The sequence below is a fragment of the Pseudomonas lurida genome (assembly GCF_013522705.1).
GTDB lineage: Bacteria > Pseudomonadota > Gammaproteobacteria > Pseudomonadales > Pseudomonadaceae > Aquipseudomonas > Aquipseudomonas quebecensis.
This window is the reverse complement of the sequence record NZ_JAAMRE010000023.1, coordinates 1-57,671: the sequence shown is the minus strand read 5'-3', so window position 1 is coordinate 57,671 and position 57,671 is coordinate 1. Positions and strand designations below refer to the sequence as shown.

Below are 57,671 nucleotides of genomic sequence, written 5' to 3'. Positions count from 1 at the left end.
AAAGCCACGCCGCCTTCGGACTCAACGTCGTAGGCCTTGGCGATCTCGTGCTTCATGTCGGCCGCCATGGTGTATTTGACTTTGCCGATGCCGCCATCGTTGATGGCAGTGTTGCGCCAAGCGTTGTGGGTGAAATGAGAGTCAATGGACACCGCAACCACTTCCACGTTGCGCGCCTTGAAATCGTCCATGCGGTGATCCAGGGCGATCAGCTCGGAAGGGCAGACGAAGGTGAAGTCCAACGGATAGAAGAACACCAGGCCGTATTTGCCTTTGATGGCTTCAGACAGCTTGAAGCTGTCAACGATTTCGCCATTACCGAGGACGGCAGGTACGTCGAAATCCGGGGCTTGTTTACCGACGAGTACGCTCATGGGGTATCTCCTGATAGGTGAAGATTGAAGTAATGGGACCGGACAGAGTCTGCCGTGTTCAAGCGACAGGCCTGTGACGCGGTCACGCTTCGTGAAGACCGACCATCATACACGGAAAAAACCGTTCGTCAGCGCGAGGGCCGCCCCGCGAAAAGTGCACGATTCTACTTTGACAATCATTCTCGTTAACATTAAGATCCAACGCACTTAAGCCCTAAACCCGCGACGGTTCTCCCTTATGTATGTGTGCCTGTGTACTGGCGTCACCGATGGAAAAATCCGCGAAGCGATCTACGAAGGTTGCTGCAGCTACAAGGAAGTGCGTGAAGCCACCGGCGTCGCCAGCCAGTGCGGCAAATGCGCCTGCCTGGCCAAGCAAGTGGTAAGGGAAACCCTGACGCAGTTACAGACAGCCCAGGCTGCACTCCCCTATTCAGCAGAATTTACACACGCCTGATCAGACGTGTTTTAAAGAACCGGACTTGATGTCCGGTTTTTTTATGTCTGTAATTCAAACAGTTAGCGCCAAGACGCGGAACACAAACATTCTTATTCCGATTAATTTTCATTTATTATTCAATAACTTAGGTTTGACACCGAAGAGTTCGCCGCTCAAACTCCGCCTTATACACAGCTATTACAGGGCAGGACCCCAGTCATGAAAGGCGACATCTCAGTCATCCAGCAACTTAACAAAATCCTTGCCAATGAACTGGTCGCGATCAATCAGTACTTCCTGCATGCGCGCATGTATGACGATTGGGGCCTGGAAAAGCTGGGCAAGCGTGAATACAAAGAGTCCATTAAGGCCATGAAGGACGCCGATGCGCTGATCAAGCGCATCCTGTTCCTGGAAGGCCTGCCTAACGTACAGGACCTGGGCAAGTTGACCATTGGCGAGCACAGCCAGGAGATGCTCAGCAGCGACCTGGGCTTTGAACGCAAGAGCCACAGCGACCTCAAGGCCGCCATCGCTCACTGCGAAGCGAGCGCCGACTTCGGCAGCCGTGAACTGTTGGAAGACATCCTGGAAGACCAGGAAGAGCATATCGACTGGCTGGAAACCCAATTGGGCCTGATCGACAAAGTCAGCCTGGAGAACTATCTGCAATCGCAGATGGGTGAGTAACCCTTCGCTGGCAGATACAAAAAAGCCCCGCTCTCTTTCGAGAAGCGGGGCTTTTTAATGCGGTCGAATCAAGCGTCTGTCTTGGCCGCCGCGTTTGCCGCTGCGTCTTTGATCAGCGTTTGCAACGAACCATCAGCCGCCATCTCGACGATGATGTCACTGCCGCCGACCAACTCACCGGCAACCCACAGTTGCGGGAACGTTGGCCAGTTGGCGTACTTGGGCAAGTTGGCGCGGATTTCAGGGTTTTGCAGGATATCCACGTAAGCGAATTTCTCGCCGCACGCCATGATGGCCTGGGACGCCTTCGCGGAAAAACCGCATTGAGGAGCGTTCGGGGCACCCTTCATGTAAAGCAGAATGGTGTTGTTGGCAATCTGCTCTTTGATCGTTTCGATGATATCCATGGAACACCTCTGCAGGAACTTTGCGACTCACAGGTCGGCACTTTGGCGCATTGTAACGCAAAATTCCAGCACGGTGCTCAGGCAAGCTTACGCCGCCGCTACCTGCACGGGCACGCCATTCAAGGCCGCATTGCCGGATAACTCGTCCAGTTGCCGCTCGTCGGTCAGGTCATTGGCGCTGGCCCCTGGCTGCTCGCTGGCAATGCTCATCCGCACACCGGGACGGCCATGGCCCCAGCCGTGAGGCAGGCTGACCACGCCCGGCATCATGTCGAGACTGGCGACCACCTCCACCTCGATCATCCCGATACGCGAGCTGACCTTCACCCGCTGGCCATCATGCAATTGACGACGGGCCAGATCGTCGGGGTGCATGTGCAACTGGTGGCGCGGCTTGCCCTTCACCAGGCGATGGTAGTTATGCATCCAGGAGTTATTGCTGCGCACATGCCGACGCCCGATCAGCAGCAACTCATCGGCGGTCGGCACCGGCTGCGCCGCGAAGCGCGCGAGGTCAGCAAGAATTACCGCCGGAGCGGCCTGCACCTTGCCATCCGCCGTTTTCAGCCGCGTGGCCAGATTGGGCCGCAGCGGACCCAGGTCCACGCCGTGGGGATGGTCCGCCAGCATTGCCACCGACAGGTTATGGCTGGAGCCATCGCCGTACGCCCCGGCACGCAGCCCGACGTCGATCATCTGCGCGGGCGGCAGGGTCGGCTTCAGGGCGGCGCCGGTCTTTGCCGCGAACGCTTGGGCCAGGCCCACGAAGATTTCCCAGTCATGCAACGCGCCCTCGGGTTTGGGCAGGATCGCGCGATTGAACCGGGTGACATTGCGTACCGCGAACATATTGAACGTGGTGTCGTAGTGATCGTTTTCCAACGCCGACGTAGACGGCAGGATCAGGTCGGCATGGCGCGTGGTCTCGTTGATGTACAGGTCGACGCTGACCATGAACTCCAAGCCCTCCAGCGCCTGCTCCAGTTGGCGACCGTTTGGCGTGGACAACACCGGGTTACCGGCCACCGTCACCAGGGCGCGGATTTGTCCTTCGCCCTCGGTCAGCATTTCTTCCGCCAGAGCCGATACAGGCAGCTCGCCACCGTACTCCGGCCGGCCGGAAACCCGGCTTTGCCAGCGGTTGAAATGACCGCCGCCGGTTGACGCCACCAGATCCACCGCTGGCGAGGTGCATACTGCGCCGCCGACACGGTCCAGGTTGCCCGTCACCAGATTGATCAATTGCACCAACCAGTGACACACGGTGCCGAACGCCTGGGTCGACACCCCCATGCGTCCGTAACAGACCGCCTTGTCCGCCGCTGCGAAATCCCGCGCCAATTGACGGATCTGCGCGGCCGGTACAGCGCACTGGCGACTCATCGCTTCGGCGGTAAAGCCGCTGATCGCATCGCGTACCTCATCCAGGCCTTCAACGGGCAAATGGCTGGTGCGGGTCAGATTCTCGCTGAACAAAGTATTGAGCACGCCAAACAGCAATGCCGCATCGCCGCCAGGCCGTACGAACAGGTGTTGGTCGGCAATCGCGGCCGTTTCACTGCGTCGCGGGTCGACCACCACCACTTTGCCACCCCTGGCCTGGATCGCCTTCAGGCGCTTTTCTACATCCGGCACCGTCATGATGCTGCCGTTGGAAGCCAGCGGATTGCCACCCAGGATCAACATGAAGTCGGTATGGTCGATATCCGGGATGGGCAGCAAGAACCCATGCCCGTACATCAGGTGACTGGTGAGGTGATGGGGCAATTGATCCACGGACGTTGCGGAAAACCGGTTGCGCGTCTTGAGCAGGCCTAGAAAGTAATTGCTGTGGGTCATCAGTCCGTAGTTATGCACACTGGGATTGCCCTGGTAAACCGCGACCGCATTCTGCCCATGCTGCGCCTGGATGCCCGCCAATCGCTCTGCCACCAGGGCAAACGCATCATCCCAAGGGATCGGCTGCCATTCGCTGCCCACCCGCAGCATCGGCTGGCGCAGGCGATCGGGGTCATTCTGGATATCCTGCAGCGCCACGGCTTTGGGGCAAATATGGCCACGACTGAACGTGTCATGTGGATCGCCCTTGATCGACGTGATCGCCAGACTGCCGTCGTCGGCTCGAGTGGTTTCCACGGTCAGGCCGCAGATGGCCTCACACAGATGGCAGGCACGGTGATGGAGAGTCTTGGTCATGGCCAGTCTCTTTATAGGGGCTTTGGCCTGACTATGGGCCGTGGCCGCGGCGGGCGCCAGCATCGTTCGTGCCGTGAATCGACAGGCATCAGGCCGGGCCATGCGGGAGTAAGCATGAGCAAATGTTACAGAACCTGGCACAGGCCCACTGAAACCGACGCGGCCTGCCCCAGCCCCGCCCCCGCACATTGCAAAAGGTTGCAGCGCCAGTGTACAAATGGCCCGCTGCTGTCAGGAAATTGTCTTCAAACGCGCCTCGGCGTCCTGCTTGAACACCCCTAAAAACGTAGCCCCTATTGGTAAGACGCGACATTTAATGTCAATATCGCGCCTTCCCCTATTTCGTCGCCCCCGTGCGGCTTCCGCCGCAGGTCTCGCCCGTTGTCACAATAAACAAGGCTTTGAGAATCTGCGGTCTGTTGCAAAAGGTAGTTAATGATGAGCGCAAGGCACTTTCTCTCGCTGATGGACTGCACGCCCGAAGAGCTGGTCAGTGTGATCCGTCGAGGCATTGAGCTTAAAGACCTGCGTAACCGCGGCGTACTGTTCGAGCCTTTGAAAAACCGCGTGCTCGGGATGATTTTCGAGAAGTCGTCCACCCGCACCCGCTTGTCCTTCGAAGCCGGCATGATTCAGCTGGGCGGCCAGGCGATCTTCCTGTCGCCGCGTGACACCCAACTGGGCCGTGGCGAGCCGATCAGCGATTGCGCCATCGTCATGTCGCGCATGCTCGACGCGGTGATGATCCGTACTTTTGCCCACAGCACCTTGACCGAATTCGCCGCCAACTCGCGCGTGCCGGTAATCAACGGCCTGTCCGATGACCTGCACCCCTGCCAGTTGCTGGCCGACATGCAAACGTTCCTTGAACACCGTGGCTCAATCCAGGGCAAGACCGTGGCCTGGATCGGCGATGGCAACAACATGTGCAACAGCTATATAGAAGCGGCGATCCAGTTCGACTTCCATCTGCGCATCGCGTCCCCGGAAGGTTTCGAACCCAATGCCCAGTTCCTGGCCAAGGCCGATGGGCGCGTACAACTGCTGCGCGATCCGAAAGACGCCGTGGTCGGCGCCCATCTGGTGACCACCGACGTCTGGACCTCCATGGGCCAGGAAGACGAAACCGCCAAGCGCATGGCCCTGTTCGCGCCCTATCAGGTCAACCGCGACCTGCTCGATATGGCCGCGACGGACGTGCTGTTCATGCACTGTCTGCCCGCGCACCGTGGCGAAGAAATCAGCCTCGACCTGCTCGACGACCCGCGTTCGGTCGCCTGGGATCAGGCTGAAAACCGCCTGCATGCGCAAAAGGCCCTGCTCGAATTCCTGGTCGAGCCGGCGTACCACCACGCATGAGCCATTCATTACTGCTGAACCTGCGCAACCTGGCATGCGGCTATCAAGACCAACGGGTGGTGCAGAACCTCAACCTGCACCTCAATGCCGGTGACATCGGCTGCCTCCTAGGCTCCTCTGGCTGCGGCAAAACCACCACGCTTCGTGCAATTGCCGGGTTCGAGCCGGTGCACGAGGGCGAAATAAGCCTGGCGGGCGAGGTCATCTCCAGTGCCGGCTTCACACTCGCTCCGGAGAAACGTCGCATCGGCATGGTGTTCCAGGACTACGCGCTGTTTCCTCATCTGAGCGTGGCCGACAACATTGCCTTTGGCATTCGCAAGCATCCGCACAAAGAACGCGTGGTCGCCGAGCTGTTGGAACTGGTCAATCTGAAAAACCTGGGCAAGCGCTTCCCCCACGAGCTTTCCGGCGGTCAGCAACAACGCGTGGCCCTGGCCCGCGCCTTGGCGCCGGAGCCGCAATTGCTGCTGCTGGACGAACCGTTCTCCAACCTTGATGGCGAATTGCGCCGCAAACTCAGCCATGAGGTGCGCGATATCCTCAAGGCGCGCGGCACCAGTGCAATCCTGGTCACCCATGACCAGGAAGAAGCCTTCGCCGTGAGCGATCAGGTGGGTGTGTTCAAAGAAGGCCGCCTCGAGCAGTGGGACACGCCCTATAACCTCTATCACGAACCGCAGACGCCTTATGTGGCCAGCTTTATCGGCCAGGGCTACTTCATTCGCGGGCAGTTGAGTTCGCCGGAATCCGTGAGTACCGAACTGGGCGACCTGCGCGGCAACCGTGCCTACACATGGCCCACCGGAGGCGCAGTGGATGTGTTGCTGCGCCCGGATGACATCGTCTATGCGCCGGACAGCGCGTTGAAGGCAAGGATTGTCGGCAAGACTTTCCTCGGTGCATCGACGTTGTACCGCCTGCAACTGCCGACCGGCGCACAGCTGGAGTCGATTTTTCCCAGCCATGCCGATCATCAGGTGGGCACGGAGGTGGGCATTCGTGTTGCGGCTGAACACCTGGTGCTGTTCCAGGCGTCAGGCAGCGTTGCGGCGCAGATTCCGCAAGTCGAATCCGGCGTACGGCGCTACAGCCCTGTCAGTTGATAAATAGGTGGGAGGGCGCAAAGTCCCTTCCACATTGGATTCCCGGCTACTTGAATTACGTCCGGCCAATCTCGGCGAACTTGGCCTGGGTATGTTCCGCCAGCACCGCAGCGGGCAACTCCACTTCCAGCCCTCTCCTGCCCGCACTGACAAAAATCGTCGCGAACGGCTGCGCCGTCACATCGATAAACGTGCGCAAGCGTTTCTTCTGCCCCAGCGGGCTGATGCCGCCCAGCAAATAACCGGTCGAACGCTGCGCCGCCGCAGGGTCGGCCATTTCGACTTTCTTGACCCCCGCCGCATGAGCCAGTGCCTTCAAGTCCAGACTTCCGACGACCGGTACTACGGCCACCAGTAACTCGCCTTTCTCGCTGCTGGCCAGCAGCGTCTTGAACACCCGCGCCGGGTCAAGGCCCAATTTCTCCGCGGCCTCCAGCCCATAGGAGGCGGCCTTGGGGTCGTGTTCGTAACTGTGAATGCGATGTTCGGCGCGAACTTTTTTCAACAGATCCAATGCAGGGGTCATGGACGCTCCAGGCGTGGCGAACGGATGGCCAATTCTAAGCCAACCCCGCACAAAACGCTCTAGTGCGCCGCCTGCCTTGGCACGCGCCACGCTACGGCGACGTGATCATTCATCAGACCAATAGTTTGAAAGTGACTGACAGTTCACTTTCGACCTTTGACAGCGGTCATTCTTGTCTATATTTTTTCGTTTCCGAATACCGTGGAAATAATCCTACGCATTCGAGCAGTAAGCCGTGACGGAGATGGGGATCCCCGCCACGGTGAAAATCGCGCCAGGTCCAACGAGGCCAAACGCCAGACAAGAAAAACAATTGAGGTTTTCCATGACAACTGCTCTTCAACAGCCTTCACTTTCAAGCCAATGCATGGCCGAGTTTCTGGGCACTGCGCTTCTGATCTTCTTCGGTACCGGTTGTGTCGCTGCGCTCAAGGTTGCGGGCGCCAGCTTTGGCTTGTGGGAAATCAGCATCATCTGGGGGGTCGGCGTGAGCATGGCGATCTACCTGAGCGCCGGGATTTCCGGCGCCCACCTCAACCCGGCGGTCAGTATCGCCCTGTGCCTGTTCGCCGATTTCGACAAGCGCAAACTGCCGTTCTATATCCTCGCCCAGATCGCCGGCGCTTTCTGCTCCGCCGCCCTGGTGTACACCCTCTACAGCAATCTGTTTTTCGATTACGAACAAACCCATCACTTGGTGCGCGGCACTCAAGCCAGCCTCGAACTGGCGTCGGTGTTCTCTACCTACCCCCACGCCCTGCTGAGTACCGCCCAGGCATTCCTGGTGGAAATGGTCATCACCGCCATCCTGATGGGCGTGATCATGGCCCTGACCGATGACAACAATGGCCTGCCACGCGGCCCGCTGGCGCCGCTGCTGATCGGTTTGTTGATCGCGGTGATCGGCAGCTCCATGGGACCACTGACCGGTTTCGCAATGAACCCGGCGCGGGATCTGGGGCCGAAGCTGATGACCTTTTTCGCCGGCTGGGGTGAAATGGCCCTTACTGGCGGACGCGATATTCCTTACTTCCTGGTGCCGATCTTCGCGCCGATTGTGGGTGCATGCCTCGGTGCCGCTGCCTATCGCGGGCTGATTGCCCGCCATCTGCCAAGCGCCGCGCCTGCGGTAATTGAAACACCTGACACGGCTGTCAACGGTAATACCCGTATTTCCTGAAAGCGCCGGCCTGGCGCCCTGCCCTTCGCGGCCCAGGCTGGTTTCTGACTTCCTATTTCGTTCAAGGCAATCGACATGACCGACCTTCAGAATAAGAACTACATCATTGCCCTCGACCAGGGCACCACCAGTTCGCGGGCAATCATCTTTGATCGTGACGCCAACGTGGTTTGCACCGCCCAGCGCGAGTTTGCCCAGCATTATCCGCAGGCGGGCTGGGTCGAACACGACCCGATGGAAATCTTCGCCACTCAGAGCGCGGTGATGGTCGAAGCGCTGGCCCAGGCCGGCCTGCACCATGACCAGGTTGCCGCCATCGGCATTACCAACCAGCGGGAAACCACGGTGGTCTGGGACAAAGTCACCGGCCGCCCGATCTACAACGCTATCGTCTGGCAGTGCCGTCGCAGCACCGAGATCTGCCAACAGCTCAAGCGCGACGGTCACGAACAGTACATCAGCGACACTACCGGCCTGGTCACCGACCCGTACTTCTCCGGCACCAAGCTCAAGTGGATCCTCGACAACGTCGAAGGCAGCCGCGAACGTGCACGCAATGGCGAACTGCTGTTCGGCACCGTCGACAGCTGGCTGATCTGGAAATTTACCGGCGGCAAAACCCACGTCACCGACTACACCAACGCCTCGCGCACCATGCTCTTCAACATCCACTCGCTGGAGTGGGACGCGAAGATGCTGGAGATCCTCGACATCCCGCGCGAAATGCTGCCGGAAGTGAAGTCCTCGTCGGAAATCTACGGCCGCACCAAAAGCGGCATCGCCATCGGCGGCATCGCCGGTGACCAGCAGGCCGCGCTGTTCGGCCAGATGTGCGTGGAAGCCGGCCAGGCCAAGAATACTTATGGCACCGGCTGCTTCCTGCTGATGAACACCGGTGACAAGGCCGTGAAATCCAAGCACGGCATGCTCACCACCATCGCCTGCGGCCCGCGTGGCGAAGTGGCCTACGCCCTGGAAGGCGCCGTGTTCAACGGCGGTTCCACCGTGCAGTGGCTGCGCGATGAGCTGAAGATCATCAACGATGCCCATGACACCGAATACTTTGCCGGCAAGGTCAAGGACAGCAACGGCGTGTACCTGGTGCCGGCATTCACCGGCCTGGGCGCACCGTATTGGGACCCCTATGCCCGTGGCGCGCTGTTCGGCCTGACCCGTGGCGTACGTGTGGATCACATTATTCGTGCCGCCCTGGAGTCGATTGCCTACCAGACCCGCGACGTACTGGACGCCATGCAGCAGGATTCCGGCGAACGCCTCAAAGCCCTGCGCGTGGATGGCGGCGCGGTGGCCAACAACTTCCTGATGCAGTTCCAGGCCGACATCCTCGGCACCCAGGTGGAGCGTCCGCAAATGCGCGAAACCACAGCCCTCGGCGCCGCATACCTGGCCGGCCTGGCCTGCGGCTTCTGGGGCAGCCTGGACGAGTTGCGTGGCAAGGCGGTGATCGAGCGCGAATTCGAACCTCAGCTGGACGAAAAGGAAAAGGAAAAGCTCTACGCCGGCTGGCAGAAAGCGGTCAGCCGCACCCGTGACTGGGAGCCCCACGAAGGCGCTGAATAAGCCAACGTCGGGTTGTAACTGGCAGGGAGCAGATTCCTGCGTCATCATGGGCCACTTTTGTATGGCAGCCCAAAGGACGCCCCATGAATCTGCCTCCCCGCCAGCAACAAATCCTCGAACTGGTCCGCGAGCGCGGCTACGTCAGTATCGAGGAAATGGCGCAGTTGTTCGTTGTCACCCCGCAAACCATCCGCCGCGATATCAACCAACTGGCGGACGCTAATCTGCTGCGCCGCTACCACGGCGGCGCGGCCTATGACTCCAGCGTCGAAAACACTGCGTACGCCATGCGTGCCGATCAGATGCGCGATGAAAAACAACGCATCGGCGAAGCCATCGCCGCCCAGATCCCCGATCACGCCTCGCTGTTCATCAATATCGGCACCACCACCGAATCCATTGCCCGTGCGCTGCTGAACCACAACCATCTGAAAATCATCACCAACAACCTCAACGTTGCCACCATGCTCAGCGCCAAGGACGACTTCGACGTGCTGCTCACCGGCGGCAATGTGCGACGCGACGGCGGCGTGGTGGGCCAGGCAAGCGTGGATTTCATCAATCAGTTCAAGGTCGACTTCGCGCTGGTGGGCATCAGCGGCATCGACGAGGACGGCAGCCTGCTGGACTTCGATTACCAGGAAGTGCGCGTGTCCCAGGCGATCATCGCCAATGCGCGGCAAGTGATACTGGCGGCGGATTCCAGCAAATTCGGGCGCAATGCCATGATTCGCCTGGGGCCAATCAGCCTGGTGGATTGCCTGGTAACTGATCAGGAGCCGGTGCCGGCGCTGGTGCAGTTGCTGAATCAGCATAAGGTTAGGCTGGAAGTCGTGTAGGGCCTTTATTGATGCTATCGGGGCAAGCCGCCTCCCACACTTTGATATGTAAAACCATTCAAATGTGGGAGGGGGCTTGCCCCCGATAGCTATCAATACTCGCTGAAACATCTCGAGCCTTAGACGGGCCAATGTTCACAAATTTTCCTTTCCTCGCCCTTCGATGAGTTTTTTCAATCGAAGTCGGGTGGCTGTGCCCGCGTTTATCAGCTACCATTTTCGCAAATGAACATTAATGTTCGAATTCCAATACGAAAAGATCGCGAGGCCAGCCGATGAACCCTTCTACCTTGCCTGCTCCACCGCTTGCCGAAGTCTATGACGTTGCCGTGATCGGTGGCGGGATCAATGGCGTCGGCATTGCAGCAGACGCAGCCGGTCGCGGGCTGTCGGTATTCCTTTGCGAAAAGGATGACTTGGCCAGCCACACCTCTTCCGCCAGCAGTAAGTTGATCCACGGCGGCCTGCGCTACCTCGAGCATTACGAATTCCGCCTGGTGCGTGAAGCCCTGGCCGAACGCGAAGTGCTGCTGGCCAAGGCGCCGCACATCGTCAAGCAAATGCGTTTTGTCCTGCCGCACCGCCCGCACCTGCGCCCGGCGTGGATGATTCGTGCCGGGCTGTTCCTCTATGACCACCTGGGCAAGCGCGAAAAACTCGCGGGCTCCAAGAGCCTGAAGTTCGGCCCGGACAGCCCGCTGAAAAGCGAAATCACCAAGGGTTTCGAGTATTCCGACTGCTGGGTCGACGATGCCCGACTGGTAGTGCTCAACGCCATGGCCGCCCGTGAAAAAGGCGCCCATATCCACACTCAGACCCGTTGCATCAGCGCCCATCGCAGCAAGGGCCTGTGGGAAATGAACATGGAACGTGCCGACGGCAGCCTGTTCTCGATCCGCGCCCGTGCGTTGGTGAATGCTGCCGGCCCATGGGTGGCCAAGTTCATCAAGGATGACCTGAAACTGGATTCGCCCTACGGCATTCGTCTGATTCAGGGCAGCCACCTGATCGTGCCAAAACTGTACGAAGGCGCTCACGCCCACATCCTGCAGAACGAAGACCAGCGTATCGTCTTCACCATTCCTTACCTGAACCACTTGACCATCATCGGCACCACCGACCGCGAATACACCGGCGACCCGGCGAAAGTGGCGATCACCGAGGGCGAAACCGACTACATGCTTCAAGTGGTCAACGCTCACTTCAAGAAGCAACTGAGCCGCGATGACATCGTGCACACCTACTCCGGCGTGCGCCCGCTGTGCAACGACGAGTCGGACAATCCGTCGGCAATTACCCGCGACTACACCCTGGCACTGTCCGGGGGCACCGGCGAGGCGCCTATCCTGTCCGTGTTCGGCGGCAAGCTGACCACTTACCGCAAGCTCGCCGAATCGGCCATGGCCCAACTGGCGCCGTACTTCACGCAGATGCGCCCGAGCTGGACCGCCACGGCCAGCCTGCCGGGCGGCGAAGACATGAGCACGCCCGAAGCGCTGGCCGAGGCGATTCGCGCCAGGTTCGACTGGGTGCCGAGCGAGATTGCGCGTCGCTGGTCCACCACCTACGGCAGCCGCACCTGGCGCCTGCTGGAGGGCGTGCAATCCCTGGCCGACCTGGGCGAGCACTTGGGCGGTGGCCTGTACACCCGCGAAGTCGACTACCTGTGCGCTGAAGAATGGGCCACCCAGGCCCATGACATCCTGTGGCGCCGGACTAAGCTCGGCCTGTTCACCACCGAACAGGAACAGGAAGGCGTACGGCGTTACCTCTCCAAGGTTGAGCAGAACCGCAGCAAGATCGAAGCGGCCTGATGACCGCGCTGTACTGAGCGAGCTTGCTCGCTCCCCCCGGAACGCCGCGTTTATTCGGAATAAACGCGGCGTTTTTGCAGTGCTCACGTAGGAATTCGTACCCGGCCCACTGCAGGACCATTCGGATTTCCGAACGCCACACCCCGAGCTATTCGGTTTGCCGGATCGCAGCGCTGGAAAAAACCTGTCATACAAACTTAATCTTTATGTAAATCATATATTTAAGCTTTTGTTTCGAGCCTGGCACGACTCATGCTCTACACTCTTGGACGATTGCCGAGACGCCTCAGGAGCCGTCACGGACATTCGCTGTACAAGAGAGCCGTTTAGCTGGCTTCATAAAAAAAACAAATGTCGAGGAAGTATTGATGCGCATCGTTCCCCATATCCTGGGCGCAGCTATCGCTGCTGCTCTGATCAGCACTCCAGTTTTTGCCGCCGAACTCACCGGCACTCTGAAGAAAATCAACGACTCCGGCACCATCACCCTCGGGCACCGCGACAGCTCCATCCCGTTTTCCTATATCGCGGATGGTTCGGGCAAACCTGTGGGCTACTCCCACGACATTCAGCTGGCCATCGTTGAAGCCCTGAAAAAAGACCTGAACAAACCCGATCTGCAGGCCAAGTACAACCTGGTAACTTCGCAGACCCGTATTCCACTGGTTCAGAACGGCACCGTCGACATCGAGTGCGGTTCCACCACCAACAACGCCGAACGCGCCCAACAAGTCGCCTTCACCACCAACATCTTCGAAATCGGCACGCGCCTGCTGGTCAAGAAGGACAAGGACGGCAAGCCAAGCTACGCCGACTTCGCCGACCTTAAAGGCAAGAACGTGGTGACCACCGCCGGTACCACGTCCGAGCGCATCATCAAGTCGATGAACGCCGACAAGCAGATGGGCATGAACGTCATCTCCGCCAAAGACCATGGCGAATCCTTCCAGATGCTCGAAGGTGGTCGCGCGGTAGCGTTCATGATGGACGACGCCCTGCTGGCCGGCGAAGAAGCCAAGGCCAAGAAGCCGGATGACTGGGTCATCACCGGTACCCCACAGTCTTTCGAAGCCTACGCCTGCATGGTCCGCAAAGACGATCCAGCGTTCAAGAAAGCCGTGGATGACGCCATCATCGGCCTGTACAAATCCGGTGAGATCAACAAGATCTACGCCAAATGGTTCGAAAGCCCGGTTCCACCAAAAGGCCTGAACCTCAACTTCCCGATGAGCGACAAGGTCAAGGAACTGATTAAGAACCCAACCGATAAGCCGGCTCCGGAAGTAAAGATCTAAAAGCTGACTAACCTTATCTCCTGAGGGAGCCAACCCTCCCTCAGGCGTCTGCTACTACCTGCTGGTTTTAACTTGGAACACTCGACCTGGCGGTTTTCGAGCCGATCGCGTGTGCCTGGCGTTCAACGTCGGGCGGGAATGGATTTTCCCCAAGCGGGTGCTTGTACATCGATCGATTTCGAGGGGAGACCCTAATGAATTACAACTGGGACTGGGGCGTGTTCTTCAAGTCCACCGGCGTGGGCAGCGAGACCTATCTCGACTGGTACATCGCCGGTTTGGGCTGGACCATCGCCATCGCTGTCGTGGCATGGATCATCGCTTTGCTGCTGGGCTCCATTCTGGGGGTCATGCGCACCGTGCCGAACCGTTTGGTATCGGGCATCGCGACCTGCTACGTGGAGCTGTTCCGCAACGTACCGCTGCTGGTGCAGCTGTTCATCTGGTACTTTCTGGTGCCCGACCTGCTGCCGCAGAACCTGCAGGACTGGTACAAGCAGGACCTGAACCCGACCACCTCGGCCTACCTGAGCGTCGTCGTGTGCCTGGGCCTGTTCACCGCCGCCCGTGTGTGCGAGCAAGTGCGCACCGGTATCCAGGCGCTGCCGCGTGGCCAGGAATCCGCCGCGCGCGCCATGGGCTTCAAGCTGCCCCAGATCTACTGGAACGTGCTGCTGCCCCAGGCCTACCGCATCATCATTCCGCCGCTCACCTCGGAATTCCTCAACGTGTTCAAGAACTCCTCCGTGGCGTCCTTGATCGGCCTGATGGAACTGCTGGCGCAAACCAAACAGACCGCCGAGTTCTCGGCCAACCTGTTCGAAGCCTTCACCCTGGCCACGCTGATCTACTTCACCCTGAACATGAGCCTGATGCTGCTGATGCGCCTGGTCGAGAAGAAAGTCGCAGTGCCCGGCCTGATCTCCGTGGGGGGTAAATAATGGAACTCGATTTCAGCGGCATCATCCCCGCCATACCGGGCCTGTGGAACGGCATGGTCATGACCTTGAAGCTGATGGTCATGGGCGTGGTGGGCGGCATTATCCTGGGCACGCTCCTCGCGCTGATGCGCCTGTCGTCCAGTAAACTGCTGTCGCGGCTGGCCGGCGCCTATGTGAACTATTTCCGCTCGATCCCCCTGTTGCTGGTGATTACCTGGTTCTACCTCGCGGTACCGTTCGTGCTGCGCTGGATCACCGGAGAAGACACCCCGATCGGTGCGTTCACCTCCTGCGTCGTGGCGTTCATGATGTTCGAAGCCGCGTACTTCTGTGAAATCGTGCGGGCCGGCGTGCAGTCGATCCCCAAGGGCCAGATGGCGGCGGCGCAGGCGATGGGCATGACCTATGGCCAGACCATGCGCCTGATCATCCTGCCCCAGGCGTTCCGCAAGATGACCCCGTTGCTGCTGCAACAGTCGATCATCCTGTTCCAGGACACCTCGCTGGTCTACACCGTGGGCCTGGTGGACTTCCTCAACTCCGCCCGCTCCAACGGCGACATCATCGGCCGCTCCAATGAGTTCCTGATCTTCGCCGGTGTCGTCTACTTCATCATCAGCTTTTCCGCCTCGCTGCTGGTCAAGCGTCTGCAAAAAAGGTTTGCCGTATGATCTCTATCAAGAACATCAACAAGTGGTATGGCGACTTCCAGGTGCTGACCGATTGCAGCACCGAGGTTAAAAAAGGCGAAGTGATCGTGGTGTGCGGGCCGTCCGGCTCGGGCAAATCCACCCTGATCAAGTGCGTGAATGCGCTGGAACCGTTCCAGAAAGGCGACATCGTCGTCGATGGCACCTCCATCGCCGACCCGAAGACCAACCTGCCGAAACTGCGCTCGCGCGTCGGTATGGTGTTCCAGCACTTCGAGCTGTTCCCGCACCTGACCATCACCGAAAACCTGACCATCGCGCAGATCAAGGTGCTCGGCCGTAGCAAGGAAGAGGCCACCAAGAAAGGCCTGCAACTGCTTGAGCGCGTCGGCCTGTCGGCACACGCCCACAAGCACCCTGGCCAGCTCTCCGGTGGCCAGCAGCAACGTGTGGCGATTGCCCGCGCCCTGGCCATGGACCCGATCGTCATGCTGTTCGACGAACCGACCTCGGCGTTGGACCCGGAAATGGTCAACGAAGTGTTGGACGTGATGGTGCAGTTGGCCCAGGAAGGCATGACCATGATGTGCGTGACCCACGAAATGGGCTTCGCGCGTAAAGTGGCCGACCGCGTGATCTTCATGGACGCCGGCAAGATCATCGAAGACTGCCCGAAGGAAGAGTTCTTCGGCGACATCAGCGCCCGCTCGGAGCGCGCGCAGCACTTCCTCGAGAAAATCCTGCAGCACTAAGCAATTAAGCCCGAGCCAGTGTGGGAGGGGGCAAGTCCCCTCCTACATGGCAGCTCTGGTTGACCCAAGGCATCTGTGATGAAATGCGACCCCAACCAATTTCGCGCCGCACCGCCATCACTTGCCGTGAAACCTCGTCTGATTCGCCAGTTGTTCCTGCCGCCGTTGATCATCGCCCTGATGGTCGGCCTGGGTTACATCGGCTTCTGGATCAGCGAGTACTATGGCATCCGCACCCTCAGTGACAATGGCGAGCGCCAACTGGAACTGCATGCCCGCACCGTCGAAAGCGAGATCAGCAAGTACACCTACCTGCCCAGTCTGCTGGAGCTGGAAACCAGCGTCTCCACACTGCTGGCCGATCCGAATCAGGAAACCCGCAAAGCCGTCAACGAATACCTCGAAGGCCTGAACCGTCGCAGCCGCAGCCGCGCCATCTACGTGATGGACACCACTGGCCGCGTGCTCGCCACCAGTAATTGGCGCGATGCCGACAGTTACCAGGGTGAAGACCTGTCTTTCCGCGCCTATTTCCAGAACGCCGTGCGCGGCCAGCCCGGCCGTTTCTACGGCATCGGCAGCACCAACGGCGAGCCCGGCTATTACCTCGCCCATGGCCTGGAAGAGCACGGCAAGATCATCGGCGTCGCCGTGGTCAAAGTGCGCCTCGAAGCCCTCGAAGAACGCTGGCAGCGCGCGCGCCTCGAAGCATTCGTGAGCGACGAGAACGGCATCATCATCCTCTCCAGCGACCCGGCCCGCCGTCTCAAGGCCGTGCGCCCACTGAGCGATGAGGTCAAGGAACGCCTGGCCCACAGCCTGCAATACTACTGGGCCACCTTGAACGAGCTGGAGCCCCTGGCCCGCGAGCGTTTGAAGGAAGGCACCGAAAAACTGACCTTCCCGGCTAACAGCGAAGTGGTCAATGACGAGCACGCCGTCAGCTACCTGGCGCAAACTCGTCCGCTCAACGACACACCGTGGAGCTTTACCCTGCTCACCCCGCTCAACGACCTGCGTCGCGCGGCCATCAACCAGGGCATCCTGGTGGCAGTGGCCTTCGGCCTGGTCGCCTTCCTGCTGATCGCCTGGAACGAGCGACGCAAGGTCATCGCCACCCGCCTCGCCGCGCGGGAAGCCTTGCAGGAAGCCAACAGCCAGCTGGAGCGCAGGATTGCCGAACGCACCACCGACCTGCGCGCCAGCAACGAACGGCTCAAGGGGCAGATCCGCGAACGGCGCCAGGCCGAAGAAACCCTGCGCCGTGCCCAGGATGAACTGGTACAGGCCGGCAAACTCGCGGCCATCGGCCAGATGTCCACCAGCATCGCCCATGAACTCAACCAGCCATTGGCCGCGCTGCGCACGTTGTCCGGCAACACTGTGCGTTTTCTTGAGCGCGGCGCGCTGGACACCGCCAGCGCCAACCTCAAGACGATCAACGAACTGATCGACCGCATGGGCCGCATCACCGCCAGCCTGCGCTCCTTTGCCCGGCGCGGTGATGACCAGGGCGAGGCCAGCCTGGCCAAAGCGGTGGACGCCGCGTTCCAGGTGCTGGGCGCGCGTCTGGACAACTTGCCGCTGACCCTGCACCGAGACTTCGCCGACGCTGCCTTGCAGATCGATCAGACCCGCCTGGAGCAGATCCTGGTCAACCTGATCGGCAACGCCCTTGACGCCATGCAGGCGCAACCGGCCCCCGAACTGTGGCTGGAAGGCAGCGGCAGCGAGGGCAAGTACCGCCTGCAGGTGCGCGACAATGGCCACGGCATCGACCCCGAGGCGCGCAAGCATTTGTTCGAACCGTTCTTTACCACCAAACCCGGCGAACAGGGCCTGGGCCTGGGCCTGACCCTGTCGGCCAGCCTGGCGGCCGCCACGGGTGGCAACCTCGCCGTGGAGCATCCGGCCAGTGGTGGTACGGCCTTTGTCCTGAGCCTGCCGTTGGCGGGCGCTCAACCCACTGAGTCGACATGAATACAGACCGCAACGACCTCACCGTCCTGATCGTCGAAGACGACCCCCATGTGCTGCTCGGTTGCCAGCAGGCCCTGGCGCTGGAGGACATCACCAGCGTGGGCGTGGGCAGCGCCGAGGAAGCCTTGAAGCGCGTCGGCGAGAACTTCGCCGGCATTGTCATCAGCGATATTCGCCTGCCGGGCATCGACGGCCTGGAGCTGCTCACCCGCCTCAAGGCGCTGGATAAAAGCCTGCCGGTGGTGCTGATCACCGGGCATGGCGATATTTCAATGGCCGTCGGCGCAATGCGCAACGGCGCCTATGACTTCATGGAAAAACCCTTCTCCCCCGAACGCCTGGTGGACGTCGCCCGACGCGCCCTGGAGCAGCGCGGGCTGGCGCGGGAAGTCTGGGCGCTGCGTCGTCAACTGGCCGAGCGCGACTCCCTGGAAGGCCGCATCATCGGGCGCTCGCCGGCCATGCAGAGCCTGCGCGAGCTGATCGCCAACGTCGCCGACACGTCGGCCAACGTGCTGATCGAAGGCGAAACCGGTACCGGCAAGGAACTGGTCGCCCGTTGCCTGCACGATTTCAGCCGGCGTCACGCCCACCAATTTGTCGCCCTGAACTGCGGTGGCCTGCCGGAAAACCTCTTCGAAAGCGAGATTTTCGGCCACGAGGCCAATGCCTTCACCGGCGCGGGCAAGCGACGCATCGGCAAGATCGAACACGCCCACGAAGGCACGCTGTTTCTCGATGAAGTGGAAAGCATGCCGATCAACCTGCAGATCAAATTACTGCGGGTCCTGCAGGAACGCACCCTGGAACGGCTGGGGTCCAACCAGAGCGTGGCGGTGGATTGCCGGGTCATTGCGGCCACTAAATCCGATCTGGACGAACTGAGCCGCGCCGGTCAGTTTCGCAGCGATCTGTATTACCGCCTCAACGTGGTGACCCTGGAGCTGCCGCCCCTGCGCGAGCGCCGCGAAGACATCCTGCAACTGTTCGAACATTTCCTGCAGCAGTCGTCCCTGCGCTTCGACCGCACAGCGCCGGAGCTGGACAACCAGACCCTGTCCAGCCTGATGAGCCACGACTGGCCCGGCAATGTCCGCGAACTGCGCAACGTCGCCGAACGCTTCGCCCTGGGCCTGCCCGCGTTCAAGAAAAGCGGCGCCGGCAGCGGCGGCCAGGGGTTGGCCTTTACCGAGGCGGTGGAAGCCTTTGAACGCAACCTGCTGATGGACGCCCTGCAACGCAGCGGCGGCAACCTGACCCAGGCCAGCCAGGAATTGGGAATGGCCAAGACCACGCTGTTCGACAAGGTCAAAAAATACGGGTTGAGCCACTGATGGATCTGTTTCTGAAGGCCGCCCTGGGCGCGGCGGTGGTGCTGATACTGGCCGCGCTGGCCAAGACCAAAAACTATTACATCGCAGGGCTGGTGCCGCTGTTCCCGACCTTTGCGCTGATCGCCCACTACATCGTCGGCAAAGGCCGCTCGGTGGAAGACTTGAAGACCACCATCCTGTTCGGCATGTGGTCGATCATTCCGTACTTTGTGTACCTGGCTGCGTTGTATGTGATGGTGGACCGAATGCGCCTGGAGGCTTCTTTAGCCGTGGCGGCGCTGGCTTGGCTGATCGCCGCCACAATCCTGGTGAGCATCTGGGTACGCCTCCATACATGACCGGACTCGGTCAAAAACTGTGGGAAGGGGCTTGCCCCCGATAGCTGTGTGACAGTCAGCTCATCTGTAACTGGGCCACTGCAATCGGGGGCAAGCCCCCTCCCACAGTTTTATCCTGGTTGAGTCAACGGACGATCTTGTCGACCTGGATGCCCAGCTTCTTCAACCGATACCAGAAGCTTCTCTCGGAAATCCCGATCTTGGCCGCCGCCGCGGCCTGCACGCCGTTGCTCTCCTGCAACGCCGCAAGGATGTAGGCTTTCTCGACCTCGGCCAGCGCCGCATCCAGGTCCTGGGGAATGCCCGGTCCGTCGCTGAGAATCGTCGTCACGCCGCCCTCGCTCGGCTTGGACGCAAACAGATAACCCGGCAAATCAATGTCTTCGATCACCGGCGTGGCGGCCACAATGGTCGCGCGTTCCACGCAGTTCTGCAGTTCACGGATATTGCCCGGCCAGTGATAAGCCGCCATGGCCTGCAACGCCTCAGGGCTGAAGCCGGTGATCCGCTTGCCCGCCGTGGCGCTCAGGGTCTGGGCGAAATGCCGGGCCAGGGGTGCGATGTCTTCCACCCGCTCGCGCAGGGCCGGCAGCGGGATCGGGAACACATTGAGGCGGTAATACAGGTCTTCGCGAAACTCCTTGTTGGCCACCGCCTCCAGCAGGTTTTTATTGGTGGCGGCGATTACGCGCACGTCCACCTTGCGCTCGCGCGGGTCACCCACCGGCTCGATCACCCGCTCCTGCAAGGCGCGCAGGATCTTGGCCTGCAACGCCAGGGGCATATCGCCCACTTCATCCAGAAACAGCGTGCCCTTGTCCGCCTGCTGGAAGCGCCCGACCCGGTCCGACACCGCGCCGGTGAACGCGCCCTTGCGATGCCCGAACATCTCGCTCTCCAGCAGGCCTTCGGGAATCGCCGCGCAGTTGACCGCCACGAAGGGTTGGTCGGCACGGCTACCGTGCTTGTGAATGGCGCGGGCCACCATTTCCTTGCCGGTGCCGCTCTCGCCGGTCAGCAGGATGGTGGCGCTGCTGTCACGCACGGAATCCACCGCCTGCAGCACCTTGCGAAACGCCGGGCTATCGCCCACCAGGCTATCGAACTGCGCGTGTTCGTCCAGCTCGGCGCGCAGGCGTGCGTTGTCGCGCAGGATGTCGCGAAATTGCAGAGCCTTGGCCACGGTGATGTCCAGCTCGTCGATATCGAACGGCTTGGCGATGTAGTCATAAGCGCCGTTGCGCATCGACTGCACGGCGTTTTTTACCGTGCTGTAGGCGGTCATCACGATCACCGGCACCTGGGGATAGCGCGTCTTGATTTCCGCCAGCAGTGCCGGCCCGTCCATGCCCGGCATGCGCCAGTCGCTGATCACCAGGTCGATGTCTTCCTGCTCCAGCACCTTGAGCGCGTGCAGGCCGTTGCCGGCGGTAAACACCTGGATGCCATTCTGGCCCAGGGCCGACGAGAGCAAATCACAGAGTTTGGGCTCGTCGTCGACCACCAATACGTTATGCGTCATGACTGTCCTCCTCGTCTTCGCCCCGCGCCGGAATGTACAGGCTGAACGTGGCGCCGGCCTCTTTCTCACTTGTGCATTCAATGCTGGCGTCGTGACTTTCCATGATCGAATAGACCTTGGCCAGGCCCAGCCCGGTGCCGGAGGCCTTGGTGGTGACGAACGGCGTAAAGATACGCTCGATCATCTCGGCAGGAATGCCTTGGCCGCTGTCGGCAATGCTGATGACCGTATTCTCGCCGACGCTGCGGATGCCCAGGGTCAAACGCCCGCCGTCGGGCATGGCGTCGATGGCGTTGATAATCAGGTTGAGGCAGGCCTGCTTGAGTTGCCGGGCGTCGGCATACAGCGTCGCGCCCGGCGCCTGGTCGTCGATCTGCGCATCGATGTTATGGGTGGCCAGCTCCGGCGCGCAGAAGCCGAGGATCTCCTCCACCAGCGCCCGCGCCGGCTGCACCACGCGCAGCGGCGGGTTGGGCTTGGCGAAGTCGAGGAATTCGGTGATCAGGTCATTGATGCGGCTGACTTCGCTGATCACGTATTCAAGGTGGCGCTTGTCGCCGGCCGGCAGGTCGGCGCGGCGGTGCAGTAACTGGGTGGCGGTCTTGATGATGCCCAATGGGTTGCGGATCTCGTGAGCCAGGCCCATGGCGACTTCGCCCAGCGCGTGCAGGCGGTCGCGGCGGCGCAACTGGGCTTCGAGCTGGTGCAATTCGCCCAGGCGCTCGGTCATGTGATTGAAGGTGCTGCTCAACTGCGCCAATTCGTCGCCGCCGCTGACCTCGACGCGGTGTGCGTAATCGCCGGAGATCACCGCGCTCACGCCCTGGGACAGATCCCGCAGCGGCCGGGTCAGGCGCCGCGACACCAGCACCCCGGCGGCCAGTGACAGCGCCGAGCTGAGCAGGAAGATCAGCACGAACAGGTTGCTCTGGTTGACCAGCCCCACCAGGCTGGTGTGGCGCAGCAACCCGCTGAAAATCACGCCTTGCAACTCGCCGGCATCGTTGAAGATCGGCCAGTACAGCCCGCTGTAGTTATGGGTGAACTGCTCGCTGGGTTGGCGCGTGCTGCGCATCGCCGCCTCGACATCCTTGGGGATGCGCGAGGGGTGATCCTCGAAACGCTGGGTCGAGAAAATCTCCGAGAACCCTTCCGGGTTGGCCAGGTACAGCCGCAGGTCGAGGGAATGCACATCGGCCACGCTGGTGAGGAAGCTGCTGTCCAGGTAGGTGCCGACCAGCAGCACGTAATCCACGCCGTCCTGGGTGGTCTCGAAGGTCGAGACCACGATGCCGGTGGACACGCCGCCCACCTGCACGGTCTGCAAGACGGTGTTCCTGGCCAGGCTGATCTGTTTGACGATGTCGTCGGCGGCAGTGCTGAACACCGGTTTGTTGTCACTGACGCGAATCAGCGCGACCACATCGATGTCGGTGGCATCGGCAATGTCCGCCGTCAGCCGGTCGTGCTTGGCCGCCTGTCTGCTCGCGGGCGGGCTGGTGTAGCGCAGGAACAGCTTGGCCATGCGTGCGTTGTCGTGAAGGATATCGCCGATCTCGTCCTTGACGATCTTGGTCGACTCCTGCAGCCAGATGCGCACGTTGCTGTCGAAAATCTCCGACAGCGTGGTGGCGGCCAGCTCCGCCGCGATCATGGTGGGGATCACACTGACCAACCAGAACGCCAGCACCAGCTTGCGCTGGACACTCCAGCGCGAAATGGCAAATGGACGGGCTTTCTGGCGGGTCTTGGTGATCATCGGGATTCGCTTATTGCAGCAGCCATGGCAGGGTCGGAACGATCCGGTCGGATAAACAGTTTTACCAGCGCGAGCAGACCGTTGACCAGGCGGTTACGGTGCCGGAAGAACACCTGGTTGCCCTGGAACGTGCAGCCCAGGCGCAGCTTACTGGCATACCCGGCCTGCCCGCACTCGTACGCTGCAATTTTGTGTTGAATACAGTAGTCGACATTGGTCAGCCAACTGCGAAAGTACAGGTTGTGGTCGCGGGTGAAGGCGACGTCATGCCCGAAGAACTTGTCCACCAGCCGATGTTCGTCCCTGAGCATGAGGTTGAACGCTACCAGTTGCTCATCCACCCAGTACAGAACACACACCGCGCGCCCTTCGAGGCGTTCGAGCACGCCGGTGAAGTAGCTGGCGGGCAGGCGCTCGAACTGCAACTCGGCGCGGGTAAGCGTGGCTTCGTACAGCCTCATGACCTCGGGCAGCACATCATCGATATTGTCCCGCCATTCGACCCGCGGCCCCGGCGCGCGCAGTTTGCGGCGCAGGTCCTTGCGCGTGGATTTGCCCAACGAACCGAGGTAGGCGTCCACCGAGCCATAGGGCAGCGGCAGCACGCCAGTAGGCAGGCTCGGCATACTCTGGAAACCGGCGGCGCGGCAGCTTTCGCGCCAGTGCGGGTCGTGGCTGGGGGCATCCTTGACCGCCAGCAGGCCGATGCCGAGGTCATCGGCGTCCTGTCGGGCGGCCTGCAGCAGATGCGTGAGCACCAGCGGGCGGCGCACCTGCGGTACCTCGCTGGCAAACCCGACGTCGCAGCGCTCGGCCAGCGGCGAGCCCAAGGCATACAACCCCAGCTGCAACGCTCCCGGCCACAGGCGTTGCAGGCGCGTGGTCAAGCGCTTGCCGACGCCGGACACGGTGGTGTCGAGACGGTAATGGGTAATAAAGGCCGGCGCCACGGCCACCAGCGTTCCATTGTCGTACACGGCCAGGTAGCGCCATTGAAAATCCTCGACGGCGGCGTTTTCCACGGCGACGTAATAGTCCCAATCTTCAAGCGCACCGGGAAAACAATCGTTCCAGGCACTGCGCTGCAGAGCCCGGATGGTTGCAAAGGCTTGGGTGGTGATCACGTGTTCCCCTTTTTTGGCTGAGGATCTGGTTGGGTCAGGTCGCGTGGTGAGCAGGCTTGCCACAGAGCCCGCTCAGCACACCCGTCGCGTTAACCACAACACGCCAACACATCGTCGGTCGCCCGTTCGCGGATAAAAGCGGCGCTCAGTTCGATCACCCGCCGGTATTGCAGGTCGACGGTGATCATGTGGTAGCAGTCGTCCAGCAGGATCTTGGTCACCGGCCCGCCCAGGTGGCGCTCGACGTAGTCGGCGTTCCAGCGGCTGGTGATGTCGTCTTCGATCGAATGCAGCACCAACGCCGGTACGTTGATCGACGGCATGCGTTTCTTCACCACGGCGTTCATCCAGTGCAACTCGCGCACCGTCACCCCTTCCATGGTCAACAACCCCGCCTCGCTGCTTTCACCCTCCTTCATCTGCCGCTCGACGATTGCCCGTAACCGTTGGTTCTTGATGCCGTAGGGCGGCTTTTCAGTAAACCGGAACAGGCGCACGCCGAACGGGATGCGGATCAGCAACGGCGTGATGAACGCCATTTTGCTGATGCTCCAGCCGTCGTACTTAAGGGTGGTGGAATACATCAGCAGCCCGGCGACCTGGCCCGGATGCTCCGAAGCCAGGTACATCGACATCACCGCGCCCATGGACAAGCCACCGACGAACACTTGCCCATGCCGCTGGCGCACCTGCACGAAGGTCTTGCGCACGCCTTCGTACCAGTCGCGCCAGCCGGTGGCCTGCAAGTCGCTGTTGCCGCCGCAGTGTCCGGCCAGGGTCGGTACGTACACCGTGCACGTACCGTCCCTGGCCAGGCCCTTGGCGACCTGGCGCAATTCATTCGGGGTGCCGGTCAGGCCGTGGATCAACAGGACCCCGACCGGACCGTTGCCGAGCACGAAACCGGCATCACCTTCACCGAGGTCGAACCCGTGACTGTTCACCGCTTGGTCGCCCGTACCAGCAGTTGTTCCAGCAGCTTGAGGCCCAGTTCGATTTCCGGGTAGCTGATTTCCAAGGACGGCGCCAGGGTGATCACGTTTTTGTAGTAACCGCCCACGTCGAGGATCAGGCCGAGTTTCTGCCCGTCGACCACCATATCGCCCTTCATGCCTTCCTCGACCATGTAGTCCAGGGTCGCCTTGTCCGGGGTGAAACCGTCCGGGCCGCAGATTTCGCAGCGTAGGGCCAGGCCCAGGCCGTCCACGTCGCCGATGATCGGGAAACGCTTCTGCAAATCCTGCAAACCTTCAAGGAAGAACTTGCCCTTGGCCATGACCATCGCGCCGTAGTCGACTTCGTTGGTCATCTTGAACATTTCCAGACCCACCGCCGTGCCCAGCGGGTTGGAGGCGAAGGTGGAGTGGGTCGAGCCTGGCGGGAAGATCTTCGGGTTGATCAACTCTTCGCGAGCCCAGATGCCGCCCAGGGGGTTGAGCCCGTTGGTCAGCGCCTTGCCGAACACGATCACATCCGGCTGCACGTCGAAGTGTTCGATCGACCACAGCTTGCCGGTGCGGTAGAAGCCCATCTGGATTTCATCGGACACCAGCAGAATGCCGTGCTGATCCAGTACCTGCTTGAGTTCGCGGTAAAAGTTCATCGGCGGGATCACATAGCCGCCGGTGCCCTGGATCGGTTCGACGTAGAACGCGGCGTATTCGCTCTGGCCGACTTTCGGGTCCCACACGCCGTTGTATTCGGTCTCGAACAGCCGCGCGAATTGCTGCACGCAGTGGCTGCCATATTCTTCCTTGGTCATGCCCTTGGGGCCGCGGAAGTGGTAAGGGAACGGGATGAATTGCGCACGCTCGCCAAAGTGGCCATAGCGGCGACGGTAGCGGTAGCTGGAAGTGATCGACGAGGCGCCGAGGGTGCGCCCGTGATAGCCGCCTTCGAAGGCGAACATCAAACTCTTGCCGTTGGTGGCGTTACGCACCACCTTCAGGGAGTCTTCAATCGATTGCGAACCGCCGACGTTGAAGTGCACGCGGCCGTCGAGGCCGAATTTGTTCTTGGCGTCGACGGCGATCATTTCCGACAACTCGATCTTGCCCTTGTGCAGGTACTGGCTGGCGATCTGCGGCAGGGTATCGATCTGCTGTTTCAGCGCATTGTTCAGGCGCGGGTTGGCGTAGCCGAAGTTGACCGCCGAGTACCACATTTGCAGGTCGAGGTAGGCCTGGTCTTCGGTGTCCCACACGTAGGAACCTTCACAGCGGCTGAAAATGCGCGGCGGCTCGATGTAATGGACGGTATCGCCGTAGGAGCAGTACTTGGCCTCTTTGTCCAGAAGCACCTGGTCTTCGGCGGTTGCGATGCGGATATCAGACATGATGGAAGAGTTCCTGGGAGTCAGTAGCAAAGGAGGAGGTATTGGCGGCAATGCTCTGCGGGAGCCGCGCCAGCAATGCCGTCACTTCGGCAAAGGTGTCGAAGCGCGCATGGGGGATGGCGTTAGCGACGCAGTACTCGGCGAGGCTGCCCTTGGCGAACACGAAGTCAGCGGTGGAGGCCACGCACATGTCGGACTTGCCGTCGCCGATCACCAGCACCCGCTTGTTGCGCGGGGTGGATTTGCACTTGCAGTTGCCGGACGCGGCGCGGCAGGCATCGCTTGAATAGGGAAAATCGATGCGCCAGCTGTTCTGGTCGACCTGGCGCAGGCGGTTGGCGAGGATCGGCAGCAAGGTCACATAGTTGCGCGACAGAATCCGCGCGATGCCTTGTTCGATGCCGTCGCTGACCACGTCCAGACTCGCCCCCAGGCCGAGGACGTGATCGACGAAATCCGGAAAATCCGGGTCGATCTCGACGCTGTCGAAGTACGCCAGCAATTCGCTGGGCGTGGCCTTGATCAGCGCCAGTTGGCGGCTCAGGCATTCGCGTGAACCGATATGCCCGTCCAGCCATTGCTGCTCGATGGTTTCCCACTCGGGGCCGGCGAAGCGTTGGAGGACGTTGTCGATGACATCGGTGGGCGTGATGGTCCCGTCGAAGTCACACACGATATGCCAGTCAATCATCTGCGTTTACCTTGAAGAGGGCGCGCTGCATGCGCTTGCCCAAGGGGTAGAGCAGAGACTGTGCCAAGTGGCCATCACCCCGTGCAGCCGGGGCTTTGCTCGGGGTGCGGGGCTTATATGTGTCGTGACAGCTACAATTTTTGTAGCTTGCTACAAACAACATGAGTGCTTGCACGGCCACCGCGCTTTGCGCGTTCATGCGCGGGTATTCAATCAAGGAACAGTGACCATGTTGAGGATCACCTGCGCGGCACTCGCCGGTTTGCTTGGCCTGTGGGGCGTTTCCAATACCGCGTTGGCCGACGGCATCAGGGGTGAAGTCGGCGCCGGCCTGAGTTATCAGCCCCACGACCCGACCGGCAGCCGCTACGAAACGCGGCCCGTGCCCTATGTGGATCTGGACTGGGGCAATGTCAGCCTGAGCACCGACGACGGCCTGACCTGGAGCGCGGTGGACACCCACGGTTTCAGCGCCGGGCCGTATATCAATTACCTGCAGGGGCGTACGTCCAACGGCTCGCTGCAGGGGTTGCGCAACGTGTCGGACATGGCCGAGGTCGGTGGCTTCGTGCAATACGCACCGGCTGACTTCTGGCGGGTTTACGCGCAGCTGGGCCAGGCCGTCGGCGGCGGCCACTCCCAGAGCGGCACATTGGGCAAGCTGGGTGGCGAACTGGGCTACCCGCTGGGCGGTGGGATCATCGGCAGCAGCGGCCTGGTGGCGCATTTCGCCGACGCACGGCAGACCAACACGTTTTTCGGCGTGGACGACCACGAAGCCGCCGCCACCGGTTTTCGCCCGTATAACGCCAGCGGCGGTTTCCAGAATGTAACGCTGACCCAGAGCTTTGAATTTCCCCTGGCGCCTCACTGGTCGCTGTTGACCAGCGCCAGCTGGGTGCACCTGGTGGGCTCGGCGGCGAACAGCAGCATCGTCAAGCAGACTGGCGATGTGAACCAGGGGCAGGTGCAAACGGCGATCAGCTACAAGTTCGATTGATCCACTGTGGGAGGGGCTTGCCCCTCCCACCCATGAACATCGGGGGGCCAAGCCCCTCGACCATCAGTTCTCTTCGCCTTCGGCCAGCAGGGCGATGCCACCGATGATCACTGCAACCCCCACCCAATGCAGCGGGCTGATATGTTCCCCCAGCCCCAGCCACGACCCCAGCAGCACCACCACGAACACCAGTGAACTCAGGGGAAAGGCCAGTGACAAACTGCTGCGCCGCAGGATCAGCATCCACACGAAAAACGCGCCGATGTAGCAGGCAATCGCCGCCAGGATGCCGGGGTTATGCGCGACTTCCACCAGCCACTGCCAATTGAAATCCATCTGTCCCAACTGATCGCCGGCGATCTTGGTGAACAGCTGGCCGGCACTCTCGGTGCAGATCAATAAGGCCCACAACACCACCGTGCCCAGGCGTTCGTGCAGCCAACCGGCATTGACGTTTTGCGTACTCATGCCTGCCCTCCTCCAATCGCCACCAACATCACCCCTAATGTGATCACCAACGTGCCCAGCCAGCGCCGGCGGCTGACGGTTTCGCCCAGCACCAGTTTGCCCGCCAGTACCACGCCGCAGTACGCCAGCGCCGCCGCCGGAAACAGCAGGCTCAGCGGCGCGCGGGACAAGGCTTCGAGCCAGACGAAAAACTCGATCACATAGGCGCCGATTCCCGCCCACAACAGCGGCGCATTGAACACCTGGCCCCAGAACGCATTCAGGCGAAAATCGCCCTCCAGTTCGGGCAAACGGTCCAGGCCCATCTTGAAACACAGCTGGCCGATCACATCGAGCACGATGGAAAACGCCACCAGCACCACCACGGTCAGGCTCACGGGAACAATTCCTCGAACAGGTCGATCAGGGCCGCATTGGTGGCGGCATTGCGCTGCAGATCCTCAGGGCTCCAGCGCTCGGCGGGAGGCTGGTCGGACTTGGCCTCCCAACGCTTGAATGCGTTGCTGAACGCCGGCGTGGCGAACTCGCCGCAGACGTCGATGCCGATGATGCGTTTGCGTGCGGCCAAGGCGCGCAGGGCCTGCAGCAAGTGGGTCAGGCGCATGCCGCCCTGGTCCCAGTTGGTGGCTGCGTCTTCGCTGGCCAGCACGTCTTTATCCACTGTGATCCAGACCGCGTCGGTGGGCAGGCTGCTGATCATCTGTTCGAGAAATGCAGTCCAATCCAGCTCGGCCAGGTTGCGCCAATACAAGTGATCTTCGCGCTGCTGATGCCCGGCGCCATCGCCGATCCGCCCCCATACTTTCGACGGCGCATGCTGCCAGGGAAACAGCTGCAACTGCCCGCGCTTGAGCGCAGCGAGGTTGCCGCCGCGCAGTTGCGGGTTATGCAGGTCATCGCTGCACGGGCCGAGGGTGACAATGCGTTTGATCGCCGGCATCTTCAACGCGCGGTTGACCCATGACCCGCAGTGGCGCTTGGGCGCCAGGCGCACCCAGTCGGGGTGATTGTCAAAGTGGATCAGGCTGACCGGCTCTTTCAAGTCGGCCAGGAACGCCGGCGTGAGGTGGTGGTAATCGCCGGAGCCGACAAACAGGATCTCCGGCCGCGCGTCCGTGGGCCGCGGCCGCCGGGCCAGGCGTTCGACGAAGCGTTTCCAGGTCTTTTCGGTAGACCAGAGGCGCAGCTTCGGGCCCAGGTCCAGCAGATCGATACGCGTCGCCTGCCCGCTGGCCAACCGCCGGGCAATCGGCGCCTGCGCGGTGAGGCTGTGGTCTAGATCGAGAATATTCACGGCAGTGTTCCCCTAAGGCTTTAGGGGGTCAATGCAAGGCGCGGGCCAGCGCCTACCCCAAGCACACTGCCAAAACCCTGTGGGACAGGGCTTGCCCTCGATAGGTGGTTGGGGCGCTACAGGCGGTGACAGACACTCAGCCTTCGAATCGTCGCAGCGCCCCTCCCACCTTTGGATATGGGGTTCTAGTTTTTGGCCTCGTTGATGATCTGGCGAATCGCCCCCACAAAGGCTTCGGCCGGCTGACCACCGCTCACGGCGTACTGGTCGTTGAACACGATGGTCGGCACCGAACTCACGCCACGGGAAATCCACAGCTGCTCCTGCTCGCGCACGTCGGCGGCGTATTCGTCGCTGGCGAGAATCGCGGCCGCGCGCTGGATATCCAGGCCGACGCTTTCGGCGATGATCGCCAGGGTGGCGTGGTCGGAGGGGTTCTGCTGGTCGGTGAAGTAAGCCTTGAACAACGCTTCCTTGAGGTTGTACTGCAAGCCTTCAAGGCCGGCCCAATGCAGCAGGCGATGCGCATCGAAGGTGTTGTAGATGCGGCTCTGGCCATCGGTGCGAAAGGCAAAGCCCAGCGCCGCGCCCAAATCGCGGATGCGCGCACGATTGGCCTGGGACTCTTCGGCGCTGGAGCCGTATTTTTCGGTGATATGTTCGACGATGTTCTGCCCCTCGGCCGGCATGTTCGGGTTGAGTTCGAACGGCTGGAAGTGGATCTCGGCCTGTACCTCGGCGCCCAGTTGGTCCAGGGCGTCGGTCAGGCCGCGCAGGCCGATGATGCACCAGGGGCAGGACACATCGCTGACGAAATCGATTTTCAGGGGGGTACTCATGCTAGGCAACCTCGCAGGCCATATGCGCCACAAAGGTTGCACCATACACCAATGTCACAGCACCTTCGAAGGTGCCACCGGCTCGATGCGTGCCCAGTGCGCGGCATCCTCGCGATGGGCTTGCAGGTACGGCAGCACCGCCATCAGCAGCGGCGCCTTGAACGCTTCCTGGAACCGGTGGGCCATGCCCGGAATCAGCTTTAACTGGCTGCCCTGGATATGCGCCGCCAGATGCACGCCGTGCATCACCGGCAGCAACGGGTCGGCGGTGCCGTGGACCACCAGCGTCGGCACGCGCAGCTGGTTGAGCAACGGCACGCGGCTGGGTTCGGCGAGAATCGCCATGATCTGGCGCTTCACGCCTTCGGGGTTGAACGCACGATCGTAGGACAGCGCCGCCTGGTGCAGCAGGGCCTGGCGGTCGTCCTTGATGTTCGGGCTGCCCAGCGCCGCGAGCAGGTCGGCCTGCTGCTCCAGGGCCACTTCGCGGTTGGGCGCACTGCGCCGCGACAACAACTGCACCAACGCCGCGTTCGGCGCCGGCAGCCCTTCGGCGCCGGAGCTGGTCATGACCAGGGTCAGGCTCTCGACCCGCTGCGGCGCCATGGCAGCCAGGTGCTGGGCGATCATGCCGCCCATGCTGGCGCCCAACACATGAAATTGCTGGATCTGCAAAGCATCCATCAGGCCCAGGGCGTCATCGGCCATATCGGTCAGGGTGTAGGGCGCCGCCACCGGCAGGCCGAGCTTGTAGCGCAATACTTCAAAGGTCAGATTGGCGCTGGCCGGGGTCTGGCGCCAGGTGGACAGCCCGACGTCGCGGTTGTCGTAGCGGATCACCCGAAAGCCCTGCTGACACAGGGCGACCACCACTTCATCCGGCCAGTGGATCAACTGCCCGCCCAGGCCCATCACCAGCAGCAAGGCCGGGTCGGACGCGCGACCGATGCTCTGGTAGGCGAGGCTCACCTGATCCAGGTCGACCGTTTGGGTCGGGACATTGATATCGCAACGAGAGGCCGCAAAAGACGGCAGGCCGAACAGGAAGGCGGCCAGTAACAGCAACACACGCATGAAAAACACCAAAACGCAGAACCCCAGTAGAGCGCGAGTCTGATGAAGTTTGTTCAAGCGCGCTGCCACAGTTCGATGACAGTTTGATGAAGAGTGCCCGATGGTCACGGTCGACAGGTTCTGCAACATGAGCCAAACTCACGCCATTGTACGCCGTCACAAATTATCTTCATGGAGAGCCCGTGCTCGAGATCCGTCACCTCAAGACCCTGCACGCCTTGCGCGAAGCCGACAGCCTGGTGGAAGCCGCCGAGCGCCTGCACCTGACGCAATCGGCGCTGTCCCATCAGTTCAAGGAGCTGGAGGAACGCCTGGGCATGCCGCTGTTCGTGCGCAAGACCAAGCCGCTGCGCTTCACCAGCGCCGGCCTGCGCCTGTTGCAATTGGCCGATGCCACCCTGCCCTTGCTGCGCGGCGCCGAGCGCGATATCGCGCGCCTGGCCGGCGGCACCGCCGGGCGGTTGCACATGGCGATCGAATGCCACAGTTGCTTCCAGTGGCTGATGCCGACCATCGACCAGTTCCGCGACGCCTGGCCGGAAGTCGAGCTGGACCTGGCCTCGGGCTTTGCCTTCGCACCGCTGCCGGCCCTGGCCCGTGGCGACCTGGACCTGGTGGTGACTTCCGACCCGCTGGAACTGCCGGGCATCACCTATGTGCCGTTGTTCACCTACGAGGCGATGCTGGCCGTGGCCAACCAGCATGCGCTGGCGAACAAGTCCTACATCGTGCCGCAAGATCTGCTCAGCGAAACCCTGATCACCTACCCGGTGGAACGCGACCGCCTGGATATTTTCACGCGCTTCCTGGAGCCGGCCGATGTGGAACCGGCCCAGGTCCGCACCTCGGAGCTGACGGTGATGATGATGCAGCTGGTGGCCAGCGGCCGTGGCGTATGCGGCATGCCCCATTGGGCGCTGCACGAATACAGCTCGCGCGGCTACGTAAAGGCCAAGCGCCTGGGTGAGAAGGGTTTGTTCGCCACGCTGTACGCCGGCATCCGCGCCGACATGCTGGATGCGCCGTATATGCGCGACTTCCTGCTGACGGCCAAGGACACGTCGTTTTCTACGTTGGACGGGGTGAGTGCGGTGCGCTGAGGGGCGAGTCAGCCGACACAGGCCGTCAGGGACGAGCGATAGAACGGCAGGATCAGGTCACGCGTCAGCGGCGCCAGGACCAGGCCGCCGTCGCCGGCCGGGTCGATCCAGCGCACTTCTTCGATTTCGGCGGCGGGCGTCACCGCCACATCGATGTTGACCTGAAACAGCTCGGCTTGCACGGTAAAACCCGGCTCGTTGGCCGCCGGCGCCGAGAAATGGCCCAGGTAGACGGCGTCGTCGGGGTTGATGCGCAGGTTCAATTCCTCGAACAGTTCACGGGCCAGGGCCTCGGCAGGTTGCTCGCCGGCGTCGATCTTGCCGCCGGGTTGCATGAAGGCCTGGGTGCCGCGCTTGCGCACCAGCAGGGTCTGGCCGTCGCCGCCGATCAGGAGCGCGGCAGCGATGCGGATAGTGGTGGACATACGATAAAAAGCCTTGAATTCAAATCAATAAAAAACACCGCACAAGGCTTACGCCTCGTCCGGTTCCTTGATAAAGACGCTGTACTTGGCACCCTCCATCGCCTCGAACGCAATCAGCTTGTCCACCAGCGGCAGGTTCAGCACCTTGCCGGCGTTGAGCAGCAACATGCCGTTGTCGGCGTTGAGGTTGCGCGCCAGGATCATACCGTCCTGCAGTTCGCGGGTGGTCAGCACCTTGACGGTCGGGTCGCCCAGGGTCACGTCACTCAGGAAGGTGGCGCAGGCCTGCACAAAGCCCTCGACCAGTTCAGGATCATACAGGCGCCCGGCGTATTTGCGGATGAACAACAGCGCTTCATCGCTGTTCATCTGCCGCTCCAGGATCAGGCCCTTTTGCAGCTCGATAAAATCCACCGCCAGTTTCAGCAGACGCGAACCGAAGGGGATCGCATCGCCCTTGAGATGGTCGGGAAAGCCGCTGCCATCCCAGCGCTCCTGGTGATGACGAATGATCCGCGCGGCATCTTTCATCGGCTCCAGGGTCATCAGCAGCGATTCGCTTTGGGTCGGATAGCTGCGATAGCGCTCGCGGTCGGTGCTGTGCAGCTTGTCCGAAGGTTCTATCAGCATGCTGTCGCTCCAACTCAGCTTGCCGATGTTGTACAGCGCAGCGGCCATCGCCAGGTCGCGCGAGCTGGCTTCATCGATAAATTGGGCGGCGCAGTACACCCGCACCAGTTCGATCAACGCGCGGTTGGTTTGCTTGTTCTTGGGCAAGCGCAGGTTGGCCAGCAGCGAGAACACTTCCGTACCGGTCACGTAACTGCGCTTGAGTTCGTCGTAGGCCAGGTCGAGCATGTCGGCGGTCTGCTGCAGCTCGCTGGTGCGCGCCGCCACGCGTTTTTCCAGGTTGGCGTTGAGTTGCTTGAGCTGATCGTTCTGCACCTGGGTCAGGCGCTCCAGGCGCTGGTGCTCCAGGGTCTGGCGCAAGACCAGCTGCAATTCTTCGTCGTTCCAGGGCTTGCTGATGTAGCGGTGGATCTGCCCTTCGTTGATCGCCTTGACGATCGTCGGCAGGTCGGCGTAACCGGTGAGCAGGATGCGGCTGGTGCCCGGGTACAGGCGATGCACTTCGGCCAGCAGCTGCGCGCCGTCCATGCCCGGCATGCGGGCGTCGCTCATTACCAGGTCGATGGGTTGGGCGGCCATGATTTCCAGGGCCTGAGCACCGCTGCCGGCCAGCACCACATCGAACGGTTGACCGCGCAACAGCCGGCGCAGGCTGTTGAGGATCGACTCTTCATCGTCGACCAGCAAAATCGTGGGTTTCGTCGCCAGTTGTTCATCCATGCGTGCTGCGCCTTCAAATTAAACCGAATTGAGCTACATTGAACCGTCGTGCCGAGCCATGATCCCTCGCCGAGGCGCGGGCTTGATTTGACGCCAACTGGCCATCAATTTCAAGGGAGCTCGACTATGCTGTCACAGTAGTCGGCCCCGTTCAGAAGTGAAACCAGGGAAGGAACCGTTATGTCATCGAGCCCTTTGGAAGTACCGGATGCAGGCTCGGCACGCGCCAACCGCCGCATCCTGATCGTCGATGACGCCGCTTCCATCCATGAGGACTTTCGCAAGATCCTGTGTGCCGACGCAGAAAGCGAACAGTCCCTGGACAGCCTCGAAGAGGCCCTGTTCGGCACCACCGCAGCTGTGCGTCAGGCCTTCGTACTGGATTCCGCTTACCAGGGCCAGGAAGCGCTGGCACTGGTGAACCAGGCCCTGGCCGCCAATGCGCCCTACGCTCTGGCATTTATCGACATGCGCATGCCGCCCGGCTGGGACGGCCTGCAAACCATCGAACAGCTGTGGAACGTCGACCCCAACCTGCAGATCGCCCTGTGCACGGCGTATTCGGACTACTCCTTCGAGGCCATCGAGGCACGGCTGAAATACAACGACCAATTGCTGATCCTGAAAAAACCCTTCGACCACCTCGAGATCCGCCAGATGGCCAGTGCCCTGACATGGAAGTGGCAACTGGCCCAGGACGTGGCCCTCAAGGTGATCAGCCTGGAACGCACCATCGAAGAACGGGTGCAGGAACTGCTGAAAGTCTCGCACCTGCTGCAATACGACGCGCTCACCGAGCTGCCCAACAGCACCCTGCTGGGCGACCGCCTGACCCAGGCCATTGCCCTTGGCCGGCGGCACGACACACAGCTGGCGGTGATGTTTATCGGACTCGACCGGTTTAAACGTATCAACAACGCCCTGGGCTACCCGGTGGGCGACGAGGTGCTCCAACAGGTCAGCCACAGCCTGGTCGCAGCGGTGCGCGCGTCGGATTCAGTATTCCGCTACGGCTCCGATGAGTTTGTGATCCTGCTCCACGACGTGCAGCATCCGCAGCAGACCCAGCACATCGCGCACAAGGTGCTCAAGGCCATCAGCGTAACGCGCCACGTGGCTGGGCATGACCTGAGCGTCACCGCCAGCCTGGGCATCAGCCTCTACCCGAACGACAGCTGCAACGCAGTGGAATTGATCAAGCACGCCGAAACCGCCATGCACACCAGCAAGGAACGCGGCGCGAACGACTTCAGTTTTTACACTGAAGACATGAACCTGCGCGCCCAGCGTCAGCAAACCCTGGAGAGCGCGATTCGCCAGGCCCTGGACCGCGATGAATTTGTGCTGCACTACCAACCCAAGCTGGACCTCAAGTCCGGGCGCATCGTCGGTGCAGAGGCGCTGATACGCTGGTTTCAGCCGCGTTCGGGCTGGGTCAGCCCGGTCGATTTCATCCCGGTGGCCGAGGACAGCGGTTTGATCGTGCCGTTGACCCAATGGGTGCTGCGCCAGGCCTGCGAACAGGCACAAGCGTGGCGCGGCATGGGCCTGCCGCCGTTGTGCGTGTCGGTGAATGTCTCGGCCATCGACTTCCGCCAGCGTGATTTCGTCGACAACCTGGCCGCGATCCTCAAGCAAACCGGTCTGCCGCCGGCACGACTGGAGCTGGAAATCACCGAAAGCGTGCTGATGCAGAACGTCGATGACACCGTGGACATCCTGCACAAGATCAAGGCTCTGGGCGTGCGCCTGGCGCTGGACGATTTCGGCACCGGTTACTCCAGCCTCAGCTACCTGCGCCGCTTTCCCATCGACGTGTTGAAAATCGACCAGTCGTTCGTGCGCGGGCTGAACGTAAATAGCCAGGACGCGCAGCTGATCAGCGCTATCATCGGCATGGGCAAGAGCCTGGAGCTGAACATCATCGCCGAAGGGGTGGAAACCCTCGAACAGCTCGCGTTCCTGAAAAGCCAGGCGTGCGAAGAGGGCCAGGGCTTTCTGTTCAGCAAGGCCGTACCGCCGAAGGATTTCGCCCAGTTGCTGCAAGTGGGCAGTCCCACACTGATGCCCAACCCATAGGCCGTGCCTGCAAGGAGTGCTCGCTTGAGCGAAGTCTCACGTTACCGTTTCGGCGTCATGCTGGTGTTGTGCTCGGGCTTGACTCAGTCGCTGGCGGCCGCGCCGCTGGACGAGGCGCTCAAACCGCTGCCGCCGGTGCCCGCGCTGGACCCGGCCAAGGTCGAACTGGGCCGCCGGCTGTTCAATGAACCGCGCCTGTCGGTCAATAACACCCTGTCCTGCGCCAGCTGCCATCAGCTTGAAACCGGAGGCGCCGATAACAAGCCGTTTTCCCTGGGGTTCGACGGCAAGCCGGTGCAGGTCAATACCCCGTCCGTGTTCAATGCCAGCCTGAACTTCAAGCAGTTCTGGAACGGCCGGGTGGACACCCTGCAAGCGCAGATCGAACAGGTGGTCATCAGCCCCATGGAAATGGGCAGCGACTGGAACACCGTGGTGCAGAACCTCACTGCCCTGCCCCTCTACCAACGCGCCTTCAGCCAGGCCTACCCCGACGGTGTCACCGCCGCCAATGTGCAAAACGCCCTGGCCACCTATGAGCGCACGCTGCTCACGCCCAATTCACGCTTTGACCAATACCTGCTGGGCAACACCGAGATCCTGACCCTCCAGGAAAAGTACGGCTACCAGCGCTTCAAGGATTACGGCTGCATCGCGTGCCACCAAGGCATCAATATCGGCGGCAACATGTTCCAGAAGTTCGGCGTGATGGGAGACTACTTCAAGGTCCGCGGCAACCCGGTCGAGGCCGACCTGGGCCGCTACCTGGTGACCCAGGAAGAAGATGACCGCCATGTGTTCAAGGTGCCCAGCCTGCGCAACGTGGCGGTGACCGCGCCGTATTTTCACGATGCCTCGGCCAAGACTCTGGAAGAAGCCGTCGACGTGATGTTCAAGTACCAGTTGGGGCGTAATCCGAACCAGGAAGACAAAGACTTGATCGTGCAGTTTCTCAAGACATTGACCGGTGAATGGGCGGGCAAGCCACTATGACGACTCAGTCGCGCCGTCGCTTCACCCAATTCGTGCTTGGTCTGGTGACCGTGCTGCTGGCCTCGACCCTGGTGTTTCTGTACCTGAAGGCCGCCCGCGACCAGACCGCCAGCTACACCCAGTCGCGGGACCTGATCCGCCAGCTGCAACAACTCAATGCGCAGTGGGACAGCGAAGTGCTCAAGGCCAGGATCGCGATCACCCACAATTATGATCCTCTGGTCACACCGCTCACGGAAATGACCCGGATCTGGGCCGAACTGAACCGCCGCGACACCTACCACAACCCAAGCGACCTGAGCGGTTGGCAAGCCACGCAAGCCGCCTACCAGATCGCAGTCCAGGAAAAAGCCCGGCTGGTGGACCAGTTCAAATCCCACAACGCCGTGCTGCGCAACTCCCTGGCATTCCTGCCGACCGCCGAAGACGACATCCAGGCCCAGTTCAATCGCCTGGACGACGAAGGCCGGTTGCAATTGCAAGGCGTGGCCACCGACACCTACGACCTGCTGCTCAGCAGCCTGGAATTCGCTCAGGTCACCAGTGACGATCGGGCCGCCGATATCCTGGTGGGCCTGGGCAAACTGGCCACCAACAAGGAACAACTGCCGAGCGAGTTCCAGGGCCCGGTGGATCTGCTGAGCAATCACATTGCGCTGATCCTGCGCGAACAGCCGGTGGTCAACAACCTGCTTGAGCGAATCGCCGAAGTGCCCGTGGCCGAACGTCTTGACGACCTGACCACCCACCTCGACCAGGATCAGCAGGCGGCTGACCGCATCGACCACCAATACCACCGCTACCTGCTGATCTTCTCGACCCTGCTGGTGGCGATGCTGCTTTACCTGGCGGTGCGCCTGTTGCGCAGCTTCGCCGAGATCAACCGGGTCAACCGCGAATTGCAGGCCGCCAACGAAACCCTGGAACAGCGCGTGGAGCGACGCACCCAGCAGCTCAAGGATGCGCAGAGTGAATTGCTCGACAGCGCACGCCAGGCCGGCATGGCCGAAATCGCGACCAACGTGCTGCACAACGTGGGCAACGTGCTCAACAGCGTGAACATCTCCGCCGATCTGGTCACGCGCAAACTGCGCAGCAGCAAAGCGCTGGGCCTGGGCAAGGCGATGCAGTTGATCAATGAGCATAAAGCGGACCTGGGCACGTTCCTCACCGACGATGAGAAAGGCAAGCTGCTGCCCGGCTACCTCAACCAACTGGTGGACGCCATCGCCTCGGAACAGCAGGCCATGACCGATGAACTGGCGCAATTGAGCAAAAGCGTGGACCACATCAAGGACATCGTCTCTACCCAGCAATCCTATGCCGGCGCCTCCACACTGCTGGAGCCGGTGCATATCAGCGCCTTGATGGAAGATGCGCTGCGCATGAACGCCGGTGCGCTGAGCCGCCATCACGTCACGGTGGTGAAGGAATACGCGCAAATACCGGAAATCCTCGCCGACAAACACCGCCTGCTGCTGATCATGGTCAACCTGATCAGCAACGCCAAGTACGCCATGTCCAAACTCAGCGACCGGCCACGCCAGATAACCCTGAAAGTCCAGGCGCGGGAAGACAACATCTTGCAGATCAGCGTGAAGGACGACGGCGAAGGCATCCCCGCCGAGAACATGACGCGGATCTTCACCCACGGTTTTACCACCCGCAAGGAAGGCCACGGCTTCGGCCTGCACAGCTGTGCGCTGGCCGCCGTTGAAATGAATGGCCAGCTCAGCGCCCACAGCGACGGGCCTGGCCTGGGTGCGGTGTTTACCTTGACGATCCCTATGACCCCTGCCGGAAGCCCCGCATGAACCAGCCTCCCAATCGGCGCATCCTGTTGATCGATGACACGCCGTCGATTCACGACGATTTCCGCAAGATCCTCATGCCAACCGTCGAGAACAACCAGGTTCTCGACGACCTGGAGTCGGCGCTGTTCGGCGACACCAGCAAAACCGAGGTCCAGGCCTTCGAATTGCATTCGGCGTACGGCGGCGAAGAAGGCCTGCAACTGCTCACCGTCGCCATGGCGGAAAAACGCCCCTACGCCCTGGCGTTCGTCGACATGCGCATGCCCCAGGGCTGGGATGGTGCCAGGACCATCGAAGAGTTATGGAAAGTCGACCCCGGCCTGCAAGTGGTGGTGTGCACGGCGTATTCGGATTATTCCTGGGATGACCTGCTGTACCGCCTGAAGGGCCATGATCGCTTGCTGATCCTGAAAAAACCCTTCGACAACATCGAAGTGCAGCAAATGGCCAATACCCTGTCCAGCAAGTGGGACATGGCCCGGCGCGCCTCCTTGAAAACCAGCCACCTGGAACAACTGGTGGCGCAGCGCACCGTGGCGCTGACCCAGGCCAGCGAGGCGTTGCAACTGGAAATCGACGAGCGCAAGCAGTTGGAGAGCCAACTGGTGCAGTCGGAAAAACTCGCGTCCCTGGGGCAACTGGCGGCCGGCGTCGCCCATGAAATCAACAACCCGGTGGGGTTCATCTCCTCCAACCTGAGCACCCTCGACAGTTACTTCAACCAGCTGCAACAGATGCTCGATGCCTACCGGCAGGTCGAAGACAGCCTCACGTCGGCCGAGCAGCGCGACCCGCTCAAAGCCCTGCGCGACGAGCTGGAGCTGGATTTTCTCAAGGAAGACATTCCCATCCTGATCAGAGAGTCCAAGGAAGGCATCGGGCGAGTGGTGCAGATCGTCAAGGACCTGAAAAACTTCTCGCGGGTGGACAATGACCAGACCTGGCAGTGGGCCAACCTGCAACAGGGCATCGACTCCACGCTGAACATCGTCGCCAGTGAACTCAAGTACAAGGCCGACGTGATCAAGCAATACGGCGCGCTGCCGGAAATCGAATGCCTGGCTTCGCAGCTTAACCAGGTGGTGATGAACCTGGTTATCAACGCCGCCCAGGCCATGGGCCCGGAGCGCGGCACCATCACCATCAGCAACGGCGTGGAGGGCGATAACGTGTGGCTGGAAGTCGCCGACAACGGCTGCGGCATTCCGCCCGAAACCGTGCAGAAAATCTTCGATCCGTTCTTTACCACCAAACCGGTGGGGGAAGGCACGGGGCTGGGGCTGTCGCTGTCGTACGGCATTATCAAGAAGCATCACGGTGATATTTCCGTGAGCAGCGAACCGGGCAAAGGTACGACCTTTCGCGTGGTGTTGCCGATTCGGCAGACGGCGGCGTAGGGCGCTGGAGTGGGCTCATGCGCCAGGCACAGGTTGTCCGGCGTTTGCCGACAGGCGCAGAATGCCGCACCGACCTGTAAGAGTCCGACCCCAAGGAAACCGTATGAGCCTGTCCTTGCTAAGCCGTTACGCCTTCTTTGCCGTGTGTGTCCTGTTCACCCTCGCCAGCCTGCCGTTTATCCACCATGACTGGCTGTGGCCGATCACCGGGGTTACCGGCCTGCTCAGCCTGATCGGCCTGTTCGACCTGCTGCAAAGCCCCCACGCGGTACGCCGCAACTACCCGATCCTGGGCAATATTCGTTACCTGGTGGAAGCCATCCGCCCGGAAATCCGCCAGTACCTGCTCGAATCCGACAGCGACGCCCTGCCCTTCTCCAGGGCCCAGCGCTCGCTGGTGTACTCGCGCGCCAAGAATGAAACCGCCGACAAACCCTTCGGCACCTTGATCGACGTGTACCAGTCGGGCTTCGAATTTATCGGTCATTCCATGCGCCCCGCGCCGCTGAGCGACCCCAGCGCATTTCGCGTGATGGTCGGCGGCCCGCAGTGCACGCAGCCGTATTCGGCGTCGGTGTTCAATATATCGGCGATGAGTTTTGGCTCATTGAGCGCCAACGCGATCCGCGCGCTGAACCAAGGCGCCAAGCTGGGTAACTTTGCCCACGACACCGGTGAAGGCAGCATCAGCCCCTACCACCGCGAACATGGCGGCGACTTGACCTGGGAGCTGGGCAGCGGCTACTTCGGCTGCCGTACCAGCGACGGCCGTTTCGACCCGGAACGCTTCGCCGCGCAGGCGCAAAACCCGCAGGTGCGCATGATCGAAATCAAGATGAGCCAGGGCGCCAAACCCGGCCATGGCGGAATTCTACCCAAGCACAAAGTAACGAAGGAAATCGCCGAAACCCGCGGCATCCTGATGGGTGAAGACTGCGTCTCACCGTCGCGCCACAGTGCGTTTTCCACGCCGATCGAGCTGATGCAGTTCATCGCCCAACTGCGTGAACTGTCCGGCGGCAAACCGGTGGGCTTCAAGTTCTGCCTGGGCCACCCATGGGAATTCATGGGCATCGCCAAGGCCATGCTCGAAACCGGCATCCTGCCCGACTTTATCGTGGTCGACGGCAAGGAAGGCGGCACCGGTGCGGCACCCGTGGAGTTCACCGACCATATCGGCGTGCCGCTGCGCGAAGGTTTGCTGTTCGTGCACAACACCCTGGTGGGCCTGAACCTGCGCGACAAGATCAAACTCGGCGCCAGCGGCAAGATCGTCAGCGCGTTCGATATCGCCAGTGTGCTGGCCATCGGCGCCGATTGGGCCAACTCGGCGCGGGGCTTTATGTTCGCCATCGGCTGCATCCAGTCACAGAGCTGCCACACCAACAAATGCCCCACCGGCGTCGCCACCCAGGACCCGCTGCGCCAGCGCGCCCTGGTGGTACCGGACAAGGCCCAGCGCGTGTTCAACTTCCACCGCAACACGCTCAAGGCCCTAGCCGAAATGCTCGCGGCGGCGGGGCTGGATCACCCATCACAACTGTCGGCCAAGCACTTGGTGCGGCGCATGTCGGCGACGGAGATCAAGTTGTTCTCGCAGTTGCATGTGTTCCTCAAGCCAGGGGAGTTACTGAGCGGGGAAGTGAACGGCGAGTTTTATTCGCGCATGTGGCAGATGGCGCGCGCCGATAGCTTTGAGGCACGCGAGGCAGCCGCCGCCTGACGCCTCACACGGCGAGCCCGCTAAGGGCTGCCTAGCGTTTTTTGCGCAGGTGCATCCTGTGGACGAATGACAAAGAGTTCAGCCTTGGCTGCACCCACCGTAAGCGTCTGCAACAATTTCCAGTGACCGGGGAGCTTGTGGGTTGAGCTCCCGCCCCACGCTCCATCCATCAACCAGACTCTCCCTGAGCCCGTGGTGAGCGACTCCAACCGTTCCACATAGACGCGATCCGCCTGTTCACTAAGGAGCGTCCACACCTGATAACCATCGGGGCGGCTAGACGTTCCATCACTGTTCAACGGTGTGTAATACATCGGGAGCGTGTCACCTTTGAAGTAATAAACCATGGGTAGCTGCAAGAAAGAATCCAGTACCAGCAGGCCATCTTGCGAAACAGAGTGCGACTTCACCTCGCTCGCCAGGCGATTGAACTGATTGAACTCCTGCAGGTTTTGCGGATTTTTTGCGTATACGACACTCAGCCCATCAATCTGTATATAGGCCACCAACGCCAGCACTGTTAAAAAAACAACATATGAGCGTTCTAACAGCCGGTCCAGCACCGTAGCCGCAATCATGGAATAGGCAAAGGCGCACATTTGGAAATAACGGTAGACAAAGAGCGGCTTGAAGATTGAAACGACGATAATCAGCCCTATCGGTCCCCACGCCATCGTTACCAACAACGCGTACTTTTTCCCCAGCCTGTTGCCTTCAATAACAATGAAAGCAGACATGAGCATTAACAGCACTGCCAAGCCATAGAAGGTGACGGGCGCATACCCTGTGCCATCATTAGCATTTAGAAACTGCCAAAATACGCCGAAAATTGTTTTGACTTCCGACGCGGGTATCCAATCAAAGCTTGAATACTTCAGTTGTTGTATAAGGCTAGGCAACCAAGGGATAAACAACAGCGCAATGGCAGCATTGGCGACCCACCACGAAGGCCTCAGGAGACAACGCTCCCCTTTAGGTTGCGTACTCGTCAAAAACGCCAAGTACAGCCAATGCGCGAAAGCACACGTCACGGTGAAATAGTGCGTATAAAGCCCGGCCACCATCAGCATGCAATAGATGATCAGCCACCGTCGCCGGTGCGGTTGTTCAAGCCACATCACCAAAGCGATCGTTGCACCAAGCATAAATGTGGCATATAGCGCATACATGCGTACTTCCTGGCTGTAGCGCACGGCCATCGGCAACAGGGCAACCAACAGGCCGCCCAGCATCATGGCCCGCCGACCGGCCAGTAAACGCATCAGCCACATCGCCAGTACCACATTGACAATGCCCAATATCACACTCAGCAGACGCGCAGTATGAACACCGTCGCCAAAGACAAGCATCCACCCGTGCAATATCAAATAAAACAGTGGCGGATGAACATCACGCGCCGTGTGAAACAGGATATCGGGCGGTGATTTGGCACTGAGGATCAGACTAAATGCTTCATCCGTCCAGATACCTGACTTATCAATATCGTGCAGCCTCACCCAGGCGCCGAGTAGCAAGACACAGCCGCCGAGCACGATCGTTTTACTCTTGTTCTTTAAATGATCGCTAAACATGCTCGCCTCCATGCACAATATTTTTCAGCGGTTCTCTCACGCCGAATTGACTGGCAATCACGTACTTCGGCCGATGCTTGGATTCCATATAAATGCGCCCCACATACTCGCCCAAAATCCCAATCCCAATCAGTTGCACCCCACCCAGAAACAAAATCGCCGTCATCAACGACGGATACCCTGGCACCGGGTTGCCAAACAGCCATTTATCCAGCACCAACCACCCGGCATACACCAGTGCCAGCAACGAAATACACCCGCCGATATAACTCCATAGCCGCAACGGCAAAGTGCTGAACGAGGTGATCCCATCCAGCGCCAGGTTCCACAATTTCCACGCGTTGAACTTGCTCTGCCCGGCCACGCGCGGCGCGCGGTCGTACTCGACGATGACCACGTTGAACCCGGCCCAGGACAGTACGCCTTTCATGAATAGCTGTTGCTCGGGCAAGGCCTTGATCACATCCACCACCTTGCGGTCCATCAGCCGGAAGTCGCCGACGTTTTCTTCGATATGGGTGTAGGCGATGCGGTTGAGCAGGTGATAGAACATCGACGCGCTGTGGCGTTTGAGGTAGCCGTCGCTGGCGCGGTTGCGACGTTTAGCCAGCACCACATCGGCGCCTTGTTGCCATTCGGCGAGCAGTTGCGGCACCACATCGATGGGGTCTTGCAAGTCGACATCCATGGGGATCACGGCGTCACCCGACGCGTATTCCAGCCCGGCGAACAGCGCGGCTTCCTTGCCGAAGTTGCGGGAAAAGTTGATCAGCACCACGTCACGGTCGTTTAAGGCCAGCGACTTGGCGTATTGGCCGGTGCGGTCGCTGCTGCCATCGTTGATCAATACAATCTCGACGGTATGCGCGGCCAGCGCAGGTTGTTCTCGCACTGCACGGTAAAACACATTCACGGCCTGCTCTTCATTGAACAGCGGCACCACCAGCGAGATTTTCATCGTTCACGCTCGCGAAACACGACCCAGCGCGACAACAAGAAACCGCACACCAGGCTCACCAGTGAGAACACCGCCACAGTCACGATCCCCGGCGCGTTCCAGTGGTCCGCCAGCGCGCCCACGCCCAGGCTCATGCTCCCCATGCACACCATGAAAAGCGCATAACGCGACAACGACGCCGGCAGGGCAAAGGTGTAGACGGCATTCACATAAAAGGAAAAGCTTGCCGCGAGGTAAAAGGCCAGGAGGTTACTCAGCGCCTGCGTCAGCCCGAACGCCGCCCTGAAGACGAAGAACAGCTGCCAATGGATCACCGTATTGGCGACACCAATGACCGTGTAGCTCAAGAAGCCTTTCCATAGTCTGGCCATATCGATGCCCTGTTACGACTATGCCCAGCAAGCCACGAAGCTCATGGCCCGTCTACTGTCAGAATTAACAGGTAGCGCGCGCAAACCATTGAGACATTCAGTAATACCCAGCCTTTGCAATTGCTTACAAATACCGCCAACCTGCGCCCGCCCGACACGCGGCGTACGACATCGCCGCCACTTACCCGCCACGACTAAACCTACTGTTCAAGAGCCCGCTGCCATGCTGAACGGACGCGACCCGCGCATCGATTTTTTTCGGGGCCTGGCGTTGATCTTCATTTTCTGGGATCACGTGCCCCACAACCCCCTCGGCCAGATCACCCTGCGCAACATCGGTTTCAGCGATGCCGCCGAGGTCTTTGTGTTCCTTGCCGGTTATGCCTCGGTGCTGGCCTACAGCAAGGTGCTGCAACGCGAGGGCTACTGGATGGCCTGCCTTAAAATACTGCGCAGGGCCTGGGTGTTGTACGTGGTGCATATCTTCCTGCTGGCGATGCTGATGGGCATCGTGTTCTTCGCCAACAGCAAGGTAGAGACCCGCGACCTGGTGCAGGAGATGGGCCTCACGCACTTCATCACCCACCCGCAGCAGGCGTTGACCGATGAGCTGCTGTTGCGTTTCAAGCCCAACCTGATGGACCCGCTGCCGCTGTATATCGTGCTGTTGCTCGGCCTGCCGCTGGTGCTGCCGATACTGGTGCGGGCGCCGCTGGCGGTGGTGGCGGTGTCGCTGACGGTGTACCTGTTGGCGCCGAAACTGGGCTGGAACCTGGCGGCAATCGCCGACGGTGTGTGGTACTTCAACCCGGTGACCTGGCAATTGTTGTTCGTGCTCGGTGGCGCCGCGTCGATTCACTACCGCGCACCGCGCGCGTCTGACACCCGGCCATTGATGCGCCAGCCGTTGTTTGTGGCAGCGGCGGTGTATGCGCTGGCGGCCGGCGTGATCACCCTGTCGTGGCGCTGGCCACACGTTCACGACGCGCTGATGCCGGCGCTGCTCGGCGAATGGTTGTACCCGATCAGTAAGACCGATCTGTCGCCGGTGCGCCTGCTGCATTTTCTGGCCCTGGCCTATGTCACCGCCAAGCTGCTGCCCACCCACGGCTGGACGCAGAACTGGCCGGCGCGGCAGTGCTGTCGCATGGGGCGTTATTCGCTGGAAGTGTTTTGCCTTGGGGTGTTGCTCGCCCCATTGGCGGACATGCTCAACGCCCAGGTCGAGGATGCCTGGCCGATGCAGGTATTCAGTGCGTTGCTGGGCTTACTGTTGATGGCGGTGCTGGCGGCCTGGCTGGAATTGAATCAGCGTTTGAGCGCGCCACGGCCGGCACCGCTGGGCACCGACCGGTAACGCCGACCTGCGACCGCCTTGCGCGATCGCAGGGTTCACCGGCTCAAGCCGACTGCGCCGCCGCTTGGGTCGGTTGCAGCTTGAACACGTAAAACAGCACGGTCAGCAGCACCAGGAACGCGGGGCCGATATACAACGCCACGCGGGTGTCCGGGAAGTACGCCATCAGGCCCACGACCAGCACCAGGAATGCCAGCGCCAGGTACGAGCTGACCGGGTACAGCCACATGCGGTATTTCAAGGCTTTCTGTTCGGCAGGGCTCAGGCTTTTACGGAACTTGAGCTGTGCCAGCAGGATCATCACCCAGGTCCAGATTGCGCCGAAGGTGGCGATCGACGTTACCCACACAAAGACTTTTTCCGGCACCAGGTAGTTGAGCAGCACACCCAGCAGCAGCGCGGCGATCGACAGCAGCAGCGCCCGGCGCGGTACGCCATTGCTGGAAGTCTTGGCGAAGGTGGCCGGGGCCTGGCCGTTCTGGGCCAGGCTATAGAGCATGCGCCCGGTGCTGAAGATGCCGCCATTGCATGACGACAGCGCGGCGGTGATCACCACGAAGTTGATGATGCCGGCGGCGGTCTTGATGCCCAGGCGCTCGAAGGTCATCACGAACGGGCTGCCCTGGGTGCCGATTTCGTTCCACGGGTAGATCGACAGGATCACGAACAACGCACCGACGTAGAACAGCAGGATGCGCCAGAACACCGAGCCGATGGCATTGGGAATGGTCTTCTGCGGGTTGCGCGCTTCGCCGGCGGTGAGGCCGATCATCTCCACGCCCAGGTAGGCGAACATCACCATTTGCAGGGACATCAGCACGCCGGTCATGCCGTTGGGCATGAAGCCGCCATGGGCCCACAGGTTGGAAATCCCCAGGGCCACGCCGTCGTTGCCGAAACCAAAGGCAATGATGCCGACGCCGCCGACGACCATGGCAATGATCGTGACGATTTTGATCAGGGCAAACCAGAACTCGAATTCACCGAACGCCTTGACCGCGATCAGGTTGATGGTGCCCATGCTCACCAGGGCCGCCAGCGCCCAGATCCAGCGCGGCACGTCGGGGAACCAGACGCCCATGTACACCGCCACGGCGGTGATCTCGGCGACGCAGGTCACCAGCCATAGGAACCAGTAGTTCCAGCCGGTCAGAAAGCCCGCCAGAGGGCCGAGGTAATCCTGCGCATAACGGCTGAACGAGCCGGCCACCGGGTTGTGCACGGCCATCTCGCCGAGGGCGCGCATGATCACCAGGATCGCCAGGCCGCCGATGATATAGGACAGCATGATTGCCGGGCCGGCCATTTCAATGGCCTTGGCCGAGCCGAGGAACAGGCCGACGCCGATACAGGCGCCCAGGGCCATCAGGCGGATATGCCGTTCACCGAGTTCGCGTTTGAGCGGGCCGCCTTGAGCGGTCTCGCCATGGGGCAGGTGGTTGCCGGAGGGCATAGGGATACAACCTCGTCTTGTTATTGGATTGATCCACCGAGTCGTGGGCGTTAGCGCGGGTGAGCGCGTGTGCCTGGGGAACCGCGCCGGCCTCGTGGGCGGACGCGTCTGACAGAACAATCGGTCAGATCAGCGGGCGTGCAGTATAAAAAGCCCGTGACAGGGCTTTTCACTCAATAAATGGCAAAATTTGGCCAGAACTCGCGGCAAAACCCGCTCACACGGAGGGGCATTAACTGCCTGGCGGAGCATTGACCCAGCGAAACGGCGGCGAGTATTGCACAGCCTGGGGGCGGCATCCTATCCCAAGGCGCGGCTTCAGGGCTAACGGCGAAGGCTCTGGATCAAGCCTTTGCCCAACGCCTGGGCCAGCATCCGACACAATCGCCGATGCCTGGCGACCCCCGCGATGCGAGCCCGCCCCGCGTTGGCGGCGACGATGAAAAAGGACGTGTACGCACGCCTTGCGCACGCCAATCAGCGTCTAAGCTTCATTCAAGTCCGATCAATCTGCGTGAATGGATCAATCGACTATGGGCGCTTTATGGCAAACCGCTTCAACCCAGTGCGCAGCCTCCACCAGCAGCCTGGATGAGCAGCCATTGCCAAAACGCCCGCGTAGAAAACGCTACGGGTGGCGCATGGCAGGGCTGCTGCTGACAATGCTGCTGATTGCCGCCGGCGTGGCCGCCCATCGGGAAATGCGCACCGCCCAATGGCAGTCCCAACAGCTGAGCCGCCTGGCCGCCACCCTGACCTACCAGGTACAGGCCGGGCCCAGCGATGCGATCGTCTATCCCGGCGCCGGGCCCTTCGACAAGCGCCTGGGCTACAGCGACCTCGACACGTTCCTGCCGCGCCTGCTCAAGCGTAATTACCTGATTGAACGCCAGGCACGTTTTTCCGCGCCGTTGATGGCCTATACCGAGCGTGGCCTGTTCGTGCCTTACGCCGAAAAAATCCAGGCCGGCCTGTCGATCACCGACTGTCGCGCCGCGCCGCTGTACCAGTTCACCTATCCACAGCAGTCGTACCAAAGCTTTGCCGCCATACCGCCGGTGGTGGTCGACAGCCTGCTGTTCATCGAAAACCGCGACTTGCTCGACCCGAATCCGCTCGAAGCCAACCCGGCGGTGGATTGGCCGCGCTTCGCCAAGGCCGCCTGGTCGCAGGTGGCCAGGCTGTTGCATCTGCCGGGGCAGACCGCCGGCGGCAGCACCCTGGCCACGCAGTTGGAAAAATATCGCCATTCTCCCGACGGCCTGACCCTTTCGGGCGGCGAGAAAATCCGCCAGATGATTTCCGCCAGCGTGCGCGCCTATCAGGACGGCCCGCAGACCTTGCAGGCCCGGCGGACTATCGTGCGCGACTACCTCAACAGCGTGCCGTTGTCCGCCGTGCCGGGGCATGGCGAAGTGCATGGCATGGCTGAAGGCTTGCGGGTCTGGTACGGCGCCGACTTCGACAAAAGCAATGCGTTGCTCGCGAGCAGCGACCCCGGGGACCTCGCGCCAAAAGGCCTGGCCCTGCGCGAAGTGCTGTCGCTGATGATCGCCCAACGGCGGCCTTCGCATTACCTGTCCAAGGGCCGCGAAGAGCTGGCGCAGTTGACCGACAGCCACTTGAGGCTGTTGGCGGCAAACGGTGTGATCGAGCCGGCACTGCTCACGGCGGCGCTGGCGAGCAAGGTCAGTTACCGCGACTGGCAGCAGCAGCCGACGATCCAGATGATCGATACCAATAAAGGCGTCAGCGTCGCGCGCAGCCGGTTGGGCGCCCTGCTCGACCGCCCGCTGTATGACCTCGACCGCCTTGATCTCTCCGCCACCAGCACCTTGCAGGGCCAGTTGCAGGAACAGGTCACGGCGTACCTCAAGCACCTGGCCGACCCCACGTTCGCCGGCCAGGTCGGGCTGTTGGGCGAGCGCCTGCTTACTCCGACCAGCACGCCGCAGGTGCGCTACAGCTTTACCCTGTTCGAACGTACCGACGACAGCGCGCGAGTGCGGGTGCAGACCGACAATACCGACCAACCGTTCGATATCAACGAAGGCAGCAAGCTGGAACTGGGGTCCACCGCCAAGCTGCGGGTGCTCACCACCTACCTGCAAATCGTCGCCGAACTGCACGACCGCTACGGCGCCCTGGCGCCGGCGGCGTTGAAGAAGGTCGAGGTAGACGAGCAGGACCGCATCAGCCGCTGGGCCGTGGACTATCTACTGCAAAACCCCGGTAAAACACTGGCGAACATGCTCGACGCCGCGCTCGATCGCACCTATTCGGCCAGCCCCGCGGAGAGTTTCTTCACCGGTGGCGGCCTGCATCGCTTCCACAATTTTCGCAACGAAGACAACGGCCGCAACCCGACCCTGCGCGACGCCCTGCGCGAATCCATCAACTTGCCGTTTATTCGCCTGATGCGTGACCTGGTGCGCTACACCACCTACGCCGGCGCCAACAACACCGCGCAATTGCTCAAGGACGACAGCGAGCCTCGCCGCCAGGAATACCTGGCGCAGTTCGCCGACCGCGAAGGCACCGCGTTCCTGCTTAAGTTCTGGAAGAAGTACCAGAAGAAAGAGACCCAGGCTCGCCTGGAAACTTTCCTCGACGGGCTGCACCCCACGGCCATTCGCCTGGCCGCCGTGCACCGCTACCTGCTGCCGGAAGCCAGCCGGGAGAGTTTCAACGCGTTCGTGCGCGCCCACCTGGTCAGCGCCAAGGGCCAGCAGGCGCTGACCGACAAACGCCTGGACACGCTGTACGACAGCTATGGCCCCGGTGCCTACGACCTCCCCGATCAGGGCTATATCGCCAAAGTGCATCCCCTGGACTTGTGGCTGCTGGGCTACCTGCTCAACCACCCGCAGGCGACGTTCAGCGAGGTGGTCAAGGCCAGCCAATTCGAGCGCCAGGAAGTCTACAGCTGGCTGTTCAAGAGCCGGCACCAGCGCGCACGCGACAGCCGCATTCGCACCATGCTGGAAATCGAAGCGTTCCTGGAGATTCACCAACGCTGGAAAGCCGTCGGCTACCCGTTCGACCACCTGGTGCCGTCGCTGGCCACCGCCATCGGCAGCTCCGGCGACCGCCCCGCCGCCCTGGCCGAGTTGATGGGCATCATTCTTAACGACGGAGTGCGCATTCCGGTGCTACGCATCGACAGCCTGCACTTCGCCGCCGACACGCCCTATGAAACCCGACTGGTTAACAATCCCAGCCAGGGCCGAAGGGTCATGCCCTCCGAAGTCGCCACCGCCCTGCGCGGCGCGCTCTCCCAAGTGGTGGACGCCGGCACCGCCAAGCGCGTGGCCGGCAGCTTCAAACAGGAAGACGGCACCCCGATGGCCATGGGTGGCAAGACCGGCACCGGCGACAACCGCATCGAAGCCATCGGCGCCGGTGGGCGCATCCTCAGCTCCAAGGCGATCAACCGCACCGCGACGTTCGTGTTCTACATCGGCGATCACCACTTCGGCACCCTCACCGCGTTCGTGCCCGGCAGCACCGCGCAGAACTTCACCTTCACCTCGGCGTTGCCGGTGCAGGTGCTCAAGGGCATGGCGCCGTTGCTGATGCCGTATTTGCAGGGGGCTGGGGCAGTGGGCTGTCAGCGGCTCTGAATCTTCTCTCACGCATTTAGATACGCCAATTATTTAAAGCTTCAAGCCAACTTCACCAGCATAGGCTCACGGTTTAACCCACCGACAAGCCAACTCCTATGCCTGACGTAAATACGCTTCACCCTCTCGCCGATCCCCTTCAAACAGCGGCCGCCGATGACAAAGGCCCGCACTATCAGTTGATCAAAACCAAGACCCCAGACTGGCTCGCCAATGCCGATCTGGAGAGGGTCTACCCGCTCAACGACCTGGCCCTGCATCGACCCAACTGGCATGTGAACGCCAGCCTGCAACAGCAAGCCACCCTCAATGCGCTCAACGGCCAGGCCTGGGCCGCGCAAAACAAGGTGGACCAGAAACTGCGTCACGTGCAGGACGTTTATGCTTTCGCCGAGCCGTTACTCACACGGGCGATCAAGGACCAGTACGGCCTGGACCTTGATGTCAAAAACACCTATCTGCATATTTACACGCCCAAGCAGCTGCCCTGGTATGCCTTGGCGCTATCCAATGGCGTCACGTCCAGGGACGTGTCCTTACTCGACGCTGCGCTGCATAACTTTGCCCGTCACGAAAGGTTCGAACGGTACTCCTGCTACATCACCCGGCCCGACTATCGCGGCCACTTCAACATCCTGCGCCTGGAGCGCACGATGAGCCTTGAGCAGTTCAAGCAGTTGTGTCGCGGCTTGGACCTTGGAGCGCGCTATCAACGCCATCTCAACGAAAGCCTGCTACCGTCTGAACCGGTAGCCCAGGCGTATCTGCAACTGCACGTTATCGCCAGTCAGAAAGCCGCGCTCAAGGCTGCCGCCCAAGTGGCCCTGATGAAAAATGACCTGGACGCGTCCGGCCATGCGGTCGTAATGGGTGTGCTCGATGGCACGGAAAAACGCGCCACCTTCTACCAACTGAATATGCTCGACACGCCGCTCACCGGAATCCTGTTGATCACCAGTGATCTTGAGAAAGCCAGCCACATCGCCAAGGTCATCGCCTACATACCCCATGACCCGGTCAGCCCGCTCAAGCAATACGCTTCAACCGCCGAGTTCGCGCTGGAACTGTCGCGGCGCCTGCAACTCAACGCGGCACTGGCGTCCAGCAAACACGTGCCGCAACACACCTATCAGCAGTTTTTCAGCCAGTTCGTGCCCCACTCACGGCGCGGCCTGTTTTTCGCCACGCTGGCCGAGCGTTTGTACCACGTGCAATGGCATGAACGCGGCCCGTTGGACCCGGCTCCCGCCTGGTGCGAAGACCCGGTGAGCAAACCTTTGCTGCAATTCGACGTAACCCCGATAACCGGTGACCTGTGGCGGCAGCTGTACCAGGCCAGCTTCAACAAGATCCTCAACGACGCGCGCAGCCTTGCCGTCTCCACGGCCCAGGCGGATGACAATGAGCGTCGCAGGTGGTGGGACAACACCCTGAAGATCGCGTCAAGCCTGTTGAACATGGCGCTGTTGGTGGTGACCCCGTTCGTGCCGTTGCTGGGCGAACTGATGCTGGCGTACACCTTGTACCAACTGACCGACGACGTGATGGAGAGTATCGTCGAGCTAAGCGAGGGCCAGGCTGACGAAGCGGCCCAGCACGTTATCAGCGTGATCACCGACGTGATGCAACTGGCCATTCTGGGCACCGGCGGGGTGCTGGCCAAGGAGGTGCTGTTCAAACCGTCCACGTTTGTCGACAGCCTCAAGGCGGTCACAGTGAACGACCAACCGCGCCTGTGGAACCCGGACCTGACACCTTATGCGCGCAAAGACTTGAGTGTGCCGGAAGGCAGTCAACCCGATGCATCAGGCCTGTATGAGCACCAAGGGCAAAAGGTGCTGCGTCTTGACGACCAGCACTTGATCGTCGAGCACGACGCGCAGAGCAACCTCCACCGGGTCAAACACCCGAGCCGGCCCGGTGCTTATGCCCCCTTGATCGAACGCCATGCCAGTGGCGCCTGGGTGCATGAAGGCGAAGACCCGGACACCTGGGGCAGCGAGACACTCCAAAGCCGCCTGGGACCGTTGGTCGAGGGGCTCACCCCCGCTCAACGCGAACTCGCCTGCGAGATCAGCGGCACCCACGACGGCGCGTTGCGCATGATGTACGCCAATCGCGACAGCGTGCCGCCCCTGTTGGCCGATAGCCTCAAGCGTTTGAAGCTGCGTGATGAAGTCCAGCTTGGGCCGGAAAAAATCCGCGCCGGGGCCGCCATCGAACTGCCCACCAACTGGTCGGTGCAGGTCACCAGTGAGCTGCCGGGCTGGCCGGCGGGCAAGGCCATCAAGGTGTTCACGAACAGTGATTTGAGCGGCTATTCCATGACCTACGGCGCCATCGACGCGACCGAGGCCAACACCCTGAGGATCAGTCACCAGGCCGTCGAAGCGAACCAGCTACCCGAGCAGCTAAGCGGCTTTTTAAGCGAAGCGCAATTTCGCGCCTTGCTTCCGGGCGCCTTGGCTGAATCCTCGGCAGAACGAACCCAGGCCTTGCGCAACTATCTGGCCGATAAGTTGGAGCAGGAGAACATCGTCATCTTCAACCACCTCTACAGCACCGGTGAGGTACTCGACACCGTTCAGGGCCAACTGCTCCAGCAACAGTTCCCGCAACTGCCCAAAGACCTGGCGGCCAGCCTGCTGCTGCGAGTCTCGCCCCGAGAGCTGGCGGTGATGAGCAGCGAGCAACGCATCCCCCTGCGCCTGAAAAACCTTGGCCGGGCACTGGCCAACGAAGTTCGGGCCAGCCACGCCAGTGAAGGGTTCTACAACGACGCCTGGCTGACACCGGATACCGAGCGCATGGCCCTCAATATCCTGCGCCTGCATACCGATGCGCTGGGCGACCTGACCATTGCCATCCACGAGCAGACCGCCAACGGCGCCTTGCGTTGCCAGTTGGGTCCGGCCGAGGCCGGCAGTCAGAGCATTCTGTTGTACAAGGGACAGGGCCGATATCAGATTCATGAGCCACGGCAACCGGCGCCCCAGGCGCAGTACAGCTTTTATGAGGCGGTGCTGCGTGCCGTCCCGCCGGACGCGCTCGACTACCGACCTGGCCAGGGCGCGATCTTCAAGGCGTGGTTGAAGGAGAAACTGGAGCCACCGGTTGAACGGCGCACCGTGCTGCAAGCGGCGACGCGACGCCGGGTCGACGAGCGTACAGTGCAAACCTTGTTGCAAAGACCCCTGTTCAAAACCTTCCGCCGCTGGCTTCGGGATGACCCGCCCAGGCAACGCCCGACGGTTAAACAGACCTTGACCCGATTGTGCCCTCGCCTGAGCGAGGAACAGATACAACAGGTGACGGCATCGCTGAACACATCGCAAGGCGAAGAACTGCTCAACGCGCTGGAAGCTGACCACACGAAGCTGCTTAAAGAACTGGAAAAGTTCCGCAACAGCCACCCCACACTCGTGCGAGCAGAAGGCCTCCTTACGCTTGATGAACGGCTCATGCGAGCCAAAATCATCATTGAATTGCGAAGCAACTGGGAAGACGGCGCCTATCTGCGCATGCTCCCTGCGCAACCGAGAGCTCGCGGCACCCTGCTGGACCTGAGCGAACTGGTACTGGGCCGTTACATACGGCGCCTGGAGCCGCTGGCGGCTGATTTCAGCCATGTCACCCGCTTGAATCTCAGCGGCACGAGGCTGGGGGACGGGGACAGTACCTTCCTGGAAAACTTCCCCAACCTGCGGGCCGTGGACCTATCACACAATAACCTCAGCGCCCTACCGCCCCAACTGCCGAAGATGAATAACCTGCGCGCGCTGAACCTGAGCGAGAACCCCATCGCCTGGCGCCCCTCCGACTACGCGATCCTTGCACAATGTCCACACCTTCGGTCATTGAACCTGGAAGGCAATACCCAACTGGAAATTGCGCCGGACATCAGCCACATGAGGGACCTGCGCCAGCTGGTGCTGCGCCGAACCCGCATCAGCCAATGGCCGAACGGGCTGGAAAGCCCCAGGCTCGATATCCCGGAACTGGACCTGAGCAACACCGCGATCACGACTGTTCCCGAGTTCGCACTGGATTCGGTGGGCGCCCGGATCGTGGCCAGCAGTTGGTTGGACCGCACAAAGCTTGAACGCCTTGATGAAGACCGGTTCGTCAGCTATCGCCGAGGCTTCGGTATCGACCCTTACCGCACCGTTCCGCGCGGCGGCAGGGCTGCCAGCCAGTATTGGGTCGCGGGCCTGGAGGGCGAATCGCTCGCCGTCGCCATAAAAGTATGGGATGACCTCGAGCGGGAACACGGCTCCCAAGGCTTCTTCGACGTGCTCAGGCTGTTGCAACCGCCCGAACAGTTCCAGACCGAACTCGATGCACAGCTCTATGAGGCGGGCCGCTCGGACCTTTCCATCCGAGTCTGGCAGATGCTCTTCGCGATGGATGAGAACCCACAATTCCGTGAACGGATGTTCAGCCTGGCCGGCGTGCCGGACAATTGCGCCGACGCCGGCGCGTATACGTTCAATCGCATGGGCGTCGAGACCCTGCTGGAAGAGATACACCGAGACAACAGCGCGCCAGGGTTGGCCACCCGGGAAAGCCGCCTGGCACACCTGGCCATGCAGTCCTGGCGACTGGATGAGGTCAACCGTCTGGCCGGCAAGGAAATCGAGTACCGTGTCAAACCCGTCAGCAAGGGCGGACTGGGGTTGGCCTTTGGCAGCGGTGCCAACGAGGTCGACGATGTGCAGGTGCACCTGGCCTACCAGACCGGGCTCAAGACGCGCCTCGACCTGCCGTGGTTATCCGAACATATGGTGTACCGCAACACCGCCAGGGTCACGCAGACACACCTCGACGACGCGGCCATCAAGATTGCCGCGGCCGAAGAAGGCGACGGCCTGGTCGACGGCATGCTGAAACAGCCGTTCTGGAGCGATTATTTACAGGACACGTATCTGGAAGCGTTCAACACTCGACGCGAGGCTCGCAACCAGGCAGGCAGCCAACTGGAAGACTTGCTGGACCTGCAAAAGCAATGGGCCGACGCGTCCGTATCGACTGAGCGCAAAGCCCGCCTGCGCGAGCAACTTGTCGCACTGGCGGACGCTTTGGAGATCGCACAGGACGAGGCGCTGAGCGACCAACCACTGGCGGACGACACCGTGCTGCGGCTCTACACCCATATCCAGCGTGATTACATCGAACTGGGCCGGCAACTGACGCGCCAAGCCCTGGCCGACATGATTTGACCGGCATAGGTATCTTCACAAAGGCTTGCCCGCGGTGGCCGTCAATATCTACATAAACCGCACAGGCTGCCACACCACGCTGTGGTGAGCAGGCTTGCCCTGCGCTGGGCTGCGAAGCGGCTCCAAACCCAGGCACCTCGGTGTGTCAGCTAAACCACTTCGCCTCAAATGGGGCTGCTTCGCAGCCCAACGCGGGACAAGCCCGCTCACCACAGCAAGCCCGTTCACTACAAGAACCTCATTTTCTCAGGCTATGTTTTCACCGAAGACATGCAGCCACCAACCCTAACCACGATGCGAAGCGAGCCGCTCTTGCTCTCGCTTTTGACCT

46 protein-coding genes (1 of these 46 running past the window's edge) are annotated in these 57,671 nt (G+C 61.2%); 25 read left to right on the top strand and 21 right to left on the bottom strand.

The features are described from left to right. On the bottom strand, nt 1–374 hold the 5' portion of the coding sequence (locus G7025_RS18340) for a peroxiredoxin (RefSeq protein ID WP_003231418.1). 229 nt of this gene lie to the left of the window's left edge; 374 of the gene's 603 nt are visible here — the first part of the coding sequence; the start codon lies at nt 372–374; its stop codon lies beyond the left edge, outside the window. Nucleotides 375–612: 238 nt separating this feature from the next. On the opposite strand from G7025_RS18340, the gene G7025_RS18335 reads away from it, so the two are divergent. Beyond that, complete coding sequence (locus G7025_RS18335; protein WP_058423779.1) at nt 613–831, top strand: bacterioferritin-associated ferredoxin; 219 nt, start codon at nt 613–615, stop codon at nt 829–831. A gap of 201 nt (nt 832–1,032) precedes the next feature. After that, the gene (gene bfr, locus G7025_RS18330; protein ID WP_181080533.1) at nt 1,033–1,503 is read left to right on the top strand and encodes a bacterioferritin; all 471 of its coding nucleotides are present in this window, start codon (nt 1,033–1,035) and stop codon (nt 1,501–1,503) included. Nucleotides 1,504–1,571: 68 nt separating this feature from the next. Here bfr and grxD read toward each other — a convergent pair whose 3' ends face one another. Both grxD and G7025_RS18320 read right to left on the bottom strand, forming a co-directional pair. Continuing rightward, nucleotides 1,572–1,910, bottom strand: coding sequence for a Grx4 family monothiol glutaredoxin (gene grxD / locus G7025_RS18325; protein ID WP_060753947.1), 339 nt, complete (start codon nt 1,908–1,910; stop codon nt 1,572–1,574). An 87-nt stretch (nt 1,911–1,997) separates the two neighbouring features. After that, the gene (locus G7025_RS18320) at nt 1,998–4,106 is read right to left on the bottom strand and encodes a molybdopterin oxidoreductase family protein (RefSeq protein ID WP_181080532.1); all 2,109 of its coding nucleotides are present in this window, start codon (nt 4,104–4,106) and stop codon (nt 1,998–2,000) included. 438 nt (nt 4,107–4,544) lie between these two features. Between G7025_RS18320 and argF the strand changes: the two genes are divergently transcribed. Together argF and G7025_RS18310 are read left to right on the top strand one after the other, a co-directional pair. Continuing rightward, complete coding sequence (gene argF, locus G7025_RS18315) at nt 4,545–5,465, top strand: ornithine carbamoyltransferase (protein WP_181080531.1); 921 nt, start codon at nt 4,545–4,547, stop codon at nt 5,463–5,465. Beyond that, nucleotides 5,462–6,571 carry an ABC transporter ATP-binding protein gene (locus G7025_RS18310; protein ID WP_181080530.1) on the top strand — a complete coding sequence of 370 codons (1,110 nt, stop codon included), beginning with the start codon at nt 5,462–5,464 and terminating at the stop codon, nt 6,569–6,571. Before argF ends, G7025_RS18310 begins: the two co-directional genes overlap by 4 nt. Before the next feature lie 55 nt (nt 6,572–6,626). Here the strand turns inward: G7025_RS18310 and ybaK are convergent, their stop codons facing one another. Further along, on the bottom strand, nt 6,627–7,097 hold the full coding sequence (gene ybaK, locus G7025_RS18305; RefSeq protein WP_181080529.1) for a Cys-tRNA(Pro) deacylase: 471 nt from the start codon (nt 7,095–7,097) through the stop codon (nt 6,627–6,629). A 325-nt stretch (nt 7,098–7,422) separates the two neighbouring features. Between ybaK and G7025_RS18300 the strand changes: the two genes are divergently transcribed. The 11 genes from G7025_RS18300 (at nt 7,423) to G7025_RS18250 (ending at nt 19,801) form a co-directional block, all read left to right on the top strand. Continuing rightward, nucleotides 7,423–8,277 carry an MIP/aquaporin family protein gene (locus G7025_RS18300; RefSeq protein WP_034096127.1) on the top strand — a complete coding sequence of 285 codons (855 nt, stop codon included), beginning with the start codon at nt 7,423–7,425 and terminating at the stop codon, nt 8,275–8,277. Nucleotides 8,278–8,352: 75 nt separating this feature from the next. After that, on the top strand, nt 8,353–9,858 hold the full coding sequence (glpK, locus tag G7025_RS18295; protein WP_181080528.1) for a glycerol kinase GlpK: 1,506 nt from the start codon (nt 8,353–8,355) through the stop codon (nt 9,856–9,858). Between the two features lie 83 nt (nt 9,859–9,941). Then, nucleotides 9,942–10,697, top strand: coding sequence for a DeoR/GlpR family transcriptional regulator (locus tag G7025_RS18290; protein ID WP_027604598.1), 756 nt, complete (start codon nt 9,942–9,944; stop codon nt 10,695–10,697). 275 nt (nt 10,698–10,972) lie between these two features. Next, nucleotides 10,973–12,511 (top strand): glycerol-3-phosphate dehydrogenase, encoded by a 1,539-nt coding sequence (glpD, locus tag G7025_RS18285; RefSeq protein WP_181080527.1) that lies wholly within the window; start codon nt 10,973–10,975, stop codon nt 12,509–12,511. A 368-nt stretch (nt 12,512–12,879) separates the two neighbouring features. Continuing rightward, on the top strand, nt 12,880–13,806 hold the full coding sequence (locus G7025_RS18280) for a glutamate/aspartate ABC transporter substrate-binding protein (protein ID WP_181080526.1): 927 nt from the start codon (nt 12,880–12,882) through the stop codon (nt 13,804–13,806). A 194-nt stretch (nt 13,807–14,000) separates the two neighbouring features. Beyond that, nucleotides 14,001–14,747 (top strand): amino acid ABC transporter permease, encoded by a 747-nt coding sequence (locus G7025_RS18275; protein ID WP_181080525.1) that lies wholly within the window; start codon nt 14,001–14,003, stop codon nt 14,745–14,747. Continuing rightward, on the top strand, nt 14,747–15,418 hold the full coding sequence (locus G7025_RS18270; protein ID WP_181080524.1) for an ABC transporter permease subunit: 672 nt from the start codon (nt 14,747–14,749) through the stop codon (nt 15,416–15,418). The genes G7025_RS18275 and G7025_RS18270 overlap by 1 nt, the downstream gene beginning before the upstream one ends. Next, a complete protein-coding gene (locus tag G7025_RS18265) occupies nt 15,415–16,149 on the top strand; it encodes an amino acid ABC transporter ATP-binding protein (protein WP_042560754.1) in 735 nt (244 codons plus the stop codon). Before G7025_RS18270 ends, G7025_RS18265 begins: the two co-directional genes overlap by 4 nt. 78 nt (nt 16,150–16,227) lie before the next feature. Then, nucleotides 16,228–18,129, top strand: coding sequence for a sensor histidine kinase (locus G7025_RS18260; protein ID WP_181080523.1), 1,902 nt, complete (start codon nt 16,228–16,230; stop codon nt 18,127–18,129). Next, nucleotides 18,126–19,463, top strand: a complete 1,338-nt coding sequence (locus G7025_RS18255; protein WP_181080522.1) for a sigma-54-dependent transcriptional regulator — start codon at nt 18,126–18,128, stop codon at nt 19,461–19,463. Before G7025_RS18260 ends, G7025_RS18255 begins: the two co-directional genes overlap by 4 nt. Then, complete coding sequence (locus G7025_RS18250) at nt 19,463–19,801, top strand: GlpM family protein (RefSeq protein WP_181080521.1); 339 nt, start codon at nt 19,463–19,465, stop codon at nt 19,799–19,801. The genes G7025_RS18255 and G7025_RS18250 overlap by 1 nt, the downstream gene beginning before the upstream one ends. Before the next feature lie 124 nt (nt 19,802–19,925). Here the strand turns inward: G7025_RS18250 and G7025_RS18245 are convergent, their stop codons facing one another. The 6 genes from G7025_RS18245 to G7025_RS18220 all read right to left on the bottom strand — a co-directional run bounded on the left by G7025_RS18245 (nt 19,926) and on the right by G7025_RS18220 (nt 27,232). After that, a complete protein-coding gene (locus G7025_RS18245) occupies nt 19,926–21,323 on the bottom strand; it encodes a sigma-54-dependent transcriptional regulator (RefSeq protein WP_181080520.1) in 1,398 nt (465 codons plus the stop codon). After that, on the bottom strand, nt 21,313–23,082 hold the full coding sequence (locus G7025_RS18240; protein ID WP_181080519.1) for a sensor histidine kinase: 1,770 nt from the start codon (nt 23,080–23,082) through the stop codon (nt 21,313–21,315). Before G7025_RS18240 ends, G7025_RS18245 begins: the two co-directional genes overlap by 11 nt. After that, nucleotides 23,079–24,206, bottom strand: a complete 1,128-nt coding sequence (locus tag G7025_RS18235) for a GNAT family N-acetyltransferase (RefSeq protein WP_181080518.1) — start codon at nt 24,204–24,206, stop codon at nt 23,079–23,081. Before G7025_RS18235 ends, G7025_RS18240 begins: the two co-directional genes overlap by 4 nt. Nucleotides 24,207–24,295: 89 nt before the next feature. Further along, nucleotides 24,296–25,150: an alpha/beta hydrolase gene (locus G7025_RS18230; protein ID WP_181080517.1), complete on the bottom strand. Its 855-nt coding sequence runs from the start codon at nt 25,148–25,150 to the stop codon at nt 24,296–24,298. Beyond that, complete coding sequence (locus G7025_RS18225) at nt 25,147–26,541, bottom strand: aspartate aminotransferase family protein (protein ID WP_181080516.1); 1,395 nt, start codon at nt 26,539–26,541, stop codon at nt 25,147–25,149. Before G7025_RS18225 ends, G7025_RS18230 begins: the two co-directional genes overlap by 4 nt. Further along, the gene (locus G7025_RS18220; protein ID WP_181080515.1) at nt 26,534–27,232 is read right to left on the bottom strand and encodes an MtnX-like HAD-IB family phosphatase; all 699 of its coding nucleotides are present in this window, start codon (nt 27,230–27,232) and stop codon (nt 26,534–26,536) included. Before G7025_RS18220 ends, G7025_RS18225 begins: the two co-directional genes overlap by 8 nt. Nucleotides 27,233–27,461: 229 nt before the next feature. Here G7025_RS18220 and G7025_RS18215 point away from each other — a divergent pair, with 229 nt between their 5' ends. After that, nucleotides 27,462–28,232, top strand: coding sequence for a MipA/OmpV family protein (locus G7025_RS18215; RefSeq protein WP_181080514.1), 771 nt, complete (start codon nt 27,462–27,464; stop codon nt 28,230–28,232). Between the two features lie 63 nt (nt 28,233–28,295). On the opposite strand, the gene G7025_RS18210 is transcribed toward G7025_RS18215, so the two are convergent. From G7025_RS18210 to G7025_RS18190, 5 genes are all read right to left on the bottom strand, one after another. After that, complete coding sequence (locus G7025_RS18210; protein WP_181080513.1) at nt 28,296–28,700, bottom strand: EamA family transporter; 405 nt, start codon at nt 28,698–28,700, stop codon at nt 28,296–28,298. Next, nucleotides 28,697–29,077, bottom strand: a complete 381-nt coding sequence (locus G7025_RS18205; protein ID WP_181080512.1) for an EamA family transporter — start codon at nt 29,075–29,077, stop codon at nt 28,697–28,699. The genes G7025_RS18210 and G7025_RS18205 overlap by 4 nt, the downstream gene beginning before the upstream one ends. After that, nucleotides 29,074–29,994 carry an arginase gene (locus tag G7025_RS18200; RefSeq protein WP_181080511.1) on the bottom strand — a complete coding sequence of 307 codons (921 nt, stop codon included), beginning with the start codon at nt 29,992–29,994 and terminating at the stop codon, nt 29,074–29,076. The genes G7025_RS18205 and G7025_RS18200 overlap by 4 nt, the downstream gene beginning before the upstream one ends. Nucleotides 29,995–30,179: 185 nt before the next feature. Beyond that, nucleotides 30,180–30,833: a DsbA family oxidoreductase gene (locus G7025_RS18195; protein WP_181080510.1), complete on the bottom strand. Its 654-nt coding sequence runs from the start codon at nt 30,831–30,833 to the stop codon at nt 30,180–30,182. 54 nt (nt 30,834–30,887) lie between these two features. Next, the gene (locus tag G7025_RS18190; RefSeq protein WP_181080509.1) at nt 30,888–31,907 is read right to left on the bottom strand and encodes an alpha/beta fold hydrolase; all 1,020 of its coding nucleotides are present in this window, start codon (nt 31,905–31,907) and stop codon (nt 30,888–30,890) included. 182 nt (nt 31,908–32,089) lie between these two features. On the opposite strand from G7025_RS18190, the gene metR reads away from it, so the two are divergent. Next, nucleotides 32,090–33,007 carry a transcriptional regulator MetR gene (metR, locus tag G7025_RS18185; protein ID WP_056858838.1) on the top strand — a complete coding sequence of 306 codons (918 nt, stop codon included), beginning with the start codon at nt 32,090–32,092 and terminating at the stop codon, nt 33,005–33,007. An 8-nt stretch (nt 33,008–33,015) separates the two neighbouring features. Here the strand turns inward: metR and G7025_RS18180 are convergent, their stop codons facing one another. Together G7025_RS18180 and G7025_RS18175 are read right to left on the bottom strand one after the other, a co-directional pair. Beyond that, complete coding sequence (locus tag G7025_RS18180) at nt 33,016–33,432, bottom strand: NUDIX hydrolase (protein WP_181080508.1); 417 nt, start codon at nt 33,430–33,432, stop codon at nt 33,016–33,018. A gap of 48 nt (nt 33,433–33,480) precedes the next feature. After that, nucleotides 33,481–34,782, bottom strand: a complete 1,302-nt coding sequence (locus tag G7025_RS18175) for an HD domain-containing phosphohydrolase (RefSeq protein WP_181080507.1) — start codon at nt 34,780–34,782, stop codon at nt 33,481–33,483. Between the two features lie 180 nt (nt 34,783–34,962). Between G7025_RS18175 and G7025_RS18170 the strand changes: the two genes are divergently transcribed. The 5 genes from G7025_RS18170 (at nt 34,963) to G7025_RS18150 (ending at nt 42,788) form a co-directional block, all read left to right on the top strand. Beyond that, the gene (locus tag G7025_RS18170) at nt 34,963–36,861 is read left to right on the top strand and encodes a putative bifunctional diguanylate cyclase/phosphodiesterase (protein ID WP_181080506.1); all 1,899 of its coding nucleotides are present in this window, start codon (nt 34,963–34,965) and stop codon (nt 36,859–36,861) included. A 57-nt stretch (nt 36,862–36,918) separates the two neighbouring features. Continuing rightward, entirely contained in the window at nt 36,919–37,854 is a 936-nt protein-coding gene (locus tag G7025_RS18165; protein WP_375139341.1) for a cytochrome-c peroxidase, read from the top strand. Further along, on the top strand, nt 37,851–39,668 hold the full coding sequence (locus G7025_RS18160) for a DAHL domain-containing protein (RefSeq protein WP_181080504.1): 1,818 nt from the start codon (nt 37,851–37,853) through the stop codon (nt 39,666–39,668). Before G7025_RS18165 ends, G7025_RS18160 begins: the two co-directional genes overlap by 4 nt. After that, nucleotides 39,665–41,065 (top strand): ATP-binding protein, encoded by a 1,401-nt coding sequence (locus G7025_RS18155; RefSeq protein WP_181080503.1) that lies wholly within the window; start codon nt 39,665–39,667, stop codon nt 41,063–41,065. Before G7025_RS18160 ends, G7025_RS18155 begins: the two co-directional genes overlap by 4 nt. Before the next feature lie 103 nt (nt 41,066–41,168). Then, a complete protein-coding gene (locus G7025_RS18150) occupies nt 41,169–42,788 on the top strand; it encodes an FMN-binding glutamate synthase family protein (protein ID WP_181080502.1) in 1,620 nt (539 codons plus the stop codon). A gap of 20 nt (nt 42,789–42,808) precedes the next feature. Here the strand turns inward: G7025_RS18150 and G7025_RS18145 are convergent, their stop codons facing one another. The 3 genes from G7025_RS18145 to G7025_RS18135 are packed head-to-tail and all read right to left on the bottom strand — an operon-like array spanning nt 42,809 to nt 45,688. Further along, nucleotides 42,809–44,359, bottom strand: coding sequence for a glycosyltransferase family 39 protein (locus G7025_RS18145; RefSeq protein ID WP_181080501.1), 1,551 nt, complete (start codon nt 44,357–44,359; stop codon nt 42,809–42,811). Continuing rightward, on the bottom strand, nt 44,352–45,317 hold the full coding sequence (locus G7025_RS18140) for a glycosyltransferase family 2 protein (RefSeq protein WP_181080500.1): 966 nt from the start codon (nt 45,315–45,317) through the stop codon (nt 44,352–44,354). The genes G7025_RS18145 and G7025_RS18140 overlap by 8 nt, the downstream gene beginning before the upstream one ends. Then, on the bottom strand, nt 45,314–45,688 hold the full coding sequence (locus tag G7025_RS18135; protein ID WP_181080499.1) for a GtrA family protein: 375 nt from the start codon (nt 45,686–45,688) through the stop codon (nt 45,314–45,316). Before G7025_RS18135 ends, G7025_RS18140 begins: the two co-directional genes overlap by 4 nt. A gap of 223 nt (nt 45,689–45,911) precedes the next feature. On the opposite strand from G7025_RS18135, the gene G7025_RS18130 reads away from it, so the two are divergent. Next, a complete protein-coding gene (locus G7025_RS18130) occupies nt 45,912–47,045 on the top strand; it encodes an OpgC domain-containing protein (RefSeq protein WP_181080498.1) in 1,134 nt (377 codons plus the stop codon). Between the two features lie 43 nt (nt 47,046–47,088). Here G7025_RS18130 and G7025_RS18125 read toward each other — a convergent pair whose 3' ends face one another. After that, the gene (locus tag G7025_RS18125; RefSeq protein ID WP_181080497.1) at nt 47,089–48,498 is read right to left on the bottom strand and encodes an amino acid permease; all 1,410 of its coding nucleotides are present in this window, start codon (nt 48,496–48,498) and stop codon (nt 47,089–47,091) included. A 533-nt stretch (nt 48,499–49,031) separates the two neighbouring features. Between G7025_RS18125 and G7025_RS18120 the strand changes: the two genes are divergently transcribed. Both G7025_RS18120 and G7025_RS18115 read left to right on the top strand, forming a co-directional pair. Continuing rightward, entirely contained in the window at nt 49,032–52,121 is a 3,090-nt protein-coding gene (locus G7025_RS18120) for a transglycosylase domain-containing protein (protein ID WP_181080496.1), read from the top strand. A gap of 98 nt (nt 52,122–52,219) precedes the next feature. Next, nucleotides 52,220–57,340: an NEL-type E3 ubiquitin ligase domain-containing protein gene (locus tag G7025_RS18115; protein ID WP_181080495.1), complete on the top strand. Its 5,121-nt coding sequence runs from the start codon at nt 52,220–52,222 to the stop codon at nt 57,338–57,340. Nucleotides 57,341–57,671: the final 331 nt, after the last annotated feature.

What these genes read in the sequence shown, in the direction of transcription:
- G7025_RS18335 (WP_058423779.1), top strand. Translation starts at nt 613, where the DNA reads ATGTATGTGTGCCTGTGTACTGGCGTCACCGATGGAAAAATCCGCGAA.
- bfr (WP_181080533.1), top strand. Translation starts at nt 1,033, where the DNA reads ATGAAAGGCGACATCTCAGTCATCCAGCAACTTAACAAAATCCTTGCC.
- grxD (WP_060753947.1), bottom strand. Translation starts at nt 1,910, where the DNA reads ATGGATATCATCGAAACGATCAAAGAGCAGATTGCCAACAACACCATT.
- G7025_RS18320 (WP_181080532.1), bottom strand. Translation starts at nt 4,106, where the DNA reads ATGACCAAGACTCTCCATCACCGTGCCTGCCATCTGTGTGAGGCCATC.
- argF (WP_181080531.1), top strand. Translation starts at nt 4,545, where the DNA reads ATGAGCGCAAGGCACTTTCTCTCGCTGATGGACTGCACGCCCGAAGAG.
- G7025_RS18310 (WP_181080530.1), top strand. Translation starts at nt 5,462, where the DNA reads ATGAGCCATTCATTACTGCTGAACCTGCGCAACCTGGCATGCGGCTAT.
- ybaK (WP_181080529.1), bottom strand. Translation starts at nt 7,097, where the DNA reads ATGACCCCTGCATTGGATCTGTTGAAAAAAGTTCGCGCCGAACATCGC.
- G7025_RS18300 (WP_034096127.1), top strand. Translation starts at nt 7,423, where the DNA reads ATGACAACTGCTCTTCAACAGCCTTCACTTTCAAGCCAATGCATGGCC.
- glpK (WP_181080528.1), top strand. Translation starts at nt 8,353, where the DNA reads ATGACCGACCTTCAGAATAAGAACTACATCATTGCCCTCGACCAGGGC.
- G7025_RS18290 (WP_027604598.1), top strand. Translation starts at nt 9,942, where the DNA reads ATGAATCTGCCTCCCCGCCAGCAACAAATCCTCGAACTGGTCCGCGAG.
- glpD (WP_181080527.1), top strand. Translation starts at nt 10,973, where the DNA reads ATGAACCCTTCTACCTTGCCTGCTCCACCGCTTGCCGAAGTCTATGAC.
- G7025_RS18280 (WP_181080526.1), top strand. Translation starts at nt 12,880, where the DNA reads ATGCGCATCGTTCCCCATATCCTGGGCGCAGCTATCGCTGCTGCTCTG.
- G7025_RS18275 (WP_181080525.1), top strand. Translation starts at nt 14,001, where the DNA reads ATGAATTACAACTGGGACTGGGGCGTGTTCTTCAAGTCCACCGGCGTG.
- G7025_RS18270 (WP_181080524.1), top strand. Translation starts at nt 14,747, where the DNA reads ATGGAACTCGATTTCAGCGGCATCATCCCCGCCATACCGGGCCTGTGG.
- G7025_RS18265 (WP_042560754.1), top strand. Translation starts at nt 15,415, where the DNA reads ATGATCTCTATCAAGAACATCAACAAGTGGTATGGCGACTTCCAGGTG.
- G7025_RS18260 (WP_181080523.1), top strand. Translation starts at nt 16,228, where the DNA reads ATGAAATGCGACCCCAACCAATTTCGCGCCGCACCGCCATCACTTGCC.
- G7025_RS18255 (WP_181080522.1), top strand. Translation starts at nt 18,126, where the DNA reads ATGAATACAGACCGCAACGACCTCACCGTCCTGATCGTCGAAGACGAC.
- G7025_RS18250 (WP_181080521.1), top strand. Translation starts at nt 19,463, where the DNA reads ATGGATCTGTTTCTGAAGGCCGCCCTGGGCGCGGCGGTGGTGCTGATA.
- G7025_RS18245 (WP_181080520.1), bottom strand. Translation starts at nt 21,323, where the DNA reads ATGACGCATAACGTATTGGTGGTCGACGACGAGCCCAAACTCTGTGAT.
- G7025_RS18240 (WP_181080519.1), bottom strand. Translation starts at nt 23,082, where the DNA reads ATGATCACCAAGACCCGCCAGAAAGCCCGTCCATTTGCCATTTCGCGC.
- G7025_RS18225 (WP_181080516.1), bottom strand. Translation starts at nt 26,541, where the DNA reads ATGTCTGATATCCGCATCGCAACCGCCGAAGACCAGGTGCTTCTGGAC.
- G7025_RS18220 (WP_181080515.1), bottom strand. Translation starts at nt 27,232, where the DNA reads ATGATTGACTGGCATATCGTGTGTGACTTCGACGGGACCATCACGCCC.
- G7025_RS18215 (WP_181080514.1), top strand. Translation starts at nt 27,462, where the DNA reads ATGTTGAGGATCACCTGCGCGGCACTCGCCGGTTTGCTTGGCCTGTGG.
- G7025_RS18210 (WP_181080513.1), bottom strand. Translation starts at nt 28,700, where the DNA reads ATGAGTACGCAAAACGTCAATGCCGGTTGGCTGCACGAACGCCTGGGC.
- G7025_RS18195 (WP_181080510.1), bottom strand. Translation starts at nt 30,833, where the DNA reads ATGAGTACCCCCCTGAAAATCGATTTCGTCAGCGATGTGTCCTGCCCC.
- G7025_RS18190 (WP_181080509.1), bottom strand. Translation starts at nt 31,907, where the DNA reads ATGCGTGTGTTGCTGTTACTGGCCGCCTTCCTGTTCGGCCTGCCGTCT.
- G7025_RS18180 (WP_181080508.1), bottom strand. Translation starts at nt 33,432, where the DNA reads ATGTCCACCACTATCCGCATCGCTGCCGCGCTCCTGATCGGCGGCGAC.
- G7025_RS18175 (WP_181080507.1), bottom strand. Translation starts at nt 34,782, where the DNA reads ATGGATGAACAACTGGCGACGAAACCCACGATTTTGCTGGTCGACGAT.
- G7025_RS18170 (WP_181080506.1), top strand. Translation starts at nt 34,963, where the DNA reads ATGTCATCGAGCCCTTTGGAAGTACCGGATGCAGGCTCGGCACGCGCC.
- G7025_RS18165 (WP_375139341.1), top strand. Translation starts at nt 36,919, where the DNA reads ATGCTGGTGTTGTGCTCGGGCTTGACTCAGTCGCTGGCGGCCGCGCCG.
- G7025_RS18160 (WP_181080504.1), top strand. Translation starts at nt 37,851, where the DNA reads ATGACGACTCAGTCGCGCCGTCGCTTCACCCAATTCGTGCTTGGTCTG.
- G7025_RS18155 (WP_181080503.1), top strand. Translation starts at nt 39,665, where the DNA reads ATGAACCAGCCTCCCAATCGGCGCATCCTGTTGATCGATGACACGCCG.
- G7025_RS18150 (WP_181080502.1), top strand. Translation starts at nt 41,169, where the DNA reads ATGAGCCTGTCCTTGCTAAGCCGTTACGCCTTCTTTGCCGTGTGTGTC.
- G7025_RS18145 (WP_181080501.1), bottom strand. Translation starts at nt 44,359, where the DNA reads ATGTTTAGCGATCATTTAAAGAACAAGAGTAAAACGATCGTGCTCGGC.
- G7025_RS18140 (WP_181080500.1), bottom strand. Translation starts at nt 45,317, where the DNA reads ATGAAAATCTCGCTGGTGGTGCCGCTGTTCAATGAAGAGCAGGCCGTG.
- G7025_RS18135 (WP_181080499.1), bottom strand. Translation starts at nt 45,688, where the DNA reads ATGGCCAGACTATGGAAAGGCTTCTTGAGCTACACGGTCATTGGTGTC.
- G7025_RS18130 (WP_181080498.1), top strand. Translation starts at nt 45,912, where the DNA reads ATGCTGAACGGACGCGACCCGCGCATCGATTTTTTTCGGGGCCTGGCG.
- G7025_RS18125 (WP_181080497.1), bottom strand. Translation starts at nt 48,498, where the DNA reads ATGCCCTCCGGCAACCACCTGCCCCATGGCGAGACCGCTCAAGGCGGC.
- G7025_RS18120 (WP_181080496.1), top strand. Translation starts at nt 49,032, where the DNA reads ATGGGCGCTTTATGGCAAACCGCTTCAACCCAGTGCGCAGCCTCCACC.
- G7025_RS18115 (WP_181080495.1), top strand. Translation starts at nt 52,220, where the DNA reads ATGCCTGACGTAAATACGCTTCACCCTCTCGCCGATCCCCTTCAAACA.